This is a genomic window from Chromobacterium sp. IRSSSOUMB001, assembly GCF_023507765.1.
GTDB classification, from domain to species: domain Bacteria; phylum Pseudomonadota; class Gammaproteobacteria; order Burkholderiales; family Chromobacteriaceae; genus Chromobacterium; species Chromobacterium haemolyticum.
On record NZ_JALCYU010000003.1, the window covers coordinates 1 to 54,521 of the forward strand.

A 54,521-nucleotide genomic window follows, 5' to 3' on the forward strand; every position below is an offset into this window, starting at 1 on the left:
TACGATCTGCTGCGCGTCGGTAGAGAGATTGTGCGATGAGTGCCGTCTTCGAAATGCTCATGTACCCTTGGTACATTCCGCTTTTTCGCAAGTTTTCGCCTTGTCTCGCTCTAGCTCGCGGGATCGTAAACAGGATCTTAAGAACGCAAAAACGGCAGCCCACGGGCTGCCGTTTTCTTTGTCGACGCTCAGGCCTGGCGGTAGATCAGCCGGCCCTCGAACAGCAATTCGCTGGCGTCCAGCCGGGCGTCGCCGCTGGGCGGCGCGGCGCGCTCGAACACGAAGCGCTGGCCCTGATATTCGATCCAGGCGTTGATAGGCTCGCCCTGGAAACGACCCAGCACTTCCTCTGAACGGGTGACGAAGGCGTTGTCGGGCAGCACGAAGCCTTGCTGCGCGGTTTCCGCCGGGGCGTCCTCCAGCGTCCAGTTGTCGTCGCCGGGCGGTTGTGGATCGTTGCGGGTGGCCATTTGCAGCCACATGCGAAAGGCCCAGTGGGGGAGCAGTACGCGGTGAACACGTTTGTCGTCGGTAATCACGCAACGCACCGGAAAGCCGGCGCCGCAGGACGGGCAGCGCGCCTGGGCCGCGAGGAAGATCTTGTCCTGCTGCTTGCTGGCGATGCCTTCCATATGCTCCGAGCCCACCATTGCGCGGCAGCTGGGGCAGTGTTTGCCGAAGCGGCGCACGCTGTTGCCGTTGGCAAAGGAAATCGGCAGGAAACGGGAAATCTTGTCGGGTCTGGCCATCGCTAGGGGTTCCGGAACTGAAAAACGCGGTCCGCCGGGCTGAGGGCCGCGGCGATTTCGGCCCTCATTATACCCCGGCCTCGGCGTGGAAGGGCTCCAGCGTCAAGCGGCAAGCCATGCGATGGTTGGCGCCGGGAGCAAGCTCTCGGACATCGTCGCCGGCGTTGGCGGTTTCCACGCAGACGAAATCAAGCCAGGCGGTTGTCGGCAAGTCGCCCAGCAAGGCCGTCTTTTCAGCCCCCGGGTTCCATACCACCACGCTGCCGGCGCCTTCCGCTGTGACGCGAATGCAACGTTGCCAGACCGGGTCGCGGAGCAAGGCGGGCCGCTCGCTGTAAACAATGCTGTCCACTTCGCCGTGAAAGCGGAATTCGCCGTCCGGCCAGCGGCTTTCGCGGCCCGCCACCTTGTCGTGACAGCGTGCGCCGTCCAGGCCGGACAGCGTGGCCAGACGCGCATCGCCCACGGCTAGATAGCTGTGCAGCGCGGCGCCCAGCCGCAGGGGACGATCCCCGTGGTTGCGAGTGGTTAGCGCCGCCTCCACCGCCGCGCCCAGCCGGTATTCCATTTCCGCCGTCAGGCCGTCGTGTTCGGGGCCGGAGAGTTTCACGTGGAACGTACCGGCGTCTTCCCGGACCTCGTCCAGACGCCAGGCTTGCGTGCGCGCCACGCCGTGGGCCGGCTGAGCCGGGTCGCAGGGATGCGGGCCGAACCAGGGCCAGCACAGTGGCACGCCGCCGCGTATGGCCTTGCCCGGCTGGTAGCGCGCCTGCGGCGACAAATACAGCAAGGGCTGCTCGCCGGCGGGGCGAAAGCTGAGCAGTTGACCGCCCAGCAAGGATATTTCCGCGTGGAAATCCGCCGCGGCGATCACGAGAATATCGACGCCGGGCGCGCGGTTGGACAGCGAGGCGGCGGGAGGCAGGGCGACGGACATACGGGCTTCCGGGCAAAAAACCGATGATAGCGCGCTATAGCCAGCGGCGCAGCGTCCATAGCGGACCGATCAGCAGGAATTGCAGGTCGCGCAAGAAGGAGGGCTTTTTGCCCTCGATCGCGTGGCCGACGAACTGGCCGATCCAGGCGACGACGAACAGCCCCAGAGAGAAGAGCGCCAGCGGTAGTCCGGCGCGCGTCGCCCCCTCCAGCGCCAGCAGCATGGGCAGGCACATCGCCGCCATGGCCAGCGCCGGGGTTCGGCCCAGCCGCCAATAGAAGGCCAGGCCGGCGGCTACCGCCAGCCAGGCCGGATTCAGCGGCGCCGGCACGCTGGAGAGCAAACCCAACAGAGCGAACACGATGGCGGGCACGCAGATTTTGTGGATGCGGATATTGACGGGATGGCGGTGACTGAGATCATACTCTTGCAACCATTGCTCAAGCGTCATGTCAGGCCTCGCAAACGGGCGACGGGTTTCCATCTTGGCGCAGACGCGGGACGGCGGCAATGCCCGCGGCCGGTTTTGTCTGCGCTGGATCAGGGGCTTGCGAGCCGCCTTGGGCTACAATCCTTTTGCCAACCGTTCAATCTTCTAGGTCCCAAGGTGTCATCCACAGCACAACCGCGTTATCTGCGCATCAAGGAATACATCCTTGAAGGCATCCGTTCCCGCCAGTTTCTGCCCGGCGGCAAGATTCCGCCCGAGCTGGAGTTGGCGCGCCAGTTCCAAGTGTCGCGCATGACCGTCAACAAGGCGGTGCGCGATCTGGCCGAGGCCGGCATTCTGCTGCGCTTCGCCGGCGACGGCACTTATGTGGCCGAGCGCAAGGCCGAATCGCCTTTGCTGGACATCAACAATATCTCCGAGGAAATCGAGGCGCGCGGCCACCGCCACAGCGCCGACGTTTACGAACTCAAGGCCGTGCTCGCCACCGAGGACGTGGCTTTGCGCCTGGGGGTGAAGGAAGGCAGCACGGTATTCCGCTCCTTGATCGTGCACCGTGAGGACGACGTCGCCATCCAGTTGGAAGACCGCTATGTCAACCCGGCCTTCGCGCCGGATTACCTGGAACAGGATTTCAGCAGCCGCACGCCCAACGACTACCTGATGAAAAATTGTCCGCTGACCGATATCGAGCACAGCGTGGAAGCGGTGCTGCCCAGCGCGGCGGAGCAGGCGATGCTGGACATGACGGCGCGCGAACCCTGCCTGTTGGTTTTACGCCGCACCTGGTCGCACAAGAAGCTGGTCAGCTTTGCGCGGCTGACCCATCCGGGCTCGCGCTATAAGCTGCGTTCGCAAACCCGGGTCAAGCGTTGAGCGCCCGCGCCGTGGCGCCTGATGGTTCGCGGCGTTTTAATGTATATACAAATTGGCGTTGAATTTTCGCGTTCGTGCAAGCCGCCCTCGGGCGGCTTTTTTGTTGCCATGCAACATCAAATGATTGTCCTATAAGTAAAATCTGCCAATTCGGCCTATTTACAAAAATCACGGCTCCAAACTTGACAGGCAGTTTGGATAGGATTAATTGTATATACAAATAACCCGTAGCGAGCCCACCATGAGTCAAGCCGAAACGGATCGCCGCAGCCTGTGGATCAACGCCAGGCTGGCGACGATGGACCCGAGCCTCCCGGCGCCTTACGGCGCGTTAGAAGGCCATGCGCTTTTGCTGGAAGCCGGCCGCATCCTCGCGTTGCCGCCGGCCGCGGACATTGACCCCGAGGGCTTCGACGGCGCGGTGATCGACGCCAAGGGCGCTTGGATCACCCCAGGCTTCATCGATTGCCACACCCACTTGGTTTACGGCGGCAACCGCGCCGCCGAATGGGAAAAGCGCCTCAACGGCGTGCCTTATCAGCAGATCGCCGCCGAGGGCGGCGGCATCGTATCCACCGTGCGCGCCACTCGGGCGCTGGACGAGGCCGGCCTGGCCGCCGCCGCCAAGCCGCGGATGCGCGCGCTGATGGCCGAGGGCGTGACCACGGTGGAAATCAAGTCCGGCTACGGCCTGAGTCTGGAGGACGAACTCAAGCAATTGCGCGCGGCGCGGCGCTTGCGGGACGAACTGCCGGTGGAGGTGTCCGCCACCCTGCTGGCCGCCCACGCATTGCCGCCGGAGTTCGCCGGCCGCGCCGACGCCTACATCGACCATATCGTCGACGCCATCCTGCCTGCCGCAGCCAGCGCCGGCTTGGCCGAGGCGGTGGACGCTTTCTGCGAAAGCGTGGGATTCAGCCCGGCGCAGACCCGCCGCGTGTTCGAGGCGGCGCGCGCCCACGGCCTCAAGATCAAAGGTCATGTCGAGCAGCTTTCCAATCTGCACGGCGCCGAACTGGTGGCCGAGTTCGGCGGCTGGTCCGCCGATCACGTTGAATACCTAGACGCCGCCGGCGTGGCCGCGTTGAAGGCCGCCGGCACCGTGGCGGTGCTGCTGCCGGGCGCCTTCTATTTCCTGCGCGAGACCCAGAAACCGCCGGTGGAACTGCTGCGCGCCGCCGGCGTGCCGATGGCGGTGTCCACCGACCTCAATCCCGGCACCAGCCCGTTCGCCTCCATCCGGCTGGCGATGAACCAGGCCTGCGTCTTGTTCGGCCTGACGCCGGAAGAGGCGCTGGCCGGCGTCACCCGCCATGCGGCGCAAGCGCTGGGCCGCGGCGGCAGCCACGGCCGGCTGGCCGCCGGTCATGTCGCCGACTTGTTGGTATGGGACATCGATTCGCCGGCCGAGATCGTCTACGGCCTGGGCGACAATCCTTTGCGCCAACGCGTATTCCGCGGCGTGGCGCAGCATATGAAAGGCTGTTGAAGCATGAGCGTGGACATGAGTGTTTGGAGCGGCCGGGTCGACGCCGGCGAGGGCGATCTGGCGCGGCGCTGGCATCAGCTGGCGCGCCCCTACGCCGCCGGCCTGGAGCCGGGCGTCGGTATTGTCGGCTTTGCCTGCGACGAGGGCGTGCGGCGCAACCAGGGCCGCGTTGGCGCGGCCGCCGGGCCGACGGCGATCCGCAAGGCGCTGGCCAATCTGGCCTGGCACCAAGCGCTGCCTTTGTGCGACGCCGGCGACGTGGCCTGCGCCGACGGCGACCTGGACGCCGCGCAGGCGCGGCTGGGCGAACAGGTACGCCGGCTGCGCGCCGACGGCCACTTTCCGCTGGTGCTGGGCGGCGGTCACGAAACCGCCTACGGCACTTGGCGCGGCTTGGCGGCGGCGCATCCGGGCAAGGTGATCGGCATTGTCAATTTCGATGCCCATTTTGACCTCCGTGAAGCGGCCGAAGCCACTTCCGGCACGCCGTTCGCCCAAATCGCCGCCGACTGCGCGCAAGCCGGCCGGCCTTTCCACTATCTGTGCCTGGGCGTGGCCGAGCCGTCCAACACCCAAGCGCTGTTCGCCCGGGCCCGCGCGCTGGGCGTGCAATGGACGTTGGACAGCGACATGACGCTGGATACCTTGTCCACGGTGCGCGGCGCGATGATGGCCTTCGTCGACCAGGTGGACATCGTCTACCTGACCATAGATCTGGATGTATTGCCCGCCAGCGTGATGCCGGCGGTTTCCGCCCCCGCCGCCATGGGGGTGGCGCTGCCAGTGGTTGAGGCCCTGGTCCGGCGCCTGGCCGAAAGCGGCAAATTGGCGGCCGCCGACCTGGTGGAATTGAACCCGGCCTTCGACATCGACAGCCACGGCGCCAAGACCGCCGCCCGGTTGGTATGGAGCATAGGCCGGCACCTGAAACAAGCCTGAACCCGATAGTAGCGATAGCGTCATTCCCCGCCCGCCGGGTCACAACCGGCGGCGGGCTTACAAAGGAGAATACCGATGTCCGACCCGCGTTTTGATCCGACCCGCCACATCCGCGCGCCGCGCGGAGCCGAATTGACTTGCAAGAGCTGGCTGACCGAAGCCGCCTACCGCATGATCCAGAACAATCTGGACGCGGAAGTGGCCGAGCACCCGCAAAGCCTGGTGGTGTACGGCGGCATCGGCCGCGCCGCCCGCGACTGGAAGTGCTACGACACCATCCTGGACGTGCTCAAGCGTCTGGAGGACGACGAAACCCTGCTGGTGCAATCCGGCAAGCCGGTGGGCGTGTTCAAGACCCACGCCGACGCGCCGCGCGTTTTGATCGCCAACTCCAATCTGGTGCCGCACTGGGCCAACTGGGAACACTTCAACGAGCTGGATAAGAAGGGCCTGATGATGTACGGCCAGATGACGGCCGGCTCCTGGATCTACATTGGCTCGCAAGGCATTGTGCAGGGGACCTACGAAACCTTCTTCTCCGTGGCTAACCAACACTTCGACGGCAAGCCGCAAGGTCGCTGGATTCTGACCGGCGGCCTGGGCGGCATGGGCGGCGCCCAGCCGCTGGCCGCCACCATGGCCGGCTTCAGCATGATCGCCGTGGAATGCGACGAGACCCGCATCGATTTCCGTCTGAAAACCCGTTATGTGGACCGTAAGGCCAAGACCTTGGACGAGGCGCTGGCCATCCTGGATGAGGCCAAGCACAGCGGCAAGGCGGTGTCGGTGGGCCTGTTGGGCAACGCCGCCGACGTGTTCACGGAACTGGTTGAACGCGGTATTACTCCGGATGTGGTCACCGACCAGACCTCGGCCCACGACCCGGTGCACGGCTATCTGCCGCAGGGCTGGACCGTGGAGCAATGGCGCGCCAAGCAGAAAACGTCCGCCGCCGAAATCACCGCCGCCGCCAAGCAGTCGATGGCGGTGCAGGTGCGCGCGATGCTGACTCTACAGCAACGCGGCGCCGCCACGCTGGACTACGGCAATAACATCCGCCAGATGGCGCTGGAAGAAGGCGTGGCCAATGCGTTCGACTTCCCCGGCTTCGTGCCGGCCTATGTGCGCCCGCTATTCTGCGAAGGCATCGGCCCCTTCCGCTGGGTGGCGCTGTCCGGCGATCCGGAAGACATCTACAAGACCGACCAGAAGGTCAAGGAATTGATTCCGGACGATCCGCACCTGCATAACTGGCTGGATATGGCCAAGGAGCGCATCAGCTTCCAGGGCTTGCCGGCGCGCATTTGCTGGGTGGGCCTGAAGGACCGAGCCCGCCTGGGCCTGGCCTTCAACGAGATGGTCAAGAACGGCGAGTTGAAAGCGCCCATCGTGATTGGCCGCGACCACCTTGACTCCGGTTCGGTGGCCTCGCCCAACCGCGAGACAGAAAGCATGAAGGACGGTTCCGACGCCGTGTCCGATTGGCCTTTGCTGAACGCCTTGCTCAACACCGCCGGCGGCGCCACCTGGGTGTCGCTACATCACGGCGGCGGCGTGGGCATGGGCTTCTCCCAGCACTCCGGCGTGGTCATCGTCTGCGACGGCAGCGACGCCGCCGCCAAGCGGGTGGGCCGCGTGCTGCGCAACGACCCGGGTACCGGCGTGATGCGTCACGCCGACGCCGGCTACGAGATCGCTGAGAACTGCGCGAGAGAGCAGGGCTTGGATCTGCCGATGCTGAAGCGCTGAGCATCGCGGACAGCGGTCATGGACGATGGCGCCGAGTTTCGGCGTCATCGGGCGGTTTGGCCGTTACGCTCAAGCAACAGATTTGGCGCCATAACTATTCCAAGCCGAACTGTCGAATGCCGCTACAAAGGAGACATCGCTGATGAGTGTCGAGCATTCCCTGCCGTTTTCCCCGAATAACGTCAGCGCCTTGCTGCGTTTGCTCACTTATAGCCTGATTGGAATCCTGCTGTTTTTCCTGCCCCTGGAGATTGCAGGCAACTCCACGATTCCCTTGGACCACGCCGCCAGTTATCTGGCCAATGCGCAGCGTGAGCTGGCGGTGACGTTGGTGATGTTGCTGATCGCCTATGGCAGCATCGCGCCGTTTGTTTCCGGACGCTGGCGCGTTAGCGCCGTCAACATAGTGTTCAGCTTGCTAAAGTTGGCCGGTTTGGCGCTGGCGATTCTGTATCTTACCCGCCTGGGGCCGTCGCTGTTGTTCGAAAAGGATATGTTGCCCTTCTTGTTCGACAAGCTGGCTTTGACGGTGGGCCTGATCGTGCCGCTGGGCGCCGCCGCCCTGGCGTTTCTGATCGGTTTCGGCCTGCTGGAGTTGGTGGGCGTACTGATGCAGCCAGTGATGCGGCCGATATGGCGCACGCCAGGCCATTCCGCCATTGACGCGGTGGCTTCTTTTGTCGGCAGTTATTCGGTGGGTTTGCTGATTACGAACCGAGTGTTTCTGGAAGGCAAGTACACCATACGCGAGGCCGCCATCATCGCCACCGGGTTTTCCACCGTGTCGGCGGCCTTCATGGTGATTGTGGCCAAGACGCTGGGCTTGATGCCGATCTGGAATTTCTACTTCTGGTCCACTCTGGTGGTGGCGTTTACCGTGACCGCTATCACCGCCTGGCTGCCGCCAATCTCGCGCATGGATAATCAGGGCGGCGTGCGCGATGAACTGCCGGCCGGCATGACGCGCTGGCAGGCGGCCTTGGCCGCCGGTTTGCGGCAGGCCAAGGCTGCGCCGAGTCTGACGCGGGTCTTGATCGTGAATCTGCGCGATGGCCTGGCCATGGCGGGCGCCGTGGTCCCTTCCATCCTTTCGGTAGGGCTGATCGGCTTATTGCTGGCACGGTATACGCCCTTGTTCGATGTGCTGGGCCTGTTGCTGGCGCCGGTGGCATGGTTGGCTGGTTTGAGCGAGCCGATGTTGACAGGCAAGGCCCTGGCCGCAGGGCTGGCGGAAATGTTCTTGCCGGCGATCCTGCTGAAGGACGCTGATTTGCTGGTGAGGTTTGTCGCCGCGGTGGTGTCGGTCAGTTCCGTGCTGTTTTTCTCGGCTTCCATTCCCTGCATCCTGGCGACCAGAATTCCGCTATCGGTACGGCATCTGGTGTTGATCTGGCTGCTGCGCACGGTGTTGGGAATATTGCTGGCCGCCGGCATCGGTCATCTAGCGCTGTGGCAGGGCTGGTTGGGCTGAGATGGGAAGGCTGGAATCTACCGTCGGGGAGGCTCGGCAATGCGGGGGCCGGCCAAACACGGATAATAAGCGACAATTTCAGGATTGCACCTGAAGATCGGAATTGAGGAGACACTAAATGGAGCAACAAACGTTGACGCGCGGTCTGTCCGCCCGTCACATCCGTTTCATGGCGCTGGGCTCGGCCATCGGCACCGGCTTGTTCTACGGTTCGGCGGCGGCGATACAAATGGCCGGCCCGGCGGTATTGCTGGCCTATCTGATTGGCGGCGCCGCCGTCTACATGGTGATGCGCGCGCTGGGCGAGATGGCGGTGCACAACCCGGTGGCCGGTTCCTTCGGCCATTACGCCACCAGCTATCTGGGCCCCTTGGCTGGGGTGATCACCGGCTGGACCTACGCCTTTGAGATGATCATCGTCTGCCTGGCCGATGTGACCGCCTTCGGCATCTATATGAGTTTGTGGTTTCCGGAAGTGGACCGCTGGGTCTGGGTGCTGAGCATCATCTTCTTCATCGGCGCCTTGAACCTATGCAGCGTCAAGGTGTTTGGCGAAATGGAGTTCTGGCTGTCCATCGTCAAGGTGGGGGCTATCGTCGCGATGATCATCGGCGGCGTGGCCATCATCCTGTTCGGTTTTGGCAGCGCCGAGGCCAGCGGCCTGCACAATCTGTGGTCGCACGGCGGTTTCATGCCCAATGGCTGGGGCGGGGTGGTCGCCTCGTTGGCGGTGGTGATGTTCGCCTTCGGCGGCATCGAGATCATCGGTATTTCCGCCGGCGAGGCGCAGGACCCGCAGCGCACCATCCCGCGCGCGATCAACGCGGTTCCGGTGCGTATCCTGTTGTTCTACGTGCTGACGCTGACCGTGCTGATGTCGATCTTCCCGTGGCCGAAGATCGGCAGCCAGGGCAGCCCCTTCGTGCAGATTTTCGAAAGCCTGGGCATTCCCGCCGCCGCTCACATTCTCAACGCGGTGGTGATCTCGGCGGCGATTTCGGCGATCAACAGCGACATCTTCGGCGCCGGCCGCATGTTGTACGGCATGGCGCGTCAGGGCCAGGCGCCGCAGAGTTTCGCCAAGCTGTCGGCCAACGGCGTGCCGTGGATGACGGTGTTGGTCATGGCCGCCGCCTTGTTGTTGGGCGTGGTGCTCAATTACCTGATGCCCAAGGACGTGTTCTTGCTGATCGCCTCCATCGCCACCTTCGCCACGGTGTGGGTGTGGCTGATGATCTTGCTGTCTCAGGTGGCGATGCGTCGCCAGATGAGCAAGGTACAAGCCGCGGAGCTGAAATTCCCAGTGCCGTTCTGGCCGTACGCGCCGCTGGCGGCGATAGGCTTCATGTTGTTTGTGATCGGCGTGCTTGGTTACTTCGAGGATACCCGCTCTGCGTTGCTGGTGGGCATGGTGTGGGTGGCGTTGGTGGTGGCTGGACATTTCCTGTGGAGCCGGGTGTTGGCGCCCGGCGTGGAGGCCCAGGCTCAGCGCGACGCCGCGTAAAAGCGCGGCGCAAGGTTTTTTATCCGGTGGGCGCGTGCTCGCCGGAACATTCAAGCCGCTTGCCGGCAGGGCGCGATAACACAAAACCAGCGCTCACCGCGGCGAGCGGCGCTGCAAACGCTTTATGAAGGAGAATCTCAGATGGTATTGAACATTGTTCCCGGCACACTCAGCCTGGCCGAGCTGCGTCGCGTTTCACGTGAAACCGGTTTGCAACTGAAACTGGATCCGTCCAGCCACGCAGCCATCGACGCCTCCGCCGCCACCGTGGCGCGGGTGCTGTCCGAAGGCCGCACCGCTTACGGCATCAACACTGGTTTCGGCTTGCTGGCCAATACTCGCATCGCGCCGGAAGAGCTGGAATTGCTGCAGCGCTCCATCGTGCTGTCCCACGCCGCCGGCATCGGCGCGCCGATGGACGAATCCACCGTGCGCCTGGTAATGGCTTTGAAGATCAACTCGTTGGCACGCGGTTTTTCCGGCATCCGCCGGTTGGTGATTGAGGCCTTGATCACCCTGTTTAACCAGCGCATCTACCCGGTGATTCCACAAAAGGGCTCGGTGGGCGCGTCCGGTGATCTGGCGCCGCTGTCGCATATGAGCGCGGTGCTGATCGGAGAGGGCGAAGCCTTCGTCAACGGCACCCGCGTGCCGGGCGCGGTGGCGATGCGTTCCGCCGGTCTGGAGCCGATCACCCTGGCGCCCAAGGAAGGCCTGGCTTTGCTGAATGGTACTCAGGCATCCACCGCTTTCGCGCTGGAAGGCTTATTCGCCGCGGAAGACCTGTACGCCTCGGCCTCGGTGGCCGGCGCGCTGTCAGTGGAAGCCGCGCTGGGCAGCCGCACGCCGTTTGACGAGCGCATCCACGCGGTGCGCGGCCACGCCGGCCAGATCGACGCCGCCCGCATCTACCGCAGCCTGCTGGAGCATAGCGAGATCGAGCGTTCGCACGAGAATTGCGGCAAGGTGCAGGATCCTTATTCGCTGCGGTGCCAGCCGCAAGTGATGGGCGCCTGCCTGACCCAGATCCGCCAAGCGGCCGCGGTGCTGGTGGTGGAGGCCAACTCGGTGTCCGACAACCCGTTGGTGTTCGCCGCGGACAACGAGATACTGTCCGGCGGCAACTTCCACGCCGAGCCGGTGGCCTTCGCCGCCGACAATCTGGCCTTGGCGCTGGCTGAGATCGGCTCGCTGTCCGAACGCCGGATGGCGCTGCTGATCGACAGCAATCTGTCCAAGCTGCCGCCCTTCCTCGTCAACAACGGCGGGGTCAACTCCGGTTTCATGATCGCCCAGGTCACCGGCGCGGCCTTGGCCTCGGAAAACAAATCGCTGGCGCATCCGGCCTCGGTGGATAGCCTGCCTACCTCTGCCAACCAGGAAGACCATGTGTCGATGGCCACTTTCGCCGGCCGCCGCCTGCGCGACATGGCGGGCAACACCGCCGGCATCCTGGCGGTGGAGTTGCTGGCCGCCTGCCAGGGCGTGGACTTCCGCGCGCCGCACAAGACCTCGGCCAAGTTGGAAGCGGCCAAGGCGGAGTTGCGCGAGCAAGTGAGCTTCTACGACAAGGACCGCTACTTCGCGCCTGACATCGAGAAAGCCGCCGCGCTGGTGGCTAGCGGTTCCTACAACCGCTTCGTCGAGGCCGGTCTGCTGCCGTCGCTGTAATCGCGAGATCGCCAGCCGTCTTCGCATGGGGGCGGCTGGCGTTTTGGCATCCGCGAGTTGGTTTGGACGCGCGGACCAGAATGAAGAATCAGCAGGCAATGACCTGTGGAGTTCGGGGAGTGGAGCCCGGCGATGCCGGGACGCCAGACTATCGATGCGCTCGCCATTGACGAGCGCCGACGAGGAGATTCCCATGAACGCCGTGGTATTAGCCGTATTGGTCATGATGGCCTTGAGCCTGTCGCGGGTGCCGGTGGTTTTGGCCCTGATTCTTTCCGCCGCCATTGGCGGCATTTACGCGGGCATGTCGCCAGAGGCGGTGGTGCAGGCGTTCAACGGGGGCTTGGGCGCCGGCGCGCCGGTGGCGCTGGCCTACGCCACCCTGGGCGCTTTCGCCATTGCGCTGTCGCGCACCGGCATTGTGCAGGGGCTGTCGGGCCGGATTGTCGGCTACATCCAGCACGGAGGACACTCGGAGCGCATGCTGCGGGTGGTCAAGTGGAGTTTGCTGGCTTGTCTGGTGTTGGCCGGCTTTGCCTCGGGCACCGTCATTCCGGTGCATATCGCCTTCATCCCCATCCTGGTGCCGCCCTTGTTGCTGGTGATGAACCGGCTGCAGCTGGACCGGCGCGCGGTGGCCTGCGCCATCACCTTTTCCATTACCGTGATGTATATGACGATGCCGATCGGCTTCGGCGCCATCTTCCTCAACGACATCCTGGTGGGAAACATCAACAAGGCCGGCGCGGCCAGCGGCTTCCAGGTTGCTTTGAGCGCCGCGCCGCAGGCCATGCTGATTCCGGCCGCCGGCATGGTGTTTGGTCTGGCGCTGGCCTTGTTGTTCAGCTATCGGCGGCGGCGCACTTACCTGGACGTCGCCGTGACCGGCGGCGAGCGCGGCAGCGTCAAGTTGGGTCCTTGGCAGCGGGTGTCCATCGGCGCGGCCTTGCTGCTGTCCTTGCTGGCGCAGCTGTGGACCGGTTCCATGGTGTTTGGCGGCCTGGTGGGTTTTGCCTTGATCTCCGGGTCCGGAGTGATGCGCTGGACCGAACTGGACAGCCACTTCACCCAGGGCATGCGCCTGATGGCCCAGGTGGGCTTCATCATGATCGCCGCGGCGGGCTTCGCCAGCGTGATGAACGCCAGTGGCGATGTCCAGTCGCTGGTGCGCTCGTCGGTGGCGCTGATTGGAGACAACCGCGGGCTGGCCGCTTTCATGATGTTGTTGGTGGGCTTGCTGATCACCATGGGGATAGGCTCGTCCTTCTCCACCGTCCCCATCATCGCCTCCATCTATGTGCCGCTGGCCCTGGGCTTCGGGTTTTCCGAACTGGCCATCGTCTCGCTGGTCGGCACCGCCGCGGCCCTGGGCGACGCCGGCTCGCCCGCGTCGGATTCCACTTTGGGGCCGACCGCTGGTTTGAACGCAGACGGCCAGCATGACCATATGTGGGGGACGGTGGTGCCCACCTTCCTGCATTTCAACCTGCCCTTGCTGGGCTTTGGCTGGATCGCCGCGATGCTGCTGTGAGGGCATGAAAAAGCCCCGTTGAGCGGGGCTTGATTGAAGAGGCGAGCCGGGCTTAGAGCCAGCTCAAAGTCTCGCGAGTTAAAGCGAGATAAGGCGAAAACAGCTGAGGAAGCGGAATGTACAGATGGTACATGAGCATTTCGAAGCGGTTTTTAACGCAGTATCGCCGACGCGCAACAGGCTTTGAACAGGTTCTTAAAACACCACCGGCTCATCCGGACGCACCGGCGCCGCGGATTGGCCGAAAATATCCTTCCAGCCGGTGTAGGCGGTCACGTATAGCACCGGGAACCACAGCAAGAGGCCCAGGCCCAGCGGTATCATCGCGATGAAGGCCAGCACCGCAAGCATCAGGCCGCTGACCAGCACCGCGCCCCAGTTGGCGAGGCCGGCTTGCAGGCTGGCGCGGATCGCCTGCCACGGGCCGGCTTGGTTCAGCGTCACCAGCGCCGGCGCGAACCAGTAAGCCAGACTGACCAGAAAGATGGCCACCCCGCCGATGAAGGCGAACAGCGCGATGGGGCCGGCGATCACCGGGATCGCGTTGGGGTCGCTCTTGGCCACGCTCACCCCCATCGCGCCCATCAACAGGCCCAGCGCAATGCCGATGACGATCAGGATGGCCAGGTACAGCATGCCCACATTGATCAGTGGCCGCAGCGCGGTCTTGAAGCCGGCGAACAAATCACCCAACTCCAGCTCCGATCCCTGCTCGCATTTCTTCGCCGCCAGGATGAAGCCGGCGGCGAACACCGGCGCCAGGAAGAAGGACAGCGGGCCGCCCAGCAAGGGAATCATGCTGACGATGAAATTGATCACCAAATAGGCCAGCGCCAGCAGAATCCAGGTCAGCGGCTGCTGGCGGACGATGTAGAACGCTTCCACGATCCAGCGCCAGCCGCGGCTGAACGCGACTTTGCGCGGCATGGGCAGCGCGTCGAATGATTGCATCGAGATCTCCAAAAAGGTTGTGGCAATCGAGCCGGCGGCGCTTGACCGCGTCGGCCGGCTCCTGTCGTTGCGGCGTTTGCGCAGCAAAAAGATAGAGCCAGACTGACAGCGATTTGCGTCGCGGGTTTCCCTGCTGGCGTGTCCGTTGCGCATTCTGCCCATTCGTCATCAGCGGAACCCGGTGCGGAATCGCCTGCAGGCTTTTGATTCAAAATGCATTTTATGCCTGCCTCGGCATTATCTTGCAAAACGGCCGCATCCGGCTATTTTTCGCGCCCCTTCATGCCGCCGCGGTATTCCACATGGCGCAGCGGTTGCCGCCCATGGTGAAAATCAGCGATAATTCCATGATTTTGCGACGGTTGGTCCATGCCGGAGGCATGTTCGGGTGGCGCGGCCGTCGTCCCGGTTTCCACACAAGTCTTGAGGTTTTCCCGAAATGGTCACCCGTACCGAGCTTGCCAACGCCATCCGTTTCCTGTCCATGGATGCCGTTGAAAAAGCCAAATCCGGTCACCCCGGCGCCCCGATGGGGATGGCAGACATCGCGGAAGTATTGTGGCGCGATCACCTGAAACACAACCCGGCCAACCCCAACTGGCCAGACCGCGACCGCTTTGTGCTGTCCAACGGTCACGGTTCCATGTTGATCTACAGCCTGTTGCACCTCTCCGGTTACGATCTCTCCATCGAAGACCTCAAGCAGTTCCGTCAGCTCCACTCCAAAACTCCCGGCCATCCCGAATACGGCTACGCTCCCGGCATTGAAACCACCACCGGCCCGCTGGGCCAGGGCATCACCAACGCGGTGGGCATGGCGCTGGCCGAGAAAATGCTGGCGGCGCAGTTCAACCGCGACGGCCACCAGATCGTCGACCACCACACTTACGCTTTCCTGGGCGACGGCTGCCTGATGGAAGGCATCAGCCACGAAGCCTGCTCGCTGGCTGGCACCTGGGGTCTCAACAAGCTGATCGCCTTCTGGGACGACAACGGCATCTCCATCGACGGTCATGTGGAAGGCTGGTTCACCGACGACACGCCGGCTCGCTTCGAAGCCTACGGTTGGCAGGTAATCAAGAACGTCAATGGCCACGATCCGGTGGAAGTGGCTACCGCCATCGCCACCGCGAAGAAGGAGGCCGCGCGTCCGACGCTGATCTGCTGCAAGACCACCATCGGCTTCGGCGCGCCCACCAAGCAGGGCAGCCACGATTGCCACGGCTCGCCGCTGGGCGCGGCCGAAATCGCCGCCGCGCGCGAAGGCTTGAACTGGCCGCACGCGCCGTTCGAGATTCCGGCCGAGATCTACGCCGAGTGGAGCGCGCGCGACAAGGGCGCGCTGGCCGAAATCGAATGGAACAAGCGCTTCGACGCCTACCGCGCCGCTTATCCTGAACTGGCCGCCGAATTCAGCCGCCGCATGCAGGGCGAGCTGCCGGCCGGTTGGGAAGAGACCAAAGCCGCCGCCTTGGCCAAGATCGCCGACGCCGCGCAGACCGTGGCCACCCGCAAGGCCAGCCAGATCGCGCTGGAAGCGCTGTCGCCGGCGTTGCCGGAATTCGTCGGCGGCTCCGCCGACCTGACGGGTTCCAACCTGACCAACTGGTCCGGCTCCAAGTGGATAGACCACGACGGCCAGGGCAACTACATCAGCTACGGCGTGCGGGAGTTCGGCATGGCCGCCATCATGAACGGCATGACCCTGCACGGCGGCCTGCGCCCGTACGGCGGCACCTTCCTGATGTTCAGCGAATACGCCCGCAATGCCCTGCGCATGGCTTCGCTGATGAAGATCAACCCGATCTTCGTGTTCACGCACGATTCCATCGGCCTTGGCGAAGACGGCCCCACCCACCAGCCGGTGGAACAAGTGGCCACGCTGCGCTACATCCCCAACCATCACACTTGGCGTCCGTGCGACACCGTCGAAACCGCGGCGGCTTGGGCCCACGCCGTCGAGCAGAAGACCACGCCGAGCAGCATGGTGCTGAGCCGTCAGAACCTGCCCTTCGTCGCCCGCGACGCGGCGCAACTGGCCGCCATCCAGAAGGGCGGCTACGTGCTGCGCGACGCCGCCGGCGCCCGCGCGGTGCTGATCGCCACCGGTTCCGAAGTGGAACTGGCGCTGAAAGCGCAGGATGCGCTGGCGGCCGAAGGCATCCCCGTGCGCGTGGTGTCCATGCCCTGCACCAATGTGTTCGACTGGCAAGACAAGGCCTGGCGCGATAGCGTGCTGCCGGCCGGTTTGCCGCGACTGGCGATCGAAGCCGGTCATCCGGACTTCTGGCGCAAATACGTGGGTCTGGAAGGCGATGTGGTCGGCATTGACCACTTCGGCGAATCCGCTCCGGCCCCGCAGTTGTTCCAGGCCTTCGGTTTCACCGTCGACAATGTAGTGGCCAAGACCAAAGCCCTGCTGTGATGTAAAGACAGGCCATTGCGAAAGCAATGGCCTTTTGTTCGCCGTTTCATGTAGTGGACGCACTACACAACACGCGGAGCGCCGGCCGGGAAGCCGGGCGCTCCGGATCGTCCCCCAGGAGATTTAGAAGCATGACTATCCGCATCGCCATCAATGGTTACGGCCGCATCGGCCGCCAGGTACTGCGCGCCATCTACGAAAACCAGCTGCACGACGATTTCAAAGTAGTGGCCGTCAACGCCACCGGCGATCTCAACATCAATGCTCATCTGACCAAGTTCGACACCGTGCACGGCCGCTTCCCCGGCGAGGTCGAGCAAGACGACGCGCACCTGATCCTGAACGGCGACAAGATCCCGTTCTTCAGCACCCGCAACCCGGCGGAACTGCCTTGGAAGGAACTGGATGTGGACCTGGTGCTGGAATGTACCGGCGCCTTCACCAGCAAAGACAAATGCCAGGCCCACCTGGACGCCGGCGCCAAGAAGGTGCTGATCTCCGCGCCGGGTGGCGACGATGTCGACGCCACCATCGTTTACGGCGTCAACCACGACGTGTTGAAACCGGAAATGACCGTGGTGTCCAACGCCAGCTGCACCACCAACTGCCTGGCCCCGGTGGCCAAGGCGCTGCACCAGGCCATCGGCATCAAGAAAGGCCTGATGACCACCATCCACGCCTTCACCAACGACCAGGTGCTGACCGACGTCAAGCACAAGGACCTTCGCCGCGCCCGTTCCGCCACAGACAATATGATCCCGACCAAGACCGGCGCGGCCAAGGCCGTGGGCCTGGTGCTGCCGGAGCTGAAAGGCAAGCTGGACGGCTTCTCGGTGCGCGTGCCCACCATCAACGTGTCGCTGGTGGACCTGACTTTCAGCGCCGCGCGCGACACCACCAAGGACGAGGTCAACGACATTTTGAAGGAAGCGTCCAACGGCGCGATGAAGGGCATCCTTGGCTACAACACCCTGCCGCTGGTGTCCGGGGACTTCAACCACACCGAGGAAGCCTCCACTTTCGATTCCACGCTGACCAAAGTCACCGGCGGCAATATGGTGAAAGTGCTGGCCTGGTACGACAATGAATGGGGTTTCAGCTGCCAGATGCTGCGCACCGCGCGCGCGATGTTCGCTTGCTGACGACGATGTGATCCAGGAAATCCGGGCCGGCATGTGTTGCCGGCCCGGATTTTTTGCGTCCGCTAGCGCCGGCGCTACATCCACCGGCATTTGATTGGTGTTAAGGTAGGGCCGTTTTTTTGGCATACACTGACCGGGCGATCACGGATATCGCTCCCGCTGAACCCGCCGTCACAGGAGAGCAGCATGCGACAGAACCAAGCATTGTCCCGCCCTGAAAAATGGGTCCGGCTGGCCTCCTGGCTGGTGGCTTTGGTATTTGCCGGCTTCCTGTCCAATCTGGGCGAACTGGTGATCCGCGACCTGTTCTACGTGCCGGACGGCGGCCCGCCGCAGTTGGAGGCCTTGCAACAGCAAGCCGGCGTCGCGCCGTTGCGGCAACAGCAGCAAGCGCTGCAGCGTCAGAACGACGCGCAGCGCGTCCAGCTGGAAAACCTCAGCGCCACCCGCGAGCAGCTGGAGCGCAACTACCAGACCCAACGCAAGGGCCTGGCCAATTGGCTGGCCAGCCGCGCCACCAGCGCCGATCCGCGGCAAAGCGCCGAGGTCAGCCGCCGCACCCGCGAGCTGGACGCCTTGCAGGCGCAGATACTGCAATGGCAGCAGAAGGAAGACCAGGCCGGTAATGGCCTGCGCGCGCTGGAACAGAGCCGGCAAGCTCTGCAGGCCCAGATCGACAAGGCGGAGGCCGTCGCCCAGGATCGTTATCAGCAGGCCTACCAGCGTTTTGAGTTGAAAGTGTTCCTGCTGCGGCTGGCGGTTATTCTGCCGCTGCTATTGTTGGCGGTATGGCTGTTCAGCCGTTACCGGACCCATCGCTACTGGTTCTTTGTTTACGGCTTCGGTCTGTTCGCCTTGTTCGCCTTTTTCATTGAACTGCTGCCCTATCTGCCCAATTTCGGCGGCTATGTGCGGCTGGCGGTGGGCATCGCGCTGACGGTGTTCGCCGGCCTGCGCATGATCCAGGCTTTCCAGCGCTACGCCGAGAAAAAACGCGCCGAGTTGCAGCAAAGCCAGAGCGAGCGCGCTCGCCACGTGGCCTACGCCCAGGCCCTGGGCGCCTACCAGAAGAAAACTTGCCCGTCCTGCGACCATCAATACAATATTGCCGGCGACGATGCCGACTACTGCGTGCATTGCGGCCTGCAGCTGTTCCGCGGCTGCGACTGCGGCGCGCGCAATTTCGCCTTTTTTCCGTACTGCAAAAAATGCGGCCGCCCCGGCGCTAAGCCGGAGCCTGCGCCGATGAATCAATCGACAAGCGAATCCAAACCCGAGCGAGCGAACGATGAAATTCAATAAACTTTCCGAACAGGCCCTGGCTGGCAAGCGCGTGCTAATCCGCGTGGACATGAACGTGCCGGTGAAAAACGGCGTCATCGGCGACGATACCCGTATCCGCGCCAGCCTGCCGTCCATCGAGCTATGCCTGAAGGCCGGCGCTGGTGTGATCCTGATGACCCATCTGGGCCGCCCCACCGAGGGCGAGCCCAAGCCGGAAGACAGCCTGGCGCCGGTGGTGGAGCGTTTATCCGGCCTCTTGGGCAAGCCGGTGCGCCTGGTGGCGGACTGGCAGTCCGGCTTCAGCGTGGCGCCCGGCGAAGTGGCGATGCTGGAGAATGTGCGCCTGAACAAGGGCGAGAAAAAGAACAACGCCGACCTGGGCCGCGCCTACGCCGCCTTGTGCGACGTTTTCGTCAACGACGCCTTCGGCACCGCCCATCGCGCCGAAGCTTCCACCCACGCGGTGGCCCAGTTCGCGCCGGCCGCCTGCGCCGGCGTGCTGCTCTCCGCTGAACTGGAAGCGCTGGGCAAGGCGCTGCAAGCGCCGGCGCGGCCGCTGGTGGCCATCGTCGCCGGCTCCAAGGTGTCCACCAAGCTGACTATTCTGGAATCGCTGGCCGACAAGGTTGACCAGCTGATCGTGGGGGGCGGCATCGCCAACACCTTCTTGCTGGCCGAAGGCAAGGCCATCGGCAAATCGCTGGCCGAGGCCGAGCTGGTGGAGGAAGCCAAAAAGGTGATCGCCAAGATCCGCGCCCGCGGCGGCGACGTGCCGCTGCCGGCCGACGTGGTCTGCGCCAAGGAGTTCGCCGAAACCGCCGCCGCCGTGACCAAGAGCGCGGCCGAGGTGAGCGCCGACGACATGATTCTGGACATCGGCCCGGATTCGGCGGGCGAACTGGCCGCCATCATCGCCAAGGCCGGCACCGTGGTGTGGAACGGCCCGGTGGGCGTGTTCGAGTTCGAACAGTTTGGCGGCGGCACCAAGACCCTGGCCCAGGCCATCGCGGCCTCGCCGGCCTTCTCCATCGCCGGCGGTGGCGATACGCTGGCGGCGATCGCGAAGTACGGTATCACCGACGACATCAGTTATATCTCCACTGGCGGCGGCGCTTTCCTGGAGTTTCTGGAAGGCAAGGAACTGCCGGCGGTGGCCATTCTGGCCGAGCGCGCTAGCTGAGGCCAGGGAAAAAGGCTATCAGGATGAATGGCTTGCGTTACACTGTTTTATTCCTCGCCGTTTCATGCTGATGGCCCACCCGCCGGAGATACTCATGTCGCTCAATACTTGGTTGCTGTTCGTCACCACCGTGTTTTTCGTCTCGGCCACGCCCGGCCCCAATATGCTGCTGGCGATGACCCACGGCATCCACTACGGGGTGCGGCGCACGCTGATGACGTGTTTTGGCCTGATGACGGCGCTGGGTTTGATCATGTTCGGCTCCGCCGCTGGCCTGGGCGCGGTGCTGGCCACCTCCGAACTGCTGTTTTCCTTGGTAAAATACGCCGGCGCCGCCTATCTGATCTATCTGGGAATCAAGACTTGGCGCAGCCAGCCGCAGCCGGTGGAGGAAATCCGCGAGGCGGCGACCGGGAAGCACACGCCCTGGGGCATGTTCCGCACGGGCTTCCTGGTGGCGATGAGCAATCCCAAGGCCTTTATTTTCTTTACCGCGTTGTTCCCCCAGTTTATGAACGCGCAACAGCCGCAGGGGCCGCAGCTGGCGATCCTGGCGGCGACGTTTTACGTGATCGAGGCGTCCTGGCAGCTGGCTTACGCCGGCGGCGGCGCGCGTTTGGCCGGCTGGCTGAATAGCGCGCGGCGTCTCAAGCTGGTCAACAAGGTGTCCGGCGGTGCTTTCGTCGGCGCCGGCGTATTGTTGTCCAGCGTGTCCAGACACTGAATTGATGAATTCGCCTCGGGCCGCGGCGCGGTCCGGGCGCCAACCATGCTCCGCTCAGTCGGAGCAGTTTGCGGAGATTGAACACCATGGCTCTCGTTTCCATGCGTCAGCTGCTGGACCACGCAGCGGAATTCGGCTACGGCCTGCCGGCCTTCAACGTCAACAACCTGGAGCAGATGCGCGCCATCATGGAGGCCGCCGACAAGGTGAACGCTCCGGTGATCGTGCAGGCCTCCGCCGGCGCGCGCAAATACGCCGGCGCGCCCTTCCTGCGCCACATGATCCTGGCCGCGGTGGAAGAATTCCCGCATATCCCGGTGGTGATGCATCAGGATCACGGCACCAGCCCGGACGTGTGCCAACGCTCGATCCAGCTTGGTTTCTCCTCGGTGATGATGGACGGTTCGCTGAAGAGCGACGGCAAGACCCCGGCCGACTATGACTACAACGTCGACGTCACCCGCACCGTGGTCAACTTCGCCCACGCTTGCGGCGTATCGGTGGAGGGCGAGATCGGCTGCCTGGGCAGCCTGGAAACCGGCATGGCCGGCGAAGAGGACGGCGTGGGCGCCGAGGGCGTGCTGGATCACAGCCAGTTGCTGACCGATCCGGAAGAAGCGGCCCAGTTCGTCAAGGATACCGGCGTGGACGCATTGGCCATCGCCATCGGCACCAGCCACGGCGCTTACAAATTCAGCAAGAAGCCCACCGGCGACGTGCTGCGCATCGACCGCATCAAGGAAATCCACGCCCGCATCCCCAACACTCACCTGGTGATGCACGGTTCCTCCAGCGTGCCGCAGGAATGGCTGCAGATCATCAACGAGTTCGGCGGCGATCTGGGCGAAACCTACGGCGTGCCGGTGGAAGAGATCGTGGAAGGCATCAAGCACGGCGTGCGCAAGGTCAATATCGACACCGACCTGCGCCTGGCCTCCACCGGCGCCATCCGTCGCTTCCTGGCCCAGCACCCGGCCGAGTTCGATCCGCGCAAATACCTGAAAGTGTCCACCGATGCGATGCGCGACATCTGTATCGCCCGCTACGAGGCCTTCGGCTCCGCCGGCCAGGCCAGCAAGATCAAGGCGATCAACCTGGACGCCATGGCCAATAAATACCTGAAGGGCGAACTGGCGCAGATCGTCAAGTAAGGATCTGCCTTTTTGCCCGGACCAGCCCGCCGCGAGCGGGCTTTTTTGCGGGCGGGCGTCTAGCCACCTTGACGTATTGGAGGCCCGGCCCGGATTGCTTACACTGCGGTATCCGCTTAATGCGCACAGAGGCAGGCGATGAAACTGAATCTTTTGTATTTTGCCCGCTTGCGGGACGAGTTCGGTCTGGAGAGCGAACACTTGGACAGCGACGCGGCCACGGTGGAGGAGCTGCTGGTGGAGTTGCGGCTGCGCGGCGAGGTCTGGGCGCGGGAGCTGGCCGCCGACCGGGTGTTCCGCGTGGCGGTGAACCAGCAGATGGCGCGCTTGGACTCCGCTTTGAGCGACGGCGACGAGGTGGCGGTGTTTCCGCCGGTGACCGGGGGATGAGCATGGGGCCGTTCACGGTGCGGGTGCAGCCGCAGCGTTTCAGCGCCGGCGCGGAAATCGACGCGCTGTCCAGCAACCCGGCTTGCGGCGCGGTGGTGAGCTTCAGCGGGCTGGTGCGGGATTACGGCGACAGTCGCGATGTGACAGCGCTGGAACTGGAACACTATCCGGGCATGACCGAAAAAGCGTTGGAAGCCATTGTGGCGGAGGCGCGCCGGCGCTGGCCGTTGCAGGCGGCCACCGTCATCCACCGCGTTGGGCGGCTGAGTCTGGGCGAGCCCATCGTGCTGGTGGTGGTGGCCAGCAGCCACCGCCGCGACGCTTTCGCCGCCGCGGAATTCCTGATGGACTACCTGAAGCAGGACGCGCCGTTCTGGAAAAAGGAAATTCTGGCCGATGGCAGCGCGCGCTGGGTGGAAGCCAAACACAGCGACGCTCAAGCGGCGGAACGCTGGCAATGAGCCACCAGGCGCTGATTCTGGCCGGCGGCCGCGCCACACGCATGGGGGGCGTCGACAAAGGCTTGGCGATGTTGTCCGGGCGGCCGTTGTTGGCGCACGCCTTGGCGGCGCTGGCCGCGCAGACGCCGCTGGCGCAACGGGTGTGGGTCTCGGCCAATCGCAATCTGGACGCGTACGCAGGTTTCGGCTGTCCGCTGCTGCCGGATAGCCTACCGGACTACCCGGGACCGTTGGCCGGAGTGCTGGCGGCCTTGGAGCGCGACGACGGGACGGTCTGGTTGGTGATGCCTTGCGACGCGGTGCGGCTGCCGGCGGATTTCTCGCGTCGTTTGCTGGCGGAAGTGGCGGCTGGCCGCCAAGCGGCCAGCGCGAGGGACCGCGAAGGCTGGCATCCCAGCCTGCTGGCCCTGGGGCCTGGTCTGCGCGCCGGTCTAGCCGCCTATCTGGCCGGCGGAGGCCGTTCCATCCGCGGCTGGCTGGCCGGACTGGACCATGTCGAAGTCGCGTTCGACCATCTCTTCCCCAATCTCAACACCGCGGACGCGCTGGCGGCGCTTGAGGCCAAGCCGGGCGAAAACTGAGGCCGCATGGCGATTTGTTTCGCATCACGAAAGTTTTAACTCTTTGTCATTTTGTTTTGCTATAGTGCGCGCGATCGGAGCGTCTATCGCGGTCCATGGCAGTGGACGGGCGTCTCCTCATTTCGGTCGCGGCCGGCGGCGTCGGCGTGAGCGACAACAAACAAGACAAGGATGCGTTTCGTGAAACTGAAAACCATGAGCCTGTGTCTGGCGGCGAGCCTGGCGCTGTTCGGCTGTTCCGCCGGTTCCGGCGGCTGGGGGCCGGGCGATCAGACCTCCGGCGTTTCGCGCCAGCCGGTGGTGGTGAAGATGATCGCCTTCAACGATTTCCACGGCAATCTGGAGATGCCGGGCCAACTGACGGTGCCGGATCCGGCCGACCCAAGCAAGACTGTCAAGATCAACGCCGGCGGCGTCGACTATCTGGCGGCCTGGGTGCAGTCGCTGCGCGCCAAATCGCCCAATACCGTGGTGGTGTCGGCCGGCGATCTGATCGGCGCCAGCCCGCTGGTATCCGGCTTGTTCCACGACGAGCCCACCATCGAGGCGATGAATTTGCTGGGCCTGGACCTCAATGCCGTGGGCAACCACGAGTTCGACGACGGCCAGCAGGAACTGCTGCGCATGCAGAATGGCGGCTGCAAGACGGGCGCGCCCACCACTTCCTGCCAGAACGGCAAATTCGTCGGCGCCAAATTCAAATTCCTGGCGGCCAACGTCAAGAAAAGCGACGGCGGCACCTTGTTCCCCGCTTATGAAATCAAGAAGTTCGGCGGCATCCCGGTGGCTTTCATCGGCATGACTTTGAAAGGCACGCCGGAAATCGTGTCGCCGGACGGCATCAAGGGCCTGAGCTTTCAGGACGAGGCGGCCACGGTGAACCAACTGATTCCGCAACTGAAGCGGCAGGGCGTATCCGCCGTGGTGGTGGTGGTGCACGAGGGCGGCTACCAAAGCGGTAATTTCAACGAGTGCAACGGCGTGTCCGGCCCCATCGTCGACATCGTCAAAAAACTGGATCCGGCCGTGAAGCTAGTAGTCACCGGCCACACCCATCAGGCCTACAACTGCGTGATTGACGGCCGCCGAGTGACCAGCGCCAAGCATTACGGGCAGTTGTTCACCGAAATCGACTTTGTACTGGATCCGGTCACCCGCGACGTCAAGCCCGGCTCCATTCAAGCGCAGAACCGGGTAGTGGCGCGCGACATCGCGCCGCTGGCCTCAGTCAGCAATCTGGTCAAGCTGTACAAGGATCTGGTGGCCCCTGTGGCCAATCGAGTAGTGGGCCAGGCCGCGGGCACTTTGGATCGCACCCCGTCCGCGGCCGGCGAAACCGCGTTGGGCGACGTGGTGGCCGACGCGCAATTGGCGGCGGGCGCGGCTCAGGGCGCGGTAGTGGCTTTCATGAACCCGGGCGGAGTGCGCGCCGACATCATTCCCGGCGCCGGCGGCAATGTGACGTACAACCAATTGTTCACCACCCAGCCATTCGGCAATGTGATGACCACGCTGACCCTGACCGGCGCGCAGATCGACCAGCTGCTGGAACAGCAATGGAGCGATCCGTCCAAGGTCAAGATTCTGCAAGTATCCAAGGGCTTCAGTTATAGCTGGAGTCAGGCGGCGCCGGCGGGCAACAAAGTGGACATCGCCAGCATCAAGATCAACGGCATAGCTATTGATCCTTCGGCTAGCTACCGGGTGCAGGTCAACAACTTCATCGCCGGCGGCGGCGACGGCTTCACGGTGTTGACGCAGGGCGGCAACCGGGTGGGCGGCGGCGTGGACGTGGACGTGTTGGAGAGTTATTTCGCCGGGGCGTCGCCGGTGGCGGTGCCGGCGCTGAACCGGATCACGCGTCTGCCTTGAGTTTGGGCGTTGGGGGCAGCCGTCCGCGCGCTTCCAGCGCGCGGAACACCCGCAGCGCCACCCAGGCGTCGTTGCCGGCGTAAGCCTGTTGCGCAGGCGTCAGCGGCAGTTTGGACCAGTTGGTGGTGGACAGTTTTTTGGATTTGCGGAAGTACTGGCCGAACAGCCGCGCCACCGCCTGCACCGCGCCGACGGTGATGCGCGCATCGTCGCTGTCGAAGCAGGACACCAAGTCCAGCACTCGGCCGCAGCGGATGCCCAAGCGCTGTTTCAGCAGCGACTGATCCGAACTGAGCTCGAAGCCCACCAATAGCCGTTGCGGGTCTTCCAACAGGATTTTCAGCTCCGGCGCGCACTGGCCGTCCTGCACCGGGAACAGCCAGGCGCCGTCGTCGCAGGCCAGCTGGATCAGATGCGGCCCGGTCGGTTTTTCGCCTTTGTGGAAAGTGGGGCGGGATTCGGTGTCGAAGCCCAGCACCGCGCAACCGCCCAGTTCTCGCAACGCGGCGGCGGCCAACTCCGGCGTGGCGGCCAGCCGCGCCTGTTCCGGCGTCAGGCCGGCGAACAGCGGCAGCGCTTTGATCTCCTCGCGAGGAATTTGTCGTGTTGGCAACATGGAGGTCTCGCTGACTTGAGGGTAATTTGCAACCTTACCGCATTTAACGGCGATGGTCAGGCATAAGCTGTCATATTTTTTGACGGTCCCAGCAGGAGATGCCCAACAGCGGTGGAAATATCCTGTAGTATCGTCGGCATGCCTAATTCTTCACGTTATCTTGGCCGGCAGGCAATCGTCGATCGCCAGCAGCAACTGGTGGCCTATGAACTATTGTTCCGTTCCAGCCCGGCCAATTTCGCCTTGGTGCGAGACGACCTGCTCGCCAGCGCCGAGGTGTTGCGCAACGCCTTCGGAGAACTGGGCAGCGCGGATGTGTTGGGCCAGTTTCCCGGCTTCATCAACGCCAGCGCCGATTTATTGCAAGACGCCATCCTGGACCAATTGCCGGCGGAACGGCTGGTGCTGGAAATTCTGGAAACGGTGACCGTCACCGAGGCTTTGCTGCAACGGATGGCGCTGTTGCGCCAACGCGGCTTCCGCCTGGCCTTGGACGATGTGATCCACTTGGGGCCGGACCAGACGGCGATGTTGCCGCTGGTGGACATTGTCAAAGTGGACGTGGCTGCGGTGGAAACGGAGCGCCTGCCGGCGCTGATGGCGCAGTTGAGCGATTTCGACGGGACCTTGCTGGCGGAGAAGGTGGACAGCCGCGAGCAGTTCGAACGTTGTCGAGATTTGGGTTTCCACTGGTTCCAGGGCTATTTCCACGGCCGGCCGGTGGTGTTGAGCAGCACGGACGCGTCGTAGCGTCGCATCCTCTGTACCGGGCCTTTTCACTGGGTCTTGATCGGTTTGTGGTAGGCCAGGCTGGCGGCTCGGGTCTCCGCCACGATGCGATCGAACTCCCCGCTGTCCTGCAAGGCCTTCAAGCCGCGATTGAAACGCTCCACCAATTCCGGGCCCTGGCGGTGCTTGCGCCAGATCACCACGTGCAGCGGCGCCACCCAGAACGACTTGTTTTGCGGCTCCAGCTGCTGGGCCAGCCGAGGCTGGAAGTTGCGCGCGATCAGGTATTGGCCCACTTCCATGTCGATGGGGAACAGGTCGATGCGGCCGGCCAGCAACTTGCGCAAATTGGTGACGTCGTCCGGCGCCATGTCGGGGATCAGGTGGCCGGCCTTGACCTGCTGATTGAATTCGTCTGAATAGAAATTGCCGACTGTGACCCCCACCCGCGCGTGGCGCAGATTGGACAAGTCGTTCCAGGGGAAGTTGGCGTTGCGGCGCTGGAAAAACACCATGCGCGCATGCAGCACTGGTTGAGTAAACAGTAGATCCTGCTTGCGTTCCGACGTCGGCGCCCAGCCGAAGCTCCCGTCCACGGTGCCGTTGCGCGCCGATTGCAGCGTGCGGTTGTTGGGATAGTAACGGAAGGCGACGTCGACGTTGGCGCGGGCGAACGCCTCTTTGACCAGACGCGACAAAATGCCGTCGTACGGCAGTTCCTTGCCCATATAGGGCGGCCACTCCTGATTGGACAGGGTGATTTTCAGACGTGGCGCGGCCTGCGGCTGAGTTGCCGCCAGCAGGACTACAGCCAGGCTGCCCAGCAGCCAGCTGCGAAGTCTCATCATTTCCCCGAATCCTTGCTCGATCTGTGCGCGCGGCATGCGTGCTGCCCGTGCGGAGCGCGGCGTGCGCCGTCTCCGCTCGATATTGTTGTCGGCCCCAGGGCCTGTTGCTGAATCGTAGGCAGGTTTGGCGTCCGGCGTAAAGCGCTTCCATTGCCGCGGGGTCGGCAAAGAAGCGTTGAGGCGGCCGCACCGCAAGGGCGCGGCGCCGCTTGCGCGGGCTTAAAGCCTGTTCAAAGTCTCGCGAGCAAGGGCGAGACAAGGCGAAAACAAGCGAAAAATCGGAATGGTCAAGTGGTACATGAGCATTTTGAGGATGTTTTCAACGCTGTATCGCCGAAGCACAGCAGACTATGAACAGGTTCTTAGCGGCCCTTCGGCGGGCTGAACAAGGCCGAGCTCGAACGCGAGGCGGAGGGCTTGCCGCGCTGGCCCTGACCCTGGCCTTGCGACGAGCGCTGACCCGTCTGGCCGTTTGTGGCGTTTCTGGCCTGACTCTGTCCTTGGCTCTGACGCGGCTTGGACGCCGGCGAGCGATGGCCGTGGCCGGTGGGTTTGCTGTCCGGCTGGTGGCGCGGCTTGCCGCCGCCGCCCTGGCGCTGCGGCTGACCGCGGCGATTGCCGCCGCCCATCGGAATGGGTTCGGGTTTCACCGACAGATCGGCCTCGAAACCCGGTACCGAGAAGCGCTCGATCGATTGCTTGGTAAGCTTCTCGATATCCTTCAGGAAGTTGAACTCATCGACGCAGACCAGCGACACAGCCTCGCCCTTGCTGCCGGCGCGGCCGGTGCGGCCGATGCGGTGCACGTAGTCTTCCGGCACATTGGGCAATTCGAAGTTGACCACTTGCGGCAGTTGGTCGATGTCCAGGCCGCGCGCGGCGATGTCGGTGGCGACCAGCACTTGCAATTCGCCGCTCTTGAAGTCGGCCAGCGCGCGGGTGCGCGCGTTCTGGCTCTTGTTGCCGTGAATCGCGGCGGCGGGAATGCCGGTTTTCTCCAGCTTTTCCGCCAGGCGGTTGGCGCCGTGCTTGGTGCGGGTGAACACCAGCGCCTGGAACCAGTTGCGCTCCTTGATCAGGTGGATCAGCAGGTCGGTTTTGCGGTCGCGGTCCACCAGGTGGATCTTTTGGTCCACCAGTTCGTTGGTGGTATTGCGGCGCGCCACTTCCACCAGCTTGGGATTGTCCAACAGGCGGTCGGCCAGGCTCTTGATCTCGTCGGAGAAGGTGGCGGAGAACAGCAGGTTCTGACGTTTGGCCGGCAGCAGGGCCAGCACTTTGCGGATGTCGTGAATGAAGCCCATGTCCAGCATGCGGTCGGCTTCGTCCAACACCAGAATTTCAACGCCGGACAGGTCGATATTGCGTTGACCGGCATGGTCCAGCAGACGGCCCGGCGTGGCCACCAGAATGTCCAGCGGCTTGCGCAGCGCGCGGGTTTGCGGATTGATGTTGACGCCGCCGAACATCACCATGGAGGTGAGCGGCAGGTGTTTGCCGTAGGTCTGCACCGATTCTTCCACCTGGGCGGCCAGTTCGCGAGTGGGGGTCAGCACCAGCGCGCGCGGGCGGCCCGGCTGGGTGGCCGGCTTGCCCATCAGGATGTGCAGCAGCGGGAGGGTGAAGCCGGCGGTCTTGCCGGTGCCGGTCTGGGCCGCGGCCAACAGGTCGCCGCCTTGCAGCACTTGCGGGATGGCCTGGGCTTGAATCGGGGTGGGGGTGGTATAGCCGGTTTCGCTGACGGCGCGCAACAGGGGTTCGGCCAGACCGAGGTCGGCAAAGGTGAGTGTGGACATGTTTGCTCCTGCGACGGCCTATCGCAGTATGTGCGAACCAATCCAGGCTGACGGGAAAAAGTTAGGGATGCGATGGGCGCTTCGGGATGAAGCGCGCGCGGCGCGCAAAGATTGGAATTGCACGCGGGAGGCCGGAGTTTACCTTCAAATCGGCGGTTTGGGAACTTGTCGCCGCATTGTCATATCCATTTCAGCGGAATCCAAACCCGCGCAAAGCCGTTTTGACGGCTGATATTATTAATAAATGCGAATGGGCGAACTGGTATCATGTTGTCACGTCGCCAGTGCAGCGGAGCGCTGCGGCCGAGGCGGCAAGATGCCCTGTTTTGATGTGTCCGCCCGGGATGGGCGGCGAATAACGCAGTTCAGAGGAAATCGGTATGCCTGGATCCGCCCGTAGGCTGGTCGGCTTGATCATTTTGTGTCCGGTGTTGGCGCTGGCCGCCGGCAAGGGCGGCTCGGAGGGCGGCCATGGCCGGGCGGCGGAGAGCGGCAAGGCCGCCGAGGAAGCGGCGGAAGCCAACACGCCGGTGGCGACCGATTTTAACTGCGAAAAGCCGGGTAATCCGGTGGAGGCCATGGTGTGTCAGGACGAAAGCCTGACCCGACAGGACAATCGGCTGGAGAAGGTCTACGCCCAGGCGCTGGAGCAGGCGCAGCAAGGGCGGCCGGGAGCCGAGGCTAAACTGATCGCCGAGCAGCGCCGTTGGGTGAAAAGCCTGAAAGACTGCGTCAAGACCGAGGATATGCATATGTGTCTGGGCGATGTCTACATCATGCGCATCACCCAGTTGCAGGCGGCTTGGGGATTGGCGCCGTCGCTGACGCCCTTGCGCTATGTCTGCAAGGGGAACTCCACCCGCACTGTGCTGGCCACCTTTTACCGTACCCATCCCCCCACGGTGAAGCTGGAGTACAACGGTTCCACCGCCATCTTGCACCAGGGCCTGAGCGGCAGCGGTGCGCGCTACACGGCGCCGGGACTGGAACTGTGGATCAAGGGCCGCGAGGCCAGCATCACCTGGCGGGGGGAACCCTTGGATTGTTCCAGCCAGCCTTCGCCCTAATAAGCCGTTCAAATCGCGCCGCGGTGAACATCCTCCGCGTGCTGCGCACTGTGCGAGCAAAGCCGCTTCTTCTGCCGTTTCCGCCCGATCTTTCCTTTGCCCGCGCAACTTTGAGCGGGCGCAACCGGCGGCGGCCCCGTACAATAGCGTCTTTAATTCCGCAAAGCCGCACACTGCCCATGGCCCTGTCCGCCACCATTTACAAAGCCAATCTTGCCGTGTCCGACATGGATCGCGGTTATTACGCCAGTCATCAGCTGACGCTGGCCCAGCACCCGTCCGAAACCGTCGAGCGCATGATGTTGCGCCTGGTCGCCTTCGCGCTCAACGCCAGCGAAACCCTGCAATTCAGCAGGGGTCTGAGCGCAGACGACGAGCCGGAGTTGTGGCAGAAAAGCTATGCCGACGATATCGAGCTGTGGGTGGAACTGGGCGAACCGGATGAAAAACGGCTGAAGAAAGCGTGCAGTCGCGCCGAGCAAGTGGTGCTGTACAGCTATGGCGGCCGCGCCAGCGAGGTGTGGTGGCCGCAGATCGAGAACAAGCTGTCCCGGCTGGACAAGCTCAGCGTGTTCCGCGTTGAGCCGGCCACGCTGGCGGAGTTGGTCGCCATCTGTCAGCGCAGCATGCAGTTGAGCGCCACCATCCAGGATGGCCAGTTGTGGCTGGCCGACGAATCAAGCAATGTGCTGGTGGAGCCGCTGCGGCTCAAATAAGGCGCTCAGCCGCGCAGCCAGGCGCTTAGCCGCGCCAGCCAGCCTGAGTGTGCCGTGCGCGGCAGCCGCGCTTTGCGTTTGAGCCAGGGCATGCGTTGATGACGGGCCGCGTAGGCATTCAATAGCCGGCGGTGGCGCAGCGCCAGATCGCCGCGTTTCATCGCCGCGCGCTCACCAGCCGCCACCAGGCGAGCAAGGACGCGCGCCAGCCGAGTTTCGGTTCGGCTCGGCAGCGCGTTGCCGGAAAACGGGCTTCGAGTATGTAGCGGCGCAGCGCCAGCGGCGTCGGGTCCTCGTCCGGCAGGTAGTCCGGAATGCCGCGCGTCGGCAAGGCGCGACGGACAGGTTTGTTTGATGTCATGGCCAAAGGTTTCCAGGTGGAACACTTGGCTGAATGCTAGGCTCCGACGCGTAAAAAGAGGCTAAAGAAGCTGCGGTCTCCGATAAAAAGCAGCTAGTCGCGCCGCGCGTCGCGCACCGCGCGCGCCAAGGCGTCGTTTTCGCCTCCCATGCGCTCCAGCGCCGCGCTCACGCCGTTCCGGTCCACCGCACTGCGGTTCTGGCTCAGCTTTTCCTTGATATCCCAACGCTTCACCCGTAGCCGGAAGCCGACGACTGCGCGCTGCATGGCCTGGATGGCCGGGTTTTCGCTGGGTAGCCGCCAGCCGGATTCGCCTTCGAAACAGCGCACCTGCCGCTCTAGCTGGCTCAACAGGGCCGCGCCTTCCATTTCCTCCGCCACGCCGTGTGCATGCGCCACCCGATAGTTCCAGGTAGGCACCTGGGCGCCGCCGGCAGCGTACCAGGCCGGCGACACATAACCATGTTCCCCGTGAAACAATGCCACGCTGCCGCCGCGCAGCAACGCTTGACTGTGCGGGTTGGCGCGCGCCAGATGGCCGAGCAGGCAGTCCGGCTGTTCAGGATCGGCCAACAGCACCAGATGACTGATCCAGGACTCGCCGTCGGCCTGAGGCGTGATCAGGGTGGCGAAGGGGTGGGCGGCCAGCAGTTCCGTCAGCGCGGCCGGGCGGCCCGAGAAAGCATCTGGCGTATACATCATGGCGCCGGCTCCCATTCATAGCTGCGTTCGATGCGCGCCACTTCCACCCGATACTGGCGATACCAACGTTCGCGTCCCAGCTGCTGCGCCAGCACATGGTCGGCATGGGCCTTCCACGCGCGGATGCTGTCGGCGTCGGGCCAGTAGGATAGTGCGATCTCTTGGCCGTCCTCACAGGCGGAAACAAAGGCAAGACAGCCGAAGCGTTCCAGCGCCAGCTGGCGCATTTGCCGCGCCACGGCGAAGTACTCGTCATCCAGTTGCCGCGTAGCTGCGCGGAAAATCACGACATGCATGCAGGGCCTTCCTGGAGTAAGGTGGGGGAATCGGCATTGTCTCGATTGCCGGCGGTCTTGGCCAGAGCCAGTTTGGCCGCTGGCGTGGAACCACCGCGCCTAGGAGGAGCGAAGATGACCAAGAACCTATTGCTGCGCGCGGCCGATGCTGGGGATGTAGAGCGGATCACCGCGCTGCATGTCGCCAGTTGGCGGCAGCATTACCGCGGCATCCTGCCGGATGAGTATCTGGACTTGCGCGCTTGGGACGAGCGCCTGCTGGTGTGGAGACTGCGTTTCGCCGCCGAGCGGCCGCCCTGGGTACGGCTGGCGCTGTGGCAGGGAGAGCCGGTGGGCTTTGTTTGCCTATTGCCGGACGAGGCGCCGGAGCGGGGCGTTTATCTGGATAATCTGCATGTGCAGGCCGGGCAGCAGGGGCGCGGCATTGGCCGCGCCTTGATGGCGGCGGCGGCGACGGAAGCCTTGCGCGTTGCGCCGGGCCGGCCCTTGTTCTTGTGGGCTTACCAAGCAAATCGGGACGGCCGCGCCTTTTACCGGGCACTGGGCGGCGTGGAGTCCGCGCCCTGCGAGGTGGACACCGCCGGGGGCCGGCGCGCGCTGGCGCTCAGCTATCAGTGGGATGATCCGTCCTGTTTGTTGCTGTAACGGTTTGCGTCGCGACAACACCGGGCCGCGCAGTCGTTTTACAATGTGGCGATGTCTACTCTCAACTATTTGCAACACTATCCCTCCGCCTTGCTAGGCCAGGTTCAGGCGCTGCTGGACGCCGGGCAGCTTGGCGTCTGGTTGGCGCGCAAGTACCCGGACAGCCACGATGTGCAGACGGACAAGGCGTTGTACCAGTATGTGTCCGAGATCAAGCAGCGTTATCTGAAAAACGCCGCCTTGCCGGCCAAGGTGAGCTACGACAGTCAGCAGCACCCGGTCAAGGGCACGCTGGGCACCAATACCTTCGTGTCGCGGGTGCAGGGCGGCAAGCTGAAGACCAAGAACGAGATCCGCATCGCCGCGTTGTTTCGCGACGCGCCCTTGCCGTTCCTGCGCATGATTGTGGTGCACGAGCTGGCCCATCTGAAGGAGAAGGATCACAACAAGGCTTTCTATCAGCTGTGTTGTCATATGGAGCCGGACTATCACCAGTTGGAGTTCGACATGCGGGTGTGGTTGACCTGGCGCGAAAGTCAGCAGGCCTGAGTTCTTGTCGCGGCATGAACAACAGCCCGGCTAGCCGGGCTGTTCGCATGTCATAACCTGTTTACGATCTACTGCGCGTTGTGGGACGTTACACGGTGAGTACGGCTTCGAAATGCTCATGTACCGAATGCACATTTCGCTTCATCAGCCGTTTTCGCCTTGTCTCGATCTGACGCGCAAGACCTTGAGCGGGTTCTGCGGGGCGGTGTTTATTTCTTGGTCACTAGTTGATCGAACACGCCGCCGTCGGCGAAGTGCTTGCGCTGGGTGCTGCGCCAGTCGCCGAAAGTCTCTTGCAGCGTGAACAGCTTGACCTTGGGGAATTGGCCGGCGTATTGCGCCGCAATCTTGGCGTCACGCGGGCGGTAGTAGTTCTGCGCCGCGATGGTCTGGCCCTGAGGGGTATACAGGAACTTCAGATAAGCCTCGGCCAGCTTGCGGTTGCCTTTCTTGTCGGCCACCTTATCCACCACCGCCACCGGCGGTTCCGCCAGGATGGACAAGGAGGGGGTGACAATGTCGAACTTATCCGGTCCCAGCTCTTTCACCGCCAGCACCGCCTCGTTCTCCCAAGCCAGCAGCACATCGCCCTGTCCGCGTTGTGCGAAGGTCAGCGTCGCGCCGCGCGCTCCAGTGTCGAGCACCGGCACGTGCTTGTATAGTTCGCCGACGTAGGCGCGGGCCTTGGCCTCGTTGCCGCCGGGCTGTTTCAGCGCGTAACCCCAGGCCGCCAGATAGTTCCAGCGCGCGCCGCCGGAGGTTTTGGGGTTGGGCGTGATGACCTGGACGCCGGGCTTGATCAGGTCGCCCCAATCGCGGATGCCCTTGGGGTTGCCCTTGCGCACCAGGAACACGATGGTGGAGGTATAGGGCGAGCTATTGTCCGGCAAGCGGCTTTGCCAGTTCTTGGGCAGCAGGCCCTGATCCGCCAGCACGTCGATGTCGTAGGCCAGCGCCAGGGTGGCTACATCGGCCTCCAGGCCGTGCTGGATGGCCAGCGATTGTTTGCCCGAGCCGCCGTGCGACTGCTTGATGGCGACGTCGCCGCCCTGTTTCTTCCATTGCTCGGCAAAGGCCTTGTTGACGTCTTGGTATAGCTCGCGGGTGGGGTCGTACGAGACGTTGAGCAGCTCCGAGGCCAGCAGCGGCGCGGCGCCGCTGAACAAGGCTAGGGACAGCAGGGCATGGCGGAGGGCGAGTCGTGGCATGGCGATTTCCTGAGAGTGCAAGCGATGATTGCATCTAATCAGAAATGTTTTAGAGCTAGAAGTGATTGTTTTTTATCTTTAAATTCCAAATAAATCTATGCGGTGACAGCGCTGCTTTAGAGGTATGGGGAATAAGTTTTTCGTTCAATATCATTTCCAAGAATATAAAAGTCATTCTACAGTGCGAGATCAACCTTTGAGGAGCTGAGCGATGGAACCTTCGCTGGCGGATTTCGACTTGATCATTCAGCCTGGCTGGCACAACTCCGGCCCGCGGCATTGGCAAAGCCACTGGCAGCGGCGTTTGAAAGCCGAGCGGGTGGAGGTAAGCGATTGGGACGCGCCGCGGCTGGACGACTGGCTGCATGGCCTGGATCAGGCGCTTGAGAGGACGCGAAAGCCAGCCATCGTCGTTGCCCACAGCCTGGGCTGCGTAGCGGTGGCGCATTACGCGCAGCGCCATCCGCGACGAATCGCTGGCGCTTTATTGGTGGCGCCGGCGGATGTGGAGCGGCCCTTTGTGCCGCGCGAGCTCATGGGGTTCGCGCCGACGCCGCGGCAGCCCTTGCCGTTTCCGGCCAGGATGGTGGCGAGCAGCAACGATCCGTTCTGCAAGACGCCGCGCGCGGCTCGGCTGGCGGGCTACTGGCGCACGCCCATCGCCTGGCTGCGGCAGGCCGGCCACATCAATGTGGAGTCCGGCCACTGCCAATGGGAAGAGGGCTGGCTGCAACTGGAGCTGCTGGCGCAAAGGGTGCGGGCCAGCTTGAGCCAGGCGGCCTGAGTCTCCATCTGCCGCGCGTTGCGGCACGCGGCGCGCCGGGTCTTGAGCAGGCCCGCAGGCCGCTGGCGTCGCCGGGAGCATTGCGGCTCCCAAGCCATTGTTCGGCGTAGTTTCGCTTCAAGCCAGGTGGTCTAAACTGGGATGGCATGTATTTCAACCCTCTCTTGAGTGGCCATGATGCCGAGCCGATTCTTCGCCTGTTGTTGGCTGTCCCTGGCCGGCGCTGTTTACGCCGCCCCCTTGAGCCGCATCGGCGTATCCGTGGGAGCGCTGGACAACCCCTTCTATCAGATCGTGGCGCGCGGCGCGCTGAACGAGGCGCGCGCGGCCAATCCCAATGCGCAAGTCACCACCCTTTCCGCCAATTTCAGCCTGGAGCGACAGGAAGAACAGGTGCGACAACTGCTGCGTCAGCAGGTGGAGCTGATTCTGTTGGTGGCCGCTGACAGCAAGGCGGTGGCGCCGCTGGTACGCCTGGCGCACCAAGCCGGGGTACGAGTGGTGGCGGTAGATGTGGACGCGCCCGGCGTCGACGGCACGGTCAAATCGGACAATGTTCAGGCCGGCGCGCTAGCTTGCCGTTATCTGGCGGAGCAGATGCATGGCAGCGGTACGATGGTCATTCAGAGCGGTCCGCCGGTGTCTTCTGTCTGGGACCGGGTGGCCGGCTGTCGCCGCAGCTTGGCCGCATTCCCCAAAATTCGCCTGCTCAGCCATCAAGAGAGCGGCATGGCGTCCAGCTGGGGCGGCAAGCGGCTGATGGAACGGCATCTGCGGCGCTACCCTATGATCAACGGCGTGTTCTCCTGCAACGATCGCCAGGCGCTGGGGGCGGAACAGGCCGCGCGGGAAGCCGGCCGCAAGGAGGTGATGGTGGCCGGGGTGGATGGCTCGCCGGATATCGAAAAGGCGTTGCGAGGGCGGAATCAGATTGTGGCCTCCGTCAGCCAAGCGCCGTACGCCATCGGCGTGGCGGCGGTGAAGCTAGGGCGCCAATTGCTGGATAAGCCCAATGCCAAGCCAAGCTTGGTGTTAGTGCCGGTGCAGCTGATCACTCGCGCCAATATCGGCACCTACCAGGGCTGGCAAAGCCAGTTGCCGCCGGCGCCCGCCGCGGCGCGCTAGGCGAAGGCCCCCGTCTTTTTTGACCTGCGGCGGCGGCGGTGTCACACTGCCGGTGTTTTCGCGTCGGCCTGGCCGACGCCAGCTGTTTTCAACTCAAAGCCAAAGGATTCCACATGTTCGCATCACGCCCGCTCAAAGCCGGCCTGGCCGCCCTGGCGCTGACTTTGCCGCTGCTGGCGCACGCCGACGCCGCCCAGGACGCCGCCGTCAAAGAGTTGTCCGCCACGCTGAACCTGAACAATATGCTGCCGGAACTGGCGCAGCGCACCACCGCCAGCGCGATGCCGCTGCTGCAGGAATACTTCGTCAAGAACAAGATCAAGCTGAGCGAAGCTCAGCAGAAGAAGGCGCAGGAAGGCTTCAAGACCTACGGCGAGAACGTGCACAAGCTGGCCAGCGATTACTTTGGCTCCAGCACGGCCAAGCAGCAGTTCGAGCAGACTGTGGCCAAGGCTTACAGCGCCCAGTTCAGCGCCGACGAGCTCAAGCAGATCAATGCTTTCTACAAGACCGCAGCGGGTCAGAAACTGCTGAAACAGCAGCCGCAGATCATCAACACCATTGCCGGCGACACCTTGAAAGCCGCCGAGCCGGTGCTGCTGCCCAAGATGCGCGCCGCCGCGGAAAGCTTCGGTAAGAGCATCGCCAAAAAGTAAGCGCATCCGCGCTTCGCCGTCAAAGCCGCCCGCTGGGCGGCTTTTTGTTTGCCGCGCGCGGTTCCGGGTTCGTTTAGCGGCCAGTCCATCTCCTTGGCGCGCGTAGCGGCTATAACGTGTTTATCGACACGAATTATGTCATTCAAATGATCAGATCGGGCTTGTTGTGGCTGCTGTTGGCCGGGCTGGCGCAGGGCATCGCGGCAGCGCCGCCGCGCCAGGTGGTGGTTTTGGTCGACAATGGTTATCCGCCGTATTCCTATGAGAAGGACGGACGGGCAGAGGGCGTTTACAACGAAGTGTTGCGCGAGGCGTCGCAGCGCTTGTCCGGCTATCGCATCGAGCTGCGGCCTGTGCCGTGGAAGCGCGGCCTCTCCGAACTGGAGGCCGGCCGCGCGCCGGCGTTGTCTCCGCCGTACTACCGTCCGGAGCGCGACTACATGGGCTATTCGGCGCCGTTCTGGCAGGAGCAATTGGCGGTGTATTGCCGGGCGGACATCATGCGGGCGCCGCGGCCGCATTGGCCGGCGGATTTCCTGGGCTTGCGCTTTGGCAACAACGCGGGTTTCCGCCCCGGCGGCAAGGCATTCTGGCTGGCGGTGCAGCGCGGCGAGATTCAACTGGACGAAGCGCCGGACACTCAGGGTAATCTGCTGAAGCTGGTCAATGGCCGCATTGATTGTTATTTGAACGACAAGCTGTCCATTCTCTATGTGCTGGAGCGGCTGCAGCGGCGCGGCGCGATCAGCGCGGAGCAACGCGGCGGACTGGCGGCGGCGGCCAGCCTGAACGGCGAGTGGGCTTACGTCGGCTTCGCCAAGCGCGGCCAGCGGCGTTTTCCCTATCTGGACGATTTCATCCGGCAACTGAACGCCGTCCTGGAGCAGATGAAGCGCGAGGGGCGGATTGCCGCCATCGTGGAGCAGACATTGCGCGCCCCGCCGCCGTAGCGGCGTCCGGCCGCCGGTTTTGACAGCCGCGGCGGCCGGTTTTAGCATGACTCAATCGTTTTACGGAAACCAAGCATGGAAAATCGCAAACTGGCGGTATTGATCGATGCGGACAACGCGCAGTCGGCGCTGATCGCCGAGTTGCTGGCCGAGGTGGCCAAGTACGGCACCGCCGTGGTCAAGCGCGCTTACGGCGACTGGACCACCAGCCAATTGAAGGGCTGGAAGGAAGTGCTGCACCAGTACGCGATTTCGCCGATTCAGCAGTTCGCCTACACCAAGGGCAAGAATTCCACCGACTCCGCGCTGATCATCGACGCGATGGACCTGCTCTATACCGGCAATTTCGACGGTTTCTGCCTGGTGTCCTCGGACAGCGACTTCACCCGCCTAGCTACTCGACTGCGCGAGTCCGGGTTGATGGTGATCGGCCTGGGCGAGCAGTCAAAGACGCCGCGGCCCTTCATCGCCGCTTGCGACAAGTTCGTGTTCACCGAGATTTTGCGGCCGGAGCCGGTGGCCAAAAGCGTGGCCGACAAGCCCAAGGCGCGCAGCACGCGCAGCCGCGCCAAGCCGCAGCCGGAGAAGGAGCGCCATCCGTTGCAGGACGTGTTCACCAATGCGATCGAGGCGGTGGCGCGCGACAGCGGCTGGGCGGAGTTGTCGGTGGTGGGCACTTATCTGGCCAAGAACGATCCCTCGTTCGACCCGCGGGTCTACGGTCATTCCCGGCTGTCGCAGATGGTGAAAAAGCTGGACTTCCTGACGGTGCAGGAAAGCCGAAACGGCTCCAAACTGCATTGCGAAATCCGGCTCAAGCACGATGGCGAGCCGGTTCCGGCCGCCGCGTCCACGCCGCCAGAGGCCGATCCACCGCCGGAAGCCCCAGTGCGCAAGAAGCGCAGCCCGCGCAAAAAGCCGGCGGCTGCCGCTTGAAGCGGCTGTTGGTACACTGTTTGCATTCCAAGGATCCGGGCCGGCGCATGCGGCCGCGATCCACACAACAAGCCACATCATCAAGGGACAGAACATGATTATCCGCGACGCCACGCTGGAAGACCTGGCGGCGATACTCGACATCTACAACGAGGTTATCGCCACCACCACCGCCATCTATAACGACGATCCCCTGTCCGCCGGCGAGTTTGCCGTCTGGTTCCAGGACCGTGCCGCGGCCGGTTATCCGGTGCTGCTGGCGGAGGAGGACGGCAAGATCCTGGGTTTCTCCAGCTTTGGCGATTTCCGCGTCAAGCCGGGCTACCGCTTCACCGTGGAGCACAGCGTGCACCTGTCCGCCGACGCGCGCGGCAAGGGCATTGGCACCGCCTTGGTGCAAGCCTTGTTTCCGCGCGCCAAGGCGCTGGGCAAGCACACCATGATAGGCGCGGTGGACGCCGCCAACGCGGGTTCTATCCGCTTCCATGAGAAATTGGGTTTCCAGCAGGTGGGCATGCTGCCGCAGGTGGGATTCAAGTTTGGCCGCTGGCTGGACCTGGTGTTTCTGCAGCGCTTTATCGACGGCGCCAGCGAGGGGCCGTCTGCGTCGTGAGCCTGAAATGAGAAGCGCCGCAGATGACTGCGGCGCTTGCTCGTGCTTTTTACCACTGTCGAACGCAGTGTTTTCTTGATATTTCTCTATTCACCCTTGTACGACTTAGCGCACCTCTGCAACGATATCCCTACTGAACACCTTTTCGCAATACTTGCATTTCATTTTTGTGTCGCGCACCTGAGGTTTGACGTAGAAAAAGCTGGTCACCGGCTCGTTGTGCGAGATGCAGTTGGAGTTGGGGCAGGAGAAGATGCCTTCGATGGTGTCCGGCAGCGCCAGCTTGTGTTTTTTGACCACCTCGAAGTTGTCGATCACGTTAACGGTGGCCTGCGGCGCGAACAGCGCCAGCTCGTTGGCCTGTTCCTCCGACAGCGCGATGTTCTCCACCTTGATGATGTCCTTGGCGCCCATGTGACGGCTGGAAAGGTTCAGCCCCACGGTGACGCGCTCTCCGGTTTCGCTGAGTTTGAACAGACGCAGGATGACCAGGCCCTGGCCGGCCGGGATGTGGTCGATGACGGTGCCTTGCTTAAGCGCTTCTACGGTGCGGGTGTATTGCATGATGGTTTCCTTTTCCTGAATCAGACGGTCTCGTTCAGCACCAGAGACAGCAGCGCCTGGCGCGCGTAGACCCCGTTCTTGGCCTGTTCGAAGTAATAAGCGTGCGGCGTGGCGTCCACGCTGGTTTCGATCTCGTCGACGCGCGGCAGCGGGTGCAGAATCTTCATATTGGTGCGGGCGCTGTGCAGCATGTCGGCGCGCAGCACGAACTTGCCCTGAATCTTCTTGAACTCGGCCTCGTCGAAGCGCTCGCGTTGCACTCGGGTCATGTACAGCACGTCCACTTGCGGGATCACGTCGTCCAGGCTGCCCACCACGGTGTACTGAATGCCCTTTTCATCCAGTTCTTCGCAGATGTAGTCCGGCATTGCCAGTTGCTCCGGCGCCACAAAGTAGAAGCGCGCGCCGAACAGCGACAGCGCCTGGGTCAACGAATGCACGGTGCGGCCGTATTTGAGGTCGCCGACGAAGGCGACGGTCAGGTTTTCCAGCGTGCCCTGGGTTTCCCTAATGGTGAACAGGTCCAGCAGGGTCTGGGTTGGGTGCTGGTTGGAGCCGTCGCCGCCGTTGATGATGGGCACGGCGGAGAACTCGCTGGCCAGGCGCGCCGCGCCTTCCTTGGGATGACGCATCACCACCGCGTCGGTGTAGGAGCCGATGATCTTGATGGAGTCCGCCAGGGTTTCGCCTTTCTTGGCGCTGGTGTTGCCCCCGTCGGCGAAGCCGATGATGCTGCCGCCCAGCCGCTGCACCGCGGTCTCGAAGGACAGACGGGTGCGGGTGGAGGGCTCGAAGAAACAGCTCCCCACCAGCTTGTCTTTCAGCAGGTCGTTGCGAGGCTGTTGTTTCAGGCGGGCTGCCGTGGCCACCACCAGCTCCAGTTCCTCGCGGCTGAAGTCCGGTATGGAAATGATGTGTTTGCGGTAGAGGGGGTTGGCCATGGTCGCGTCCTTTCAATATTGGCTTTATGAGTCGCGGGTAAAAAAAAAGCCCCTGGAATCAGGAGCTTGTTTTATTACTGCGTCGGGGTTCGGGAACGGCAACGGCTCGCGCCAACGCCAAGTCGCCGCCGTGGCGGGCGGTGCGTCGTGCGGGAAGCGTTTTTGCGTGGGTCATTGCCTGTGGTCCGAACAAAATTGCGGGATTGTAATCCCAATTCCTGCACGACGGTAAGACCCGTGTCGCATTTATCAAAATTGATGGCAGAAAAAGGACACTTCCACCTGCGCAGCAGACTATGAACAGGTTCTTAGCGCAGCGCGTATTTGATCCCCAGGCTGAGAAAGCAGACGCCCAGCAGACGGTTGAGCAGCAGGCGGGTGCCGGGGGCGAACGCGCGGCGGCGCAGGTGGCCCGCAAGCCATACCAGCAGCGCCAGGTAGAGCATATTGATCAGGCAGAATACCGTGGCCAGCTGCGCGAAGCCGGCCGGGCCGGCGCGGCCGGCTTCCAGGAATTGCGGGAAGAAGGCCATGAAGAACAGGATGGCTTTGGGGTTGGCCAGGGTGATCAACAGCGAGCGGCGGAAGCAGGTGCCGGCGCTGTGTCGCGCCGGCGCGGTCATGGCCGCGGCTCCGCCGTCGCGGTGGAACAGCAATCTCGCGCCCAGCCAAGCCAGATAGAACGCGCCGGCGTAGCGCAGCAGTTCAAACCAGCCGGGGTGGGCGGCCAGCAGCGCCGCCACGCCGCCGCCGGCAAGCGTGATCAGAATTAGATCGCCGGCCAGCAGACCGGCCTGGGCCGCGTAGCCGGCGCGCAGCCCGCCGCCGCTGAGCGCGCTGAGGATAGACAGGGTGCCGGCGCCCGGCGTGACCACCAGCAGCAGCGAGGCGGCGACAAACGGCCACCAGTCAATTGCCGTCATCAGGGCTTTCCTTTCATCGTTTGGCGGTTCAGGTACGGAAGTCGCCTACCAGTGCTTCCAGTCGCGCCGACAGTTCGCGCAGATGGCTGACCGAGGCGGCCACTTGGCGCACCACGTCGCTATTGCTCTGCGCCATGCTGCTGATGCGCTCCACGTTCTGAGCGATCTCCAGGCTGGCCGCGGACTGCTCGCGAGTGGAGGAGGCGATGTCGACGATGCTGCCCACCAGGCCGTGGCTGCGATCCAGCACGGTTTGCATCGCCTGGTTGGCGTCTTCGGCGATGGCGACGCTGTTGCCCACCAATTGGCTGCTCTTTTGCACGTCGCTGACGGCGTCGCGGGTTTCCTGGCCGATGGCGTTGACGATGCGGCTGATCTCCACCGTGGCCTCGGCGGTCCGGCCGGCCAGATTGCGCACTTCGTCCGCCACCACGGCGAAACCGCGGCCCATCTCGCCGGCGCGCGCGGCTTCGATCGCCGCGTTCAGCGCCAGTAGATTGGTTTGGTCCGCGATGTCCTTGATCACGTTGACGATGGTGCTGACCTCGGTTGAGCGCGCGCCCAGGACATTCACCCGATCCGCCAGCGCGTGCATATTGTCGGTCATGCGGCGGATTTCGGCGGTGACCTGGTTGACGGTGGAGACGCTCTGCTCGGTCAGGCGGCCGGTTTCCCTCGCGGTGCTTTCCGCCAGCTGCGCGGTGTTGGCGATGTGCTGCACGCTGACGGTGACTTCCTCCACGCCGGCGGCTGTGGCGCTGGCGGCGTCCGATTGCGAAGCGGAGGCGCTTTCCACCTGGCGAGCGGACTCTTGCAAGGAGACCGCCGCCGCGGTGACCGCCTGGCTCTGTTCGCGCACCTCCACGAACATATCGCGAAGGCTGGCGATAAATCGGTTGAAGGCGTCCGCGGTGCGGCCGATTTCGTCGCGGTTGCTGATTGGGATGCGGATGGTCAGGTCGCCTTTGCCGGAGGCCAGTTGCTCCATGGTGGCGGCCAGATGGTTCAGCGGCCGGGTCAGCGCGCGCACCACGCCGGCCAGCACCAGCAGAATCAGCGCCAGCGCCACCGCGCCTATCAGCACCGCGGTCAGGCTTTGCCGCCGCGCGTCGGCGGTGATGGCCGCGGTGGGTATGCTGACGCCCAGCGTCCAGAACTGGCCGGTATTGGCCACTTTCACAGGGTGAAAGAAGTGGGTGAAGCCGCCGGCCTCGTAAACGAAGTCTTCGCCTTGCTTGATCTTGCCCAGATAGGGCGTCAGCGGGCTGTCCTTGGGCGCGGGTTTGCCCAGCAGGCCGGCCTCAGGATTGACCACGTAGAGGCCGCCTTCGGACAGCATGCTGACATAGCCGGTTTCATATAGCCGGATCTGGCCGAATTTCTTTTGCAGGTCGTCCAGCGCGATGTCGGTGGCGGAGACCCCCAGCATTTTGCCCGCGGCGTCTTTGATCACCACGGCCAGCGAGCTTTCCAGGATCTTGCGGTTCTGCACCTCGTAGGGGTAGGGCTCGGTGATGGTGTCGCGGCCGCGTTGCTTGGGCACGTAGTAGAAATCGCCCCAGCCCGGTTTTTCGTAGTCGGGCTGATAGCTTTCCGGGTGATCCTTGAACTTGGGGAATTCCTTGACGCGGTCCGCCGACATCATCACGTCCATTTGCGCTTTGCCCTTGTCGTTCTTGGTGATGTAGGGCTGATAGCGGCCGGTGGGGTCGTGGCGAGGCCAATCCATGCGGAAGCCGTTGTCGTTGCCGTCGAAGGCGTTTGGTTCCCATAGCATCCACAGGCCCACCGACTGAGGCGCGTTGTCCAGCATCTGCTGGATGGTGTTGTCGGTGTGTTTACGGTCCGGATGCGCGACGCGTTGTATGCCCAATACCGCGTCGGCTAGGTGGCGCGGCAGGGTGAAGTTGCGGGCAAAGTCGCTTTCCGCGTCCTTGGCGTAGCTGCTGGCCTGTTCAGAGGCCAGCTTGTAGCCTTGGTCCACCGCCGAGCTGTAGCTCTGCCAGGCGATCAGGCCGATCATGACGGCGAAGCCGATGGCGATGGCGGCGGCGGCCACCAGAATGATGCGGGTGCTCAGGCGGCCCCATTTCTGCTGTTTCATTCTTCTTTCCCCAGTACCTTGCGAAGCTTGTTATAGGGCGGCTTGCCGCGGTAGCGCGCGAGCGGAGGCGAGGTCCGGCCTCTTGCCCTTATTTATAGACATTAAAGCCAGAGGCCCGTACCGGTCCATGCCGATGCGCTAAAAGCCGGCCGCGGCGCGGCGGAACGTGGGGAGCGCGCCACAATGGCCGCGGCGGCAATATTTACAGCCGCGTGACAAGTGGCGGCGCACTGCGTTATCTAGCAGGCTTTGCGCGAGCTTGACGGAGAATTCGCATGTCATGCGGCGCCGCTTATTTAGCCGTCGGGCTAATGGAATACCTTGCAAATGCCGATAGCGGAGTTGATGCTGAAAGAAGGCGCGCCTGGGGGGAACCGGGCGTGCAGGTCCATTTGCGTCGGTGATAGCGGCCGGTGGGGTCCTGGTGACAGGGTGGCGGAGACGCATGCGCGCGGCGGGCGGCACAGACGCGCGGCGGGATAAAGAGCACAGAATGATCAAGTGCATAGAAGTGGCCGATCTCAAGGTGGGCATGTACATCCATGATCTGAACTGCGATTGGATGTCGCACCCCTTTTTGCTTAAGCGTTTTTTGATCAAGCACGAGGAAGAGATCCGCAAGATTGCCGATTCCGGCATTCACGAGGTGTATATCGACACGCGCAAGGGAATGGACTTGCCCTCCGCGCCCAGCGCCACCGAAGTGAAAAAGCTGTTGGAGGAGCAGATCCGCGAGTTCGGCAGTAACGAGACCATTCTGGAGCGGCAGGTGGAGGCGGGCTCCGAGTTTGGCCGCGCTCAACTGATCCACAGCGAAGCCAATCAGATCATCCAGGGCATTCTCAAAGACGTGCGTCTGGGCAAACAGGTGGAACTGGAGATGGTGGAGCCGTCGGTGAGCAAGATGACTTCTTCCATCCTGCGCAACGGCGGCGCGTTGCTGTCGCTGTGCCGAATCAAGGACAAGGACAACTACACCTTCCAGCATTCAGTCAGCGTCGGCGCGTTGATGGTCAGCTTCTGCAACGCAATGGGGATGAGCAAGGAGGTGATTCATCACGCCGGCATCGGCGGCATGCTGCACGATATCGGCAAGATGAAGATTCCGGACCGCATTCTCAACAAGCCGGGCAAATTGACCGAGCAGGAGTTCACGGTAATGAAGTGCCATGTGGTGGAGAGCAAGCAGATCCTGCTGCAAACCACCGGTATTTCTGAAACCGCGGTGCTGGTGGCGGCGCAGCACCATGAGCGTCACGACGGTAGTGGTTATCCGGCGGGCCTCAAGGGCGAGGAGATTTCCCAGTTGGGGCAGATGGCAGCCATCGTCGACGTGTACGACGCGTTGACTTCGGACCGCTGTTACCACAAGGGCATGGCGCCCACCGACGCCTTGCGCAAGATCTACGAGTGGTCCAAATTCCACTTCAATCCGCAACTGGTGCAGGCGTTCATGCGCAGCATAGGCATTTATCCGATCGGCACCTTGGTGCGGCTGGAGAGCGGCCGTCTGGGCGTGGTGGTGGAACAGAACGAAAGCAATCTGATCTCGCCCAAGGTGAAGGTGTTTTTCAGCACCAAGAGCAATGTCTACATTCCGCCGGAGATGGTGGATCTGTCGCGCGGCATGGGGTTCGGCGGCGGCGACCGCATCGTCAAACACGAGTCGCCGGATAAGTGGAAGATTGATCCGCTGCGTTTCCTATAGTGGGACCGAGCCCTAGCGCCGCTCTGGCTAGCGGTAATCCCCCCACACCGTTTGCATCGCCGCCACCGCGGCCAGCGCCGCGGTTTCGGTGCGCAGAATGCGCGGCCCCAGCTTTAGCGGCGTCCAGCCGGCGCTCAGCGCCGCGGCCTCTTCGCGCGCTGAGTAGCCGCCCTCCGGGCCGGCCATCAGCCAGGCGCGCTTAGGCGCGGCGGCGATGTCGGCTAGGCGCTGAGTGCCCACCGGCGACAGGATCAGCCGCGCGTCGGCGTTTGGCGCCTGTTTCAGCCATTGCTCCAGCGACAGAATGGGCAATACTTCAGGAATGGCGTTGCGGCCGCTTTGCTCGCAGGCGGAAATCACGATTTCCTGCCAGCGCGCCACGCGCTTGTCGGCGCGCTCGCCGGACAGTTTGACGATGGAGCGCTCCGCGGCGATGGGTTGAAACGCGGACACGCCCATTTCCACGCCCTTTTGCAAGGTAAACTCCATTTTGTCGCCGCCGGAAATGGCTTGGGCCAGGCCCAGCCAGATAGGCGTTTCACGTGAAACCTCGTCGAAGCCTTCGATGCGGCAGTGGGCGTCGCGTTTCATCACCGCGTCCAGCACGGCGGAGTACTCGCCGCCGCGGCCGTTGAACAGGGTGACGGCGTCGCCGGCATTGAGCCTCAGCACCTGGACATGGCGCACCACGGTGTCCGGCAAGGCAAGCGTTTGGCCGACGCTGAGGTCGGCGTCAATGTAAAACCTGGGCATGACGTATTGAAAGTCGCTGTTGATACCGGTATTTTGCTTTGTTTGCTGCGATTGCAGCAAATGGGATTGCAGCGGCCTTGGGGGAAAACGAATGCAGGTGCTGGAAAAGGTGATGCAGGTGCTCAGGGAAGTGGCGCGCGACGAGGTGATGCCGCGCTTTTTGCGCGTGGGCAAAAGCCGCAAGGACGACGGCACGCTGTTCACCGAAGCCGATATGGCTTGCCAGCAGGCGCTGCAGGCCGCTTTGCCCCGCATTCTGCCCCACCCGGTGTTGGGCGAGGAGATGGAACTGGCCGAGCAAGACCGGTTGTGGGCGGAGAATCAGGACGGCTTGTGGGTGGTGGACCCGATAGACGGCACCACCAACTTCGTCAACGGACTGCCGTATTTCGCTATTTCCGTCGGCCTGATGGTGGGCGGCAAAAGCCGGCTGGGCGTGATCTACAACCCGGTGTCCCAGGAAATGTTTTACGCCAGCCGCGGCGAGGGCGCCTTTCTGAACGGCCAGCGGCTGCCCTTGAAAACCGTGGTCAACACCATGTGCGACGCCATTGCCAGCGTGGAGGTCAAATATCTGCGCTCCGGCAAGCTGGCCGCGCGCATCGGCAGCACCTGCCCATGCGGCAGCTTGCGCAATCTGGGCTCCAGCACGCTGGACTGGTGTTATCTGGCGGCCGGCCGCTACGATCTTTACCTGCACGGCGGCCAGCGCTTGTGGGATTACGCCGCCGGAGCGGTGATTCTGGAGGAGGCCGGCGGCCAGATCGCCAGCCTCAACAGCGACGACTACTGGAGCGATGTGATCTGGAAGCGCTCCGCCATCGCCGCGCTGAATCCGGAGCTGTTTTCTCAATGGCACCGCTGGGTGCGCGCCAACCAATAGCCCGGCTTCAGCCGCGGAACATGAAGTAGACCGCGCCCACCAGGCACAGCCCAGCCCATACGTAGTCCCAGCGGAAAGGCTGGTTCATGTAAAAGACCGCGAACGGTATGAATACCGACAGCGATATCACTTCCTGAATGATCTTCAGCTGCGACAGCGTCATCACGCCGTAGCCGGCGCGGTTGGCCGGCACCTGCAGCAAATACTCGAACAAGGCGATGCCCCAACTTGCCAGCGCCGCCAGCCACCAGGGTTTGGACGACATGTCCTTCAAGTGGGCGTACCAGGCGAAGGTCATGAACACATTGGACAACACCAGCAGCAGCGGCGTCAGAAGATAGGGCGAGAGATTCATGATGCGTGCTCAGCGGGAGGCGTTCCAGTTGGCGACGGCTTCTTTTTTGTTGTCGGCCTGAGCGCCGATGGCGCTGCAATTGCCGTTGTCCGGGTAGCGGCTGCATTGTACCCAGAAGCGACGGGAGCCCGCCTTGACCAGCAGTGCGGACGCGCCGCATTTGGGGCAGGGTTTGAGGACAGTTTGCGGAGCTTGGTTCATGGCGGGATGTCCGGCTAAAACCGGCATCTTACCCCAAGCCGCCGCGCGATGGCGGCAGCCTGGGGGCACATTCGCCTAGCGCCGCGTCTTCAGCGCCGCCGTGGCGGAGACCGCCGGATCCGCCGCCTTGACGAAGTTGGCGATGTAGGCGCCCAACAGCTTATGGGTGTGAGTGGTGGGGTGCAGCACGTCCCAAAACACGAAGGCGTCCGGATTGCCGCATTCCGCGCGCGGTTTCTGTTCCCAGATATAGGGCAGGCTGGCGTTGCCGGCGATGTCCAGGCAGGACTGAGTGGTATTGCTGACCTGATACTTGGCCGGGTTGTCGAGCAGGTCGTCGAACAGGGCGTTGCTGTCGAACAGGTTCAGCTTCAGCGTGCTGCCGTATTTCTGTTGCAATTGCGCCACCAGCAGCGCCAGTTTGGCGTTGTAGTCGCGCACCTGCGGCGCCAGCGCGGCGGCCTTGCCGCTGGCCTGGGCCGCCGGAGTGCGGGCCAGGTTGGGCAGGTTCAGCACCACGATGTGGCGCGCGCCGGCGCTGATGATGCGTTCCAGCGCCTTGCCTTGGTCTGCAATCACTTGGTCCACGGTGCGGCCGTAGTTGAGCAGGTCGTTGCCGCCGATCAACATGGTGAACAGGGTGTTCTCCGGCCGGTAATTGGCGGCTTTCTGCATGTATTGCGACCACGATTCCACCTGCTGCAGCAGGCCAGGCACCACCAGGTGCTGATCGCCGGCGGAGCCGCCGATCGCCCAGTTGTAGATCGGCAGCTTTAACTGCTCGGCCAGATATTCCACCCATACCCGATCATTGCTGAAGCGGCCGATGAACCAGCTTTTGGCGTTGGGCAGCCGCCATTGGGACGCGCCGTACATGTTCTGAGTGTCGGACAGGCTGTCGCCGAACACGATCAGCTTGTTGACGCGCGCCGGCTGGCTGGCGCTGTCCTGGCTCCAGATAGTGTGGTTGTAGGACATCTGGTTGTTGGCGGCGGCGTAGAGCGCCACCGGACGGTTGATTCCCTTGGCCGCCAGCGTTTTCTGGCAGACCCCGGCCAGGGTGTCCTGAGCCACATCGCTATAGAACATATTCTTCAGCGCGACGATGCTGCCGGACCACCAGTAACCGTTGACGCGGTAGTAGTCGCCGCTGCTGGGGTCCAGCGCCCAGTGGTAGCTGGTTTGCGGTTTGGCGGGGCCCATGTCCAGCCGGTAATAGCAGCGCAGATAGGTGTAGGTGGCGGCTCCCATCGCCACGGCCGGTTTGGCCGCAGCGGCCTTGACCTGGGCTTCGCTGAGCGGCCCGCCTGGAGACAAATAGTCCAATTGCGGGTCCAGCTGGGCGTGAGCCAGGCTGGCGGCGAACAGGCCGGCGGCGGCCAGCAGGCCCCATAGCAGTTGAGGTTTCATAGAGACTTTCCCGATACGTGATTTGAGTCAAGCTGTCTGTTGTATGCCGTCTAGCGCGGCTGTTTCGGCGTGGTGCCGTATCGGGATATTTAAGTATTTGCAGATGAAAATATACGGTAATTTTAAGCGATGCGTAAAAATGCCATATGGCTTAAATGCTGTGGCTTTTTATGCGAAAACGCCCGCGCAAGGCGGGCGTTTGGCGAGATTGGATCTGGCCGCGGCAATCCGGCCGGGGCCCGCTGCCGTCAAGAGCACAGATCAGACGCTGAGCGCGACAATCTTCAAGGGATGCTTGCCGTCCGGGCTGGGAAAGTCCGCGTCTGGGACGATCCATTCCGCCGCGCGCACTTCGCGGCCGGCCTTGGCCGCGCTGCGCTTGAGCGAATCCAGCCAGGCGTCGCCGTCCACCTGCGCAACGTTGTTGCAGCAAATCAGCGTGCCGCCCGGCGCGGTGGCCAGCAGCGCCGGCTTGAACAGCGCCTGGTAATCGTTGATCAGGTCCACCACGCCGAAGGGGCTCTTGGAATAGCGCGGCGGGTCCAGAAACACCAGATCGAACTGACGCGCTTCCAGTTTGGGGAAGGGCGGCATTTTCTTGCCGCGCACGCGCTCGGGCTGGCCGATGCCGGACAGCTGGCGGATGGCGGCGAACACATCGCTCTGCACGCAGCGCGGGCGGGTGGTCAGCAGATTGAGCTTAGCGTTGGCGCGGCCCACGCTGAGGCTGGATTCGGCGAAGTCCACGTTCATCACGAAGCTGGCGCCGGCCTTGGCCGCGGCTACGCCGACGCCGCAGGTGTAGGCGAACAGATTCAGCACGCTTTTGCCGGCCGCCAGCTCCATCACGCGCCGGCGCGCGGCGCGCAAATCCAGGAACAGCCACGGGTCCTGGCCTTTATGGCGAGCGCGGTAGTGGTAGTTGACGCTTAGTTCGCGAATGGTGTGGTCGGCTTCGGCCTCGGCTTGCTGTTCCAGCGTCAGCGCGTTGCCGATGCGGGAGTTGCCGGCGCTGCGGTCGTTGTAGACCAGCGGCAAGCCGGGGTGGCTGGCCTGGTAATGGGCGTGGATCGCCGCCAGCTCGTCGTCGCTCAGCGGCTGGTGGAAAGTCTGGGCCAGCAACTGTTCGCCGTAGCGGTCCACGGTCAGGCCGGGCATGCCTTCCACGCTGCCGTGGAATAGACGGTAACAATTGGTGTCTTCGGCTTGCAGCCGGGCGATCAGTTCTGCGCGCGCGGCTTCGGCGCTTTGCAGCAATGGGGTCAGGGAGGACATCGGGGGCCTTCGCTTGCGGTTCCGGGCCGGCTCGCTGCGCGGAGGCGGGCGCGCCGGAAAATCCTTCATTGTATGCGCTGCCGTCGTCGCGCTCAAATGCGTGTCCGGAAAAGCCCTTGCAAAACAACAGGCCGCCGGTGGGCGGCCTGCTGGGGAAGGGCTGGGTCGCTTGCTTGATTCAATCGATTTTAGAACCGGTCCTCAGCGTCGCGGCAGGGCGGCCAGGCCGGCGGAGCTGTTCAGGAAGCCGTACACCTCGTCCGCCAGCACTTTGTGGGTGCGGGTGGTGGGGTGCAAGGTGTCCCAGAACACGAAGCTGTCCGGATTCACGCAGTTGGCGCGAGGGCTCTGGGCGCTCAGGTAGTTGGTGCTGGAGTCCGCGTTGATGTTGAGGCAGGACTGGGTGACGTTGTTGAACTGGTAGGCGGCGGGGTTGCCCAGCACCTTGTTGAACAGCGCGTAGCTGTCGAACACGTTCAGCTTGAGGCCGCTGCCGTATTTGAGGCGCAGCTGGGCGGCCAGCGCGTTCAGGCGCTGGTTGTAGTCGCGCACCTGGACGGCCACCTGGGCCGCGCCGGACTTGAACTGGAACACCGGCGCCCGCGACACGTCGGGCAGATTGAGCACCAGGATGTTGCGCGCGCCGGCGTCTATCAGGCTGGTCAGCGCCTGGCTCTGGCCGCTGATCACCTTGTCCACCGAGTTGTTGTAGTTCACGAAATCGTTGCCGCCGATCAGCATGGTGAACAGCGTGGTGGCCGGATCGTAGTCGCGGGCCTGCTTCATGTAGTCCTTCCACGACTGCACCTGTTGCAGCACGCCGGGGATCACCAGCTTTTGCGTGTCCACGCCGGCGCCGCCTATCGCCCAGTTGTACACCGGCAGCTGCAGGCGGCCGGCCAGATATTCCACCCACACCTGGCCGTTGCTGAAGTGGCCGAGGAACCAACTGTTGCGGTTGGGCAGCGTCCACATGGAGGCGTTGTAGACGTTTTGGTTGTCCGACAGGCTATCGCCGAAGGCGACGATCTTGTTGATGCTGGAACCCTGGCCGGCCTTGTCGTTGGTCCATACCGTGTAGTTGAACGACAGCTGGTTGTCGGCGGCGAACACCATCGCCGGGTTCTGCTGAATGCCCTTTTTCTGCAAGGTGCCGCGGCAAACCGATTGCAGCGTGCTTTGCGCCACGTCGGTGTAGTACATGTTCTTCCAGTCCAGCGCGCTGCTGGACCACCAATAGCCGTTCAGGCGGTAGTAGTCGCCGCTGCTGGGGTCCAGGCCCCACACGTAGTCGGTGGTGGGTCTGGCGGCGTCGCCGGTGCGGTAATAGCAGCGCAGATAGGTATAGGTGGCGGGGCCGGGCACCGACATCAGCTCGATATTGGCGTCGCCGCGCGCGGCACGGCTCATGGGCGCCGGCGGGGCCGTCTTCAGCAGCTGTTCGCGGCTGAGCGGGCCGGACGAAGACAGCACGTGGCTGTAGCGAGGGTCGGGCTGAACCGGTTCGGCGGTGGCGGAGTGGCTCAGCGGGATCAGGGCAAGGCCCAGCAATAGCAGCGATTTCATTGTTGTCTCCTCGTGTGGGGCGCCGTCAGGCGACGGCGCGAACGCATGGACCGCGCCGTTGGCGGCGCGCGATCCGCGTGCCGTCTAGGCTAGCCAAGAAAAATGAAAATTTCATGCAAATGGAATGATTGCTCTATTTCTGGGCGCTCGACTGTCGTATTGCTGCCAGCGCAGCAAAGCCGCATTGATATGCCATATTGAAATCATTCGGCCTGAGTCGCCGCGGGAGCGCTTGCAGATATCGCTCTAGCGGCCGGGCCCCATCGGCATGCGGGGATGAAAGATGCGACAAGCGCGGGAGCTTCTGAAAACGCTGTACACGATGGCGATGATGGTGGAGGCGCGCGATGCTTATACCGGCGGGCATTTATGGCGGGTGTCGCGCTTGTGCTATGCGCTGGCCGATAAGCTGGGCCTGCCGCAGTCCGAGGTGGAGCGCATTGCGCTGGGCGGCTTTTTGCACGACCTGGGCAAGGTAGGCGTGCCTGACGCGGTGTTGAACAAGCCGGACAAGTTGAGCGACGCCGAGTACGAGGTCATCAAGACCCATCCGCGAGTGGGCGCCGACTTGCTGAGCGATCATCCTTTGGCTGAGTTGGCGCTGGACGCGGTGCTGAGCCACCATGAAATGCCGGACGGCCGCGGCTACCCGCAGGGATTGAGAGACAAGGAGATACCGCTGGCGGCGCGCATCGTCGGCATCGCCGACGCCTTCGACGCGATGACCAGCACCCGGCCGTATCGGCGGGGCATGCCCAAGGAGCGCGCGCTGGCCATCATACGGGAGAATCTGGGCACCCAATTCGACCGCGAACTGGGCGAACGTTTCATCCAGTTGGGCGAGGCTGGCCGGTTCGATCACGTCATCGGCCATAGCGAGCCGGGCATTCCCTTGCAATGCTGCGCGGGCTGCGGCCCTATCATCGCCGTGCCGCGAGGGACGGCCGACGGCGAGGAGATCTTCTGTCCCAGCTGCGCCGGCGGCTACAGGCTGACGCGGCGCGGCCCGCTGCTGGAACTGGCCCCGTCAGGCCATTCCAACCCGGTGTTGGCGCGCCAGCCGCGTAGCGACCCAGGGCTGATAGACGATTTGCTGTTGGGCGCCGAGCAGTTGTTGCAAACGCGCAAACCCAGCCTGCTGGAGCGTTTGTTCGGCTAAAGGGGCGTCGGCGCGATCCAGCCGGCGCAAGGGACATGACAAGCGTGCTCGCGCACTTGCGCGGCAATACCAATGGTATAAGCTGCTTAAGTCCCCAGACGGACCACCCGCCGACGCTGGGCGCGGCAGCGGTCTATGCCGGGCATCCCTCTTCCTCTCGCTTGCGCCCGCGCGCCGTCCGTCACGCCTGGGCCTATAGGAGCTTGCATGCATCAGCTCGATCCCGCTCTGGCCGTTTGGCTGGAGGAGTACAACCGCGAATTGGCCGAACTGGTGGCCAAAGGCTACAAGGCGACGTCGATCGGCGCGCGCGAAGCGTTAGCCAATCTGACGAGACAGATGGTGACGCCGGGACCGGACATCGCTTGGGTCAACGACGACCTGGTGCCTGGGCGCGATTTCACCGTGCCGGTGCGCATCTACCACCCGAACCCGCAGCGCGCGCTGCCGGTGCTGGCGTTTTTCCATGGCGGCGGACACATGGTGGGCAGCGTCAGCGTTTACGATCCGATTTGCCGGCGGCTCGCCGCCGCCAGCCAGCACGTCGTGGTGGCCGC

General features: G+C 63.5%; 55 protein-coding genes (1 of these 55 running past the window's edge). 33 read left to right on the forward strand and 22 right to left on the reverse strand.

The window, feature by feature from the left end:
- Positions 1-188: 188 nt before the first annotated feature.
- The 3 genes from MOV80_RS04205 to MOV80_RS04215 form a co-directional block, all read right to left on the reverse strand.
- Positions 189-749, reverse strand: a complete 561-nt coding sequence (locus MOV80_RS04205; RefSeq protein WP_019104167.1) for a hypothetical protein — start codon at positions 747-749, stop codon at positions 189-191.
- A 67-nt stretch (positions 750-816) separates the two neighbouring features.
- Positions 817-1,686: a D-hexose-6-phosphate mutarotase gene (locus tag MOV80_RS04210; RefSeq protein WP_043589157.1), complete on the reverse strand. Its 870-nt coding sequence runs from the start codon at positions 1,684-1,686 to the stop codon at positions 817-819.
- 34 nt (positions 1,687-1,720) lie between these two features.
- Positions 1,721-2,137, reverse strand: coding sequence for an Mpo1-like protein (locus tag MOV80_RS04215; protein ID WP_043589163.1), 417 nt, complete (start codon positions 2,135-2,137; stop codon positions 1,721-1,723).
- A gap of 156 nt (positions 2,138-2,293) precedes the next feature.
- Here MOV80_RS04215 and hutC point away from each other — a divergent pair, with 156 nt between their 5' ends.
- From hutC to MOV80_RS04255, 8 genes are all read left to right on the forward strand, one after another.
- On the forward strand, positions 2,294-3,010 hold the full coding sequence (hutC, locus tag MOV80_RS04220; protein ID WP_019104164.1) for a histidine utilization repressor: 717 nt from the start codon (positions 2,294-2,296) through the stop codon (positions 3,008-3,010).
- 241 nt (positions 3,011-3,251) lie between these two features.
- Positions 3,252-4,499, forward strand: coding sequence for an imidazolonepropionase (gene hutI, locus MOV80_RS04225; protein WP_039756608.1), 1,248 nt, complete (start codon positions 3,252-3,254; stop codon positions 4,497-4,499).
- Positions 4,500-4,514: 15 nt separating this feature from the next.
- Positions 4,515-5,438: a formimidoylglutamase gene (gene hutG, locus MOV80_RS04230; protein WP_085951935.1), complete on the forward strand. Its 924-nt coding sequence runs from the start codon at positions 4,515-4,517 to the stop codon at positions 5,436-5,438.
- Between the two features lie 75 nt (positions 5,439-5,513).
- Entirely contained in the window at positions 5,514-7,187 is a 1,674-nt protein-coding gene (hutU, locus tag MOV80_RS04235) for a urocanate hydratase (protein WP_019104161.1), read from the forward strand.
- Between the two features lie 142 nt (positions 7,188-7,329).
- Positions 7,330-8,658, forward strand: coding sequence for a YjiH family protein (locus MOV80_RS04240; protein ID WP_019104160.1), 1,329 nt, complete (start codon positions 7,330-7,332; stop codon positions 8,656-8,658).
- Positions 8,659-8,776: 118 nt separating this feature from the next.
- The gene (locus MOV80_RS04245; protein WP_019104159.1) at positions 8,777-10,162 is read left to right on the forward strand and encodes an amino acid permease; all 1,386 of its coding nucleotides are present in this window, start codon (positions 8,777-8,779) and stop codon (positions 10,160-10,162) included.
- Between the two features lie 141 nt (positions 10,163-10,303).
- Positions 10,304-11,833: a histidine ammonia-lyase gene (gene hutH, locus MOV80_RS04250; RefSeq protein ID WP_019104158.1), complete on the forward strand. Its 1,530-nt coding sequence runs from the start codon at positions 10,304-10,306 to the stop codon at positions 11,831-11,833.
- Between the two features lie 193 nt (positions 11,834-12,026).
- On the forward strand, positions 12,027-13,364 hold the full coding sequence (locus tag MOV80_RS04255; RefSeq protein WP_081575078.1) for a Na+/H+ antiporter NhaC family protein: 1,338 nt from the start codon (positions 12,027-12,029) through the stop codon (positions 13,362-13,364).
- Between the two features lie 195 nt (positions 13,365-13,559).
- On the opposite strand, the gene MOV80_RS04260 is transcribed toward MOV80_RS04255, so the two are convergent.
- Positions 13,560-14,315 (reverse strand): BPSS1780 family membrane protein, encoded by a 756-nt coding sequence (locus MOV80_RS04260; protein ID WP_052051844.1) that lies wholly within the window; start codon positions 14,313-14,315, stop codon positions 13,560-13,562.
- A gap of 439 nt (positions 14,316-14,754) precedes the next feature.
- Here MOV80_RS04260 and tkt point away from each other — a divergent pair, with 439 nt between their 5' ends.
- The 10 genes from tkt to MOV80_RS04310 all read left to right on the forward strand — a co-directional run bounded on the left by tkt (position 14,755) and on the right by MOV80_RS04310 (position 25,525).
- Positions 14,755-16,740: a transketolase gene (tkt, locus tag MOV80_RS04265; protein ID WP_118268494.1), complete on the forward strand. Its 1,986-nt coding sequence runs from the start codon at positions 14,755-14,757 to the stop codon at positions 16,738-16,740.
- 131 nt (positions 16,741-16,871) lie between these two features.
- The gene (gap, locus tag MOV80_RS04270) at positions 16,872-17,882 is read left to right on the forward strand and encodes a type I glyceraldehyde-3-phosphate dehydrogenase (protein ID WP_043589182.1); all 1,011 of its coding nucleotides are present in this window, start codon (positions 16,872-16,874) and stop codon (positions 17,880-17,882) included.
- Positions 17,883-18,068: 186 nt separating this feature from the next.
- Entirely contained in the window at positions 18,069-19,184 is a 1,116-nt protein-coding gene (locus tag MOV80_RS04275; RefSeq protein ID WP_019103021.1) for a zinc ribbon domain-containing protein, read from the forward strand.
- Positions 19,171-20,346, forward strand: a complete 1,176-nt coding sequence (locus MOV80_RS04280; RefSeq protein ID WP_249604861.1) for a phosphoglycerate kinase — start codon at positions 19,171-19,173, stop codon at positions 20,344-20,346. The genes MOV80_RS04275 and MOV80_RS04280 overlap by 14 nt, the downstream gene beginning before the upstream one ends.
- Positions 20,347-20,440: 94 nt before the next feature.
- Positions 20,441-21,070, forward strand: a complete 630-nt coding sequence (locus MOV80_RS04285) for a LysE family translocator (protein WP_043589187.1) — start codon at positions 20,441-20,443, stop codon at positions 21,068-21,070.
- Between the two features lie 86 nt (positions 21,071-21,156).
- Positions 21,157-22,221, forward strand: a complete 1,065-nt coding sequence (gene fba, locus MOV80_RS04290; RefSeq protein ID WP_039756201.1) for a class II fructose-bisphosphate aldolase — start codon at positions 21,157-21,159, stop codon at positions 22,219-22,221.
- A 138-nt stretch (positions 22,222-22,359) separates the two neighbouring features.
- On the forward strand, positions 22,360-22,611 hold the full coding sequence (gene moaD, locus MOV80_RS04295; protein ID WP_019103633.1) for a molybdopterin converting factor subunit 1: 252 nt from the start codon (positions 22,360-22,362) through the stop codon (positions 22,609-22,611).
- The gene (gene moaE, locus MOV80_RS04300) at positions 22,608-23,072 is read left to right on the forward strand and encodes a molybdopterin synthase catalytic subunit MoaE (protein WP_019103632.1); all 465 of its coding nucleotides are present in this window, start codon (positions 22,608-22,610) and stop codon (positions 23,070-23,072) included. Before moaD ends, moaE begins: the two co-directional genes overlap by 4 nt.
- Entirely contained in the window at positions 23,069-23,653 is a 585-nt protein-coding gene (gene mobA, locus MOV80_RS04305; protein ID WP_118268492.1) for a molybdenum cofactor guanylyltransferase MobA, read from the forward strand. The genes moaE and mobA overlap by 4 nt, the downstream gene beginning before the upstream one ends.
- 171 nt (positions 23,654-23,824) lie before the next feature.
- A complete protein-coding gene (locus MOV80_RS04310) occupies positions 23,825-25,525 on the forward strand; it encodes a bifunctional metallophosphatase/5'-nucleotidase (protein ID WP_118268491.1) in 1,701 nt (566 codons plus the stop codon).
- On the opposite strand, the gene MOV80_RS04315 is transcribed toward MOV80_RS04310, so the two are convergent.
- Positions 25,509-26,141, reverse strand: a complete 633-nt coding sequence (locus MOV80_RS04315) for a 3'-5' exonuclease (protein ID WP_019103629.1) — start codon at positions 26,139-26,141, stop codon at positions 25,509-25,511. The two genes, MOV80_RS04310 and MOV80_RS04315, sit on opposite strands and share 17 nt — an antisense overlap.
- 138 nt (positions 26,142-26,279) lie before the next feature.
- Between MOV80_RS04315 and MOV80_RS04320 the strand changes: the two genes are divergently transcribed.
- On the forward strand, positions 26,280-26,891 hold the full coding sequence (locus tag MOV80_RS04320; protein ID WP_019103628.1) for an EAL domain-containing protein: 612 nt from the start codon (positions 26,280-26,282) through the stop codon (positions 26,889-26,891).
- A 26-nt stretch (positions 26,892-26,917) separates the two neighbouring features.
- Here MOV80_RS04320 and MOV80_RS04325 read toward each other — a convergent pair whose 3' ends face one another.
- Both MOV80_RS04325 and MOV80_RS04330 read right to left on the reverse strand, forming a co-directional pair.
- Positions 26,918-27,718, reverse strand: coding sequence for a transporter substrate-binding domain-containing protein (locus MOV80_RS04325; RefSeq protein WP_198001617.1), 801 nt, complete (start codon positions 27,716-27,718; stop codon positions 26,918-26,920).
- Positions 27,719-28,080: 362 nt separating this feature from the next.
- Positions 28,081-29,514, reverse strand: a complete 1,434-nt coding sequence (locus tag MOV80_RS04330; protein ID WP_081575082.1) for a DEAD/DEAH box helicase — start codon at positions 29,512-29,514, stop codon at positions 28,081-28,083.
- A 380-nt stretch (positions 29,515-29,894) separates the two neighbouring features.
- Here MOV80_RS04330 and MOV80_RS04335 point away from each other — a divergent pair, with 380 nt between their 5' ends.
- Together MOV80_RS04335 and MOV80_RS04340 are read left to right on the forward strand one after the other, a co-directional pair.
- Positions 29,895-30,581, forward strand: a complete 687-nt coding sequence (locus tag MOV80_RS04335; protein WP_019103625.1) for an MliC family protein — start codon at positions 29,895-29,897, stop codon at positions 30,579-30,581.
- A 179-nt stretch (positions 30,582-30,760) separates the two neighbouring features.
- Positions 30,761-31,297, forward strand: a complete 537-nt coding sequence (locus tag MOV80_RS04340) for a YaeQ family protein (protein WP_019103624.1) — start codon at positions 30,761-30,763, stop codon at positions 31,295-31,297.
- 5 nt (positions 31,298-31,302) lie between these two features.
- Here the strand turns inward: MOV80_RS04340 and MOV80_RS04345 are convergent, their stop codons facing one another.
- The 4 genes from MOV80_RS04345 to MOV80_RS04360 all read right to left on the reverse strand — a co-directional run bounded on the left by MOV80_RS04345 (position 31,303) and on the right by MOV80_RS04360 (position 32,656).
- Complete coding sequence (locus MOV80_RS04345; protein WP_019103623.1) at positions 31,303-31,458, reverse strand: hypothetical protein; 156 nt, start codon at positions 31,456-31,458, stop codon at positions 31,303-31,305.
- On the reverse strand, positions 31,455-31,658 hold the full coding sequence (locus MOV80_RS04350) for a hypothetical protein (protein ID WP_019103622.1): 204 nt from the start codon (positions 31,656-31,658) through the stop codon (positions 31,455-31,457). The genes MOV80_RS04345 and MOV80_RS04350 overlap by 4 nt, the downstream gene beginning before the upstream one ends.
- A 93-nt stretch (positions 31,659-31,751) precedes the next feature.
- Positions 31,752-32,360, reverse strand: a complete 609-nt coding sequence (locus MOV80_RS04355; RefSeq protein WP_162897154.1) for an FMN-binding negative transcriptional regulator — start codon at positions 32,358-32,360, stop codon at positions 31,752-31,754.
- Positions 32,357-32,656, reverse strand: a complete 300-nt coding sequence (locus MOV80_RS04360) for a hypothetical protein (protein WP_019103620.1) — start codon at positions 32,654-32,656, stop codon at positions 32,357-32,359. Before MOV80_RS04360 ends, MOV80_RS04355 begins: the two co-directional genes overlap by 4 nt.
- Positions 32,657-32,770: 114 nt before the next feature.
- On the opposite strand from MOV80_RS04360, the gene MOV80_RS04365 reads away from it, so the two are divergent.
- Together MOV80_RS04365 and MOV80_RS04370 are read left to right on the forward strand one after the other, a co-directional pair.
- Positions 32,771-33,301, forward strand: a complete 531-nt coding sequence (locus MOV80_RS04365; RefSeq protein ID WP_249604862.1) for a GNAT family N-acetyltransferase — start codon at positions 32,771-32,773, stop codon at positions 33,299-33,301.
- Between the two features lie 51 nt (positions 33,302-33,352).
- Positions 33,353-33,850 (forward strand): M48 family metallopeptidase, encoded by a 498-nt coding sequence (locus MOV80_RS04370; RefSeq protein WP_043640245.1) that lies wholly within the window; start codon positions 33,353-33,355, stop codon positions 33,848-33,850.
- A gap of 209 nt (positions 33,851-34,059) precedes the next feature.
- Here the strand turns inward: MOV80_RS04370 and MOV80_RS04375 are convergent, their stop codons facing one another.
- A complete protein-coding gene (locus MOV80_RS04375) occupies positions 34,060-35,058 on the reverse strand; it encodes a sulfate ABC transporter substrate-binding protein (protein ID WP_107732178.1) in 999 nt (332 codons plus the stop codon).
- Positions 35,059-35,269: 211 nt separating this feature from the next.
- On the opposite strand from MOV80_RS04375, the gene MOV80_RS04380 reads away from it, so the two are divergent.
- From MOV80_RS04380 to MOV80_RS04405, 6 genes are all read left to right on the forward strand, one after another.
- Positions 35,270-35,842: an alpha/beta hydrolase gene (locus MOV80_RS04380; RefSeq protein WP_161524471.1), complete on the forward strand. Its 573-nt coding sequence runs from the start codon at positions 35,270-35,272 to the stop codon at positions 35,840-35,842.
- 174 nt (positions 35,843-36,016) lie between these two features.
- Positions 36,017-36,967: a substrate-binding domain-containing protein gene (locus tag MOV80_RS04385; RefSeq protein ID WP_043589220.1), complete on the forward strand. Its 951-nt coding sequence runs from the start codon at positions 36,017-36,019 to the stop codon at positions 36,965-36,967.
- 113 nt (positions 36,968-37,080) lie between these two features.
- Positions 37,081-37,623: a DUF2059 domain-containing protein gene (locus MOV80_RS04390; RefSeq protein WP_019103452.1), complete on the forward strand. Its 543-nt coding sequence runs from the start codon at positions 37,081-37,083 to the stop codon at positions 37,621-37,623.
- 146 nt (positions 37,624-37,769) lie between these two features.
- A complete protein-coding gene (locus tag MOV80_RS04395; protein ID WP_249604863.1) occupies positions 37,770-38,573 on the forward strand; it encodes a transporter substrate-binding domain-containing protein in 804 nt (267 codons plus the stop codon).
- Positions 38,574-38,648: 75 nt separating this feature from the next.
- A complete protein-coding gene (locus tag MOV80_RS04400; protein ID WP_043589221.1) occupies positions 38,649-39,509 on the forward strand; it encodes an NYN domain-containing protein in 861 nt (286 codons plus the stop codon).
- A gap of 94 nt (positions 39,510-39,603) precedes the next feature.
- Positions 39,604-40,122, forward strand: coding sequence for a GNAT family N-acetyltransferase (locus tag MOV80_RS04405; RefSeq protein WP_019102489.1), 519 nt, complete (start codon positions 39,604-39,606; stop codon positions 40,120-40,122).
- A gap of 105 nt (positions 40,123-40,227) precedes the next feature.
- Here the strand turns inward: MOV80_RS04405 and pyrI are convergent, their stop codons facing one another.
- The 4 genes from pyrI to MOV80_RS04425 all read right to left on the reverse strand — a co-directional run bounded on the left by pyrI (position 40,228) and on the right by MOV80_RS04425 (position 44,654).
- On the reverse strand, positions 40,228-40,686 hold the full coding sequence (gene pyrI / locus MOV80_RS04410; protein WP_249604864.1) for an aspartate carbamoyltransferase regulatory subunit: 459 nt from the start codon (positions 40,684-40,686) through the stop codon (positions 40,228-40,230).
- 20 nt (positions 40,687-40,706) lie between these two features.
- A complete protein-coding gene (gene pyrB / locus MOV80_RS04415; protein ID WP_043589230.1) occupies positions 40,707-41,627 on the reverse strand; it encodes an aspartate carbamoyltransferase in 921 nt (306 codons plus the stop codon).
- A 308-nt stretch (positions 41,628-41,935) separates the two neighbouring features.
- Positions 41,936-42,550 (reverse strand): LysE family transporter, encoded by a 615-nt coding sequence (locus MOV80_RS04420; RefSeq protein ID WP_249604865.1) that lies wholly within the window; start codon positions 42,548-42,550, stop codon positions 41,936-41,938.
- A gap of 28 nt (positions 42,551-42,578) precedes the next feature.
- Positions 42,579-44,654, reverse strand: coding sequence for a methyl-accepting chemotaxis protein (locus tag MOV80_RS04425; RefSeq protein WP_019100851.1), 2,076 nt, complete (start codon positions 44,652-44,654; stop codon positions 42,579-42,581).
- Positions 44,655-45,147: 493 nt separating this feature from the next.
- Between MOV80_RS04425 and MOV80_RS04430 the strand changes: the two genes are divergently transcribed.
- Positions 45,148-46,362, forward strand: coding sequence for an HD-GYP domain-containing protein (locus MOV80_RS04430; protein WP_249604866.1), 1,215 nt, complete (start codon positions 45,148-45,150; stop codon positions 46,360-46,362).
- A 27-nt stretch (positions 46,363-46,389) separates the two neighbouring features.
- Here MOV80_RS04430 and MOV80_RS04435 read toward each other — a convergent pair whose 3' ends face one another.
- Positions 46,390-47,115: a 16S rRNA (uracil(1498)-N(3))-methyltransferase gene (locus MOV80_RS04435; RefSeq protein ID WP_043589927.1), complete on the reverse strand. Its 726-nt coding sequence runs from the start codon at positions 47,113-47,115 to the stop codon at positions 46,390-46,392.
- Between the two features lie 97 nt (positions 47,116-47,212).
- Here MOV80_RS04435 and MOV80_RS04440 point away from each other — a divergent pair, with 97 nt between their 5' ends.
- Positions 47,213-47,998, forward strand: a complete 786-nt coding sequence (locus MOV80_RS04440; RefSeq protein ID WP_198001721.1) for an inositol monophosphatase family protein — start codon at positions 47,213-47,215, stop codon at positions 47,996-47,998.
- Between the two features lie 7 nt (positions 47,999-48,005).
- Here the strand turns inward: MOV80_RS04440 and MOV80_RS04445 are convergent, their stop codons facing one another.
- The 5 genes from MOV80_RS04445 to MOV80_RS04465 all read right to left on the reverse strand — a co-directional run bounded on the left by MOV80_RS04445 (position 48,006) and on the right by MOV80_RS04465 (position 52,805).
- Positions 48,006-48,353, reverse strand: a complete 348-nt coding sequence (locus MOV80_RS04445; RefSeq protein ID WP_019101577.1) for a DMT family protein — start codon at positions 48,351-48,353, stop codon at positions 48,006-48,008.
- Positions 48,354-48,362: 9 nt separating this feature from the next.
- Positions 48,363-48,554, reverse strand: coding sequence for a Lar family restriction alleviation protein (locus tag MOV80_RS04450; protein WP_019101576.1), 192 nt, complete (start codon positions 48,552-48,554; stop codon positions 48,363-48,365).
- Between the two features lie 75 nt (positions 48,555-48,629).
- On the reverse strand, positions 48,630-49,964 hold the full coding sequence (locus MOV80_RS04455) for an SGNH/GDSL hydrolase family protein (protein WP_081549133.1): 1,335 nt from the start codon (positions 49,962-49,964) through the stop codon (positions 48,630-48,632).
- A gap of 261 nt (positions 49,965-50,225) precedes the next feature.
- A complete protein-coding gene (locus tag MOV80_RS04460; RefSeq protein WP_081549161.1) occupies positions 50,226-51,239 on the reverse strand; it encodes a class I SAM-dependent methyltransferase in 1,014 nt (337 codons plus the stop codon).
- Positions 51,240-51,440: 201 nt separating this feature from the next.
- The gene (locus MOV80_RS04465; protein WP_019101573.1) at positions 51,441-52,805 is read right to left on the reverse strand and encodes an SGNH/GDSL hydrolase family protein; all 1,365 of its coding nucleotides are present in this window, start codon (positions 52,803-52,805) and stop codon (positions 51,441-51,443) included.
- Positions 52,806-53,088: 283 nt separating this feature from the next.
- Here MOV80_RS04465 and MOV80_RS04470 point away from each other — a divergent pair, with 283 nt between their 5' ends.
- Both MOV80_RS04470 and MOV80_RS04475 read left to right on the forward strand, forming a co-directional pair.
- Positions 53,089-53,964 carry an HD domain-containing phosphohydrolase gene (locus tag MOV80_RS04470; protein ID WP_019101572.1) on the forward strand — a complete coding sequence of 292 codons (876 nt, stop codon included), beginning with the start codon at positions 53,089-53,091 and terminating at the stop codon, positions 53,962-53,964.
- Between the two features lie 207 nt (positions 53,965-54,171).
- Positions 54,172-54,521 carry the beginning of an alpha/beta hydrolase gene (locus MOV80_RS04475; RefSeq protein ID WP_043589241.1) on the forward strand. It continues 586 nt past the right edge of the window, so 350 of the gene's 936 nt are visible here — the first part of the coding sequence; it begins with the start codon at positions 54,172-54,174; its stop codon lies beyond the right edge, outside the window.

What these genes read in the sequence shown, in the direction of transcription:
- MOV80_RS04205 (WP_019104167.1), bottom strand. Translation starts at nt 749, where the DNA reads ATGGCCAGACCCGACAAGATTTCCCGTTTCCTGCCGATTTCCTTTGCC.
- MOV80_RS04210 (WP_043589157.1), bottom strand. Translation starts at nt 1,686, where the DNA reads ATGTCCGTCGCCCTGCCTCCCGCCGCCTCGCTGTCCAACCGCGCGCCC.
- MOV80_RS04215 (WP_043589163.1), bottom strand. Translation starts at nt 2,137, where the DNA reads ATGACGCTTGAGCAATGGTTGCAAGAGTATGATCTCAGTCACCGCCAT.
- hutI (WP_039756608.1), top strand. Translation starts at nt 3,252, where the DNA reads ATGAGTCAAGCCGAAACGGATCGCCGCAGCCTGTGGATCAACGCCAGG.
- hutG (WP_085951935.1), top strand. Translation starts at nt 4,515, where the DNA reads ATGAGTGTTTGGAGCGGCCGGGTCGACGCCGGCGAGGGCGATCTGGCG.
- hutU (WP_019104161.1), top strand. Translation starts at nt 5,514, where the DNA reads ATGTCCGACCCGCGTTTTGATCCGACCCGCCACATCCGCGCGCCGCGC.
- MOV80_RS04240 (WP_019104160.1), top strand. Translation starts at nt 7,330, where the DNA reads ATGAGTGTCGAGCATTCCCTGCCGTTTTCCCCGAATAACGTCAGCGCC.
- MOV80_RS04245 (WP_019104159.1), top strand. Translation starts at nt 8,777, where the DNA reads ATGGAGCAACAAACGTTGACGCGCGGTCTGTCCGCCCGTCACATCCGT.
- hutH (WP_019104158.1), top strand. Translation starts at nt 10,304, where the DNA reads ATGGTATTGAACATTGTTCCCGGCACACTCAGCCTGGCCGAGCTGCGT.
- MOV80_RS04255 (WP_081575078.1), top strand. Translation starts at nt 12,027, where the DNA reads ATGAACGCCGTGGTATTAGCCGTATTGGTCATGATGGCCTTGAGCCTG.
- MOV80_RS04260 (WP_052051844.1), bottom strand. Translation starts at nt 14,315, where the DNA reads ATGCAATCATTCGACGCGCTGCCCATGCCGCGCAAAGTCGCGTTCAGC.
- tkt (WP_118268494.1), top strand. Translation starts at nt 14,755, where the DNA reads ATGGTCACCCGTACCGAGCTTGCCAACGCCATCCGTTTCCTGTCCATG.
- gap (WP_043589182.1), top strand. Translation starts at nt 16,872, where the DNA reads ATGACTATCCGCATCGCCATCAATGGTTACGGCCGCATCGGCCGCCAG.
- MOV80_RS04275 (WP_019103021.1), top strand. Translation starts at nt 18,069, where the DNA reads ATGCGACAGAACCAAGCATTGTCCCGCCCTGAAAAATGGGTCCGGCTG.
- MOV80_RS04280 (WP_249604861.1), top strand. Translation starts at nt 19,171, where the DNA reads ATGAAATTCAATAAACTTTCCGAACAGGCCCTGGCTGGCAAGCGCGTG.
- MOV80_RS04285 (WP_043589187.1), top strand. Translation starts at nt 20,441, where the DNA reads ATGTCGCTCAATACTTGGTTGCTGTTCGTCACCACCGTGTTTTTCGTC.
- fba (WP_039756201.1), top strand. Translation starts at nt 21,157, where the DNA reads ATGGCTCTCGTTTCCATGCGTCAGCTGCTGGACCACGCAGCGGAATTC.
- moaD (WP_019103633.1), top strand. Translation starts at nt 22,360, where the DNA reads ATGAAACTGAATCTTTTGTATTTTGCCCGCTTGCGGGACGAGTTCGGT.
- moaE (WP_019103632.1), top strand. Translation starts at nt 22,608, where the DNA reads ATGAGCATGGGGCCGTTCACGGTGCGGGTGCAGCCGCAGCGTTTCAGC.
- mobA (WP_118268492.1), top strand. Translation starts at nt 23,069, where the DNA reads ATGAGCCACCAGGCGCTGATTCTGGCCGGCGGCCGCGCCACACGCATG.
- MOV80_RS04310 (WP_118268491.1), top strand. Translation starts at nt 23,825, where the DNA reads ATGCGTTTCGTGAAACTGAAAACCATGAGCCTGTGTCTGGCGGCGAGC.
- MOV80_RS04315 (WP_019103629.1), bottom strand. Translation starts at nt 26,141, where the DNA reads ATGTTGCCAACACGACAAATTCCTCGCGAGGAGATCAAAGCGCTGCCG.
- MOV80_RS04320 (WP_019103628.1), top strand. Translation starts at nt 26,280, where the DNA reads ATGCCTAATTCTTCACGTTATCTTGGCCGGCAGGCAATCGTCGATCGC.
- MOV80_RS04325 (WP_198001617.1), bottom strand. Translation starts at nt 27,718, where the DNA reads ATGATGAGACTTCGCAGCTGGCTGCTGGGCAGCCTGGCTGTAGTCCTG.
- MOV80_RS04330 (WP_081575082.1), bottom strand. Translation starts at nt 29,514, where the DNA reads ATGTCCACACTCACCTTTGCCGACCTCGGTCTGGCCGAACCCCTGTTG.
- MOV80_RS04335 (WP_019103625.1), top strand. Translation starts at nt 29,895, where the DNA reads ATGCCTGGATCCGCCCGTAGGCTGGTCGGCTTGATCATTTTGTGTCCG.
- MOV80_RS04340 (WP_019103624.1), top strand. Translation starts at nt 30,761, where the DNA reads ATGGCCCTGTCCGCCACCATTTACAAAGCCAATCTTGCCGTGTCCGAC.
- MOV80_RS04345 (WP_019103623.1), bottom strand. Translation starts at nt 31,458, where the DNA reads ATGAAACGCGGCGATCTGGCGCTGCGCCACCGCCGGCTATTGAATGCC.
- MOV80_RS04350 (WP_019103622.1), bottom strand. Translation starts at nt 31,658, where the DNA reads ATGACATCAAACAAACCTGTCCGTCGCGCCTTGCCGACGCGCGGCATT.
- MOV80_RS04355 (WP_162897154.1), bottom strand. Translation starts at nt 32,360, where the DNA reads ATGATGTATACGCCAGATGCTTTCTCGGGCCGCCCGGCCGCGCTGACG.
- MOV80_RS04360 (WP_019103620.1), bottom strand. Translation starts at nt 32,656, where the DNA reads ATGCATGTCGTGATTTTCCGCGCAGCTACGCGGCAACTGGATGACGAG.
- MOV80_RS04365 (WP_249604862.1), top strand. Translation starts at nt 32,771, where the DNA reads ATGACCAAGAACCTATTGCTGCGCGCGGCCGATGCTGGGGATGTAGAG.
- MOV80_RS04370 (WP_043640245.1), top strand. Translation starts at nt 33,353, where the DNA reads ATGTCTACTCTCAACTATTTGCAACACTATCCCTCCGCCTTGCTAGGC.
- MOV80_RS04375 (WP_107732178.1), bottom strand. Translation starts at nt 35,058, where the DNA reads ATGCCACGACTCGCCCTCCGCCATGCCCTGCTGTCCCTAGCCTTGTTC.
- MOV80_RS04380 (WP_161524471.1), top strand. Translation starts at nt 35,270, where the DNA reads ATGGAACCTTCGCTGGCGGATTTCGACTTGATCATTCAGCCTGGCTGG.
- MOV80_RS04385 (WP_043589220.1), top strand. Translation starts at nt 36,017, where the DNA reads ATGATGCCGAGCCGATTCTTCGCCTGTTGTTGGCTGTCCCTGGCCGGC.
- MOV80_RS04390 (WP_019103452.1), top strand. Translation starts at nt 37,081, where the DNA reads ATGTTCGCATCACGCCCGCTCAAAGCCGGCCTGGCCGCCCTGGCGCTG.
- MOV80_RS04395 (WP_249604863.1), top strand. Translation starts at nt 37,770, where the DNA reads ATGATCAGATCGGGCTTGTTGTGGCTGCTGTTGGCCGGGCTGGCGCAG.
- MOV80_RS04400 (WP_043589221.1), top strand. Translation starts at nt 38,649, where the DNA reads ATGGAAAATCGCAAACTGGCGGTATTGATCGATGCGGACAACGCGCAG.
- MOV80_RS04405 (WP_019102489.1), top strand. Translation starts at nt 39,604, where the DNA reads ATGATTATCCGCGACGCCACGCTGGAAGACCTGGCGGCGATACTCGAC.
- pyrI (WP_249604864.1), bottom strand. Translation starts at nt 40,686, where the DNA reads ATGCAATACACCCGCACCGTAGAAGCGCTTAAGCAAGGCACCGTCATC.
- pyrB (WP_043589230.1), bottom strand. Translation starts at nt 41,627, where the DNA reads ATGGCCAACCCCCTCTACCGCAAACACATCATTTCCATACCGGACTTC.
- MOV80_RS04420 (WP_249604865.1), bottom strand. Translation starts at nt 42,550, where the DNA reads ATGACGGCAATTGACTGGTGGCCGTTTGTCGCCGCCTCGCTGCTGCTG.
- MOV80_RS04425 (WP_019100851.1), bottom strand. Translation starts at nt 44,654, where the DNA reads ATGAAACAGCAGAAATGGGGCCGCCTGAGCACCCGCATCATTCTGGTG.
- MOV80_RS04430 (WP_249604866.1), top strand. Translation starts at nt 45,148, where the DNA reads ATGATCAAGTGCATAGAAGTGGCCGATCTCAAGGTGGGCATGTACATC.
- MOV80_RS04435 (WP_043589927.1), bottom strand. Translation starts at nt 47,115, where the DNA reads ATGCCCAGGTTTTACATTGACGCCGACCTCAGCGTCGGCCAAACGCTT.
- MOV80_RS04445 (WP_019101577.1), bottom strand. Translation starts at nt 48,353, where the DNA reads ATGAATCTCTCGCCCTATCTTCTGACGCCGCTGCTGCTGGTGTTGTCC.
- MOV80_RS04450 (WP_019101576.1), bottom strand. Translation starts at nt 48,554, where the DNA reads ATGAACCAAGCTCCGCAAACTGTCCTCAAACCCTGCCCCAAATGCGGC.
- MOV80_RS04455 (WP_081549133.1), bottom strand. Translation starts at nt 49,964, where the DNA reads ATGAAACCTCAACTGCTATGGGGCCTGCTGGCCGCCGCCGGCCTGTTC.
- MOV80_RS04460 (WP_081549161.1), bottom strand. Translation starts at nt 51,239, where the DNA reads ATGTCCTCCCTGACCCCATTGCTGCAAAGCGCCGAAGCCGCGCGCGCA.
- MOV80_RS04465 (WP_019101573.1), bottom strand. Translation starts at nt 52,805, where the DNA reads ATGAAATCGCTGCTATTGCTGGGCCTTGCCCTGATCCCGCTGAGCCAC.
- MOV80_RS04470 (WP_019101572.1), top strand. Translation starts at nt 53,089, where the DNA reads ATGCGACAAGCGCGGGAGCTTCTGAAAACGCTGTACACGATGGCGATG.